The sequence below is a fragment of the Ruminococcus sp. 1001713B170207_170306_F1 genome (assembly GCF_015668065.1).
Lineage (GTDB): Bacteria > Bacillota > Clostridia > Lachnospirales > Lachnospiraceae > Blautia_A > Blautia_A faecis.
In genome coordinates this window covers 1-57,671 of the sequence record NZ_JADPEX010000017.1, presented here as the reverse complement: position 1 = coordinate 57,671, position 57,671 = coordinate 1, and the positions used below count along the sequence as shown (strand labels likewise).

Annotated in this window: 51 protein-coding genes, 7 tRNA genes and 1 pseudogene (1 of these 59 running past the window's edge); 13 read left to right on the top strand and 46 right to left on the bottom strand. The window is 43.5% G+C overall.

What is annotated here, in order from left to right; all coding sequences use genetic code 11:
• The 8 genes and pseudogenes from uvrA to gpr form a co-directional block, all read right to left on the bottom strand.
• On the bottom strand, window positions 1–2,623 hold the 5' portion of the coding sequence (gene uvrA, locus I4V84_RS11370; protein ID WP_195699129.1) for an excinuclease ABC subunit UvrA. 215 nt of this gene lie to the left of the window's left edge; only the first 2,623 of its 2,838 coding nucleotides appear in the window; the start codon lies at window positions 2,621–2,623; its stop codon lies beyond the left edge, outside the window.
• Window positions 2,607–2,753 carry a hypothetical protein gene (locus tag I4V84_RS19655; RefSeq protein ID WP_207748659.1) on the bottom strand — a complete coding sequence of 49 codons (147 nt, stop codon included), beginning with the start codon at window positions 2,751–2,753 and terminating at the stop codon, window positions 2,607–2,609. The genes uvrA and I4V84_RS19655 overlap by 17 nt, the downstream gene beginning before the upstream one ends.
• 29 nt (window positions 2,754–2,782) lie before the next feature.
• Window positions 2,783–3,919 (bottom strand): radical SAM family heme chaperone HemW, encoded by a 1,137-nt coding sequence (gene hemW / locus I4V84_RS11365; RefSeq protein ID WP_195992025.1) that lies wholly within the window; start codon window positions 3,917–3,919, stop codon window positions 2,783–2,785.
• Window positions 3,920–3,975: 56 nt separating this feature from the next.
• Complete coding sequence (locus I4V84_RS11360) at window positions 3,976–4,407, bottom strand: hypothetical protein (RefSeq protein WP_173718896.1); 432 nt, start codon at window positions 4,405–4,407, stop codon at window positions 3,976–3,978.
• Between the two features lie 101 nt (window positions 4,408–4,508).
• Window positions 4,509–6,317, bottom strand: coding sequence for a translation elongation factor 4 (gene lepA, locus I4V84_RS11355; protein WP_330382770.1), 1,809 nt, complete (start codon window positions 6,315–6,317; stop codon window positions 4,509–4,511).
• A 147-nt stretch (window positions 6,318–6,464) separates the two neighbouring features.
• A complete protein-coding gene (locus I4V84_RS11350; RefSeq protein ID WP_226840970.1) occupies window positions 6,465–7,712 on the bottom strand; it encodes a stage II sporulation protein P in 1,248 nt (415 codons plus the stop codon).
• Between the two features lie 116 nt (window positions 7,713–7,828).
• Window positions 7,829–7,989: pseudogene (locus tag I4V84_RS20600) on the bottom strand (DUF6783 domain-containing protein).
• Window positions 7,990–7,996: 7 nt separating this feature from the next.
• Window positions 7,997–8,908: a GPR endopeptidase gene (gene gpr / locus I4V84_RS11345; RefSeq protein WP_118579888.1), complete on the bottom strand. Its 912-nt coding sequence runs from the start codon at window positions 8,906–8,908 to the stop codon at window positions 7,997–7,999.
• Window positions 8,909–9,204: 296 nt separating this feature from the next.
• On the opposite strand from gpr, the gene rpsT reads away from it, so the two are divergent.
• Window positions 9,205–9,468, top strand: coding sequence for a 30S ribosomal protein S20 (rpsT, locus tag I4V84_RS11340; protein ID WP_330382769.1), 264 nt, complete (start codon window positions 9,205–9,207; stop codon window positions 9,466–9,468).
• A gap of 144 nt (window positions 9,469–9,612) precedes the next feature.
• On the opposite strand, the gene holA is transcribed toward rpsT, so the two are convergent.
• From holA to I4V84_RS20595, 8 genes are all read right to left on the bottom strand, one after another.
• Window positions 9,613–10,599, bottom strand: coding sequence for a DNA polymerase III subunit delta (gene holA / locus I4V84_RS11335; RefSeq protein WP_148461738.1), 987 nt, complete (start codon window positions 10,597–10,599; stop codon window positions 9,613–9,615).
• 169 nt (window positions 10,600–10,768) lie between these two features.
• Window positions 10,769–13,147: a ComEC/Rec2 family competence protein gene (locus tag I4V84_RS11330; RefSeq protein WP_195992023.1), complete on the bottom strand. Its 2,379-nt coding sequence runs from the start codon at window positions 13,145–13,147 to the stop codon at window positions 10,769–10,771.
• 61 nt (window positions 13,148–13,208) lie between these two features.
• On the bottom strand, window positions 13,209–14,147 hold the full coding sequence (locus tag I4V84_RS11325) for a GerMN domain-containing protein (RefSeq protein WP_195992021.1): 939 nt from the start codon (window positions 14,145–14,147) through the stop codon (window positions 13,209–13,211).
• Between the two features lie 10 nt (window positions 14,148–14,157).
• Entirely contained in the window at window positions 14,158–15,585 is a 1,428-nt protein-coding gene (locus tag I4V84_RS11320) for a HAMP domain-containing sensor histidine kinase (RefSeq protein WP_195992018.1), read from the bottom strand.
• 3 nt (window positions 15,586–15,588) lie between these two features.
• On the bottom strand, window positions 15,589–16,278 hold the full coding sequence (locus I4V84_RS11315; protein WP_173734913.1) for a response regulator transcription factor: 690 nt from the start codon (window positions 16,276–16,278) through the stop codon (window positions 15,589–15,591).
• Between the two features lie 13 nt (window positions 16,279–16,291).
• The gene (locus tag I4V84_RS11310) at window positions 16,292–17,128 is read right to left on the bottom strand and encodes a helix-hairpin-helix domain-containing protein (protein WP_226855023.1); all 837 of its coding nucleotides are present in this window, start codon (window positions 17,126–17,128) and stop codon (window positions 16,292–16,294) included.
• Between the two features lie 126 nt (window positions 17,129–17,254).
• Window positions 17,255–17,689: a DMT family transporter gene (locus I4V84_RS11305; RefSeq protein WP_195992016.1), complete on the bottom strand. Its 435-nt coding sequence runs from the start codon at window positions 17,687–17,689 to the stop codon at window positions 17,255–17,257.
• Window positions 17,671–17,844, bottom strand: coding sequence for a DUF6783 domain-containing protein (locus I4V84_RS20595; protein ID WP_308768404.1), 174 nt, complete (start codon window positions 17,842–17,844; stop codon window positions 17,671–17,673). Before I4V84_RS20595 ends, I4V84_RS11305 begins: the two co-directional genes overlap by 19 nt.
• Here I4V84_RS20595 and I4V84_RS20590 point away from each other — a divergent pair.
• Window positions 17,764–18,045: a DUF6783 domain-containing protein gene (locus I4V84_RS20590; RefSeq protein ID WP_334286064.1), complete on the top strand. Its 282-nt coding sequence runs from the start codon at window positions 17,764–17,766 to the stop codon at window positions 18,043–18,045. The genes I4V84_RS20595 and I4V84_RS20590 overlap by 81 nt on opposite strands.
• On the opposite strand, the gene I4V84_RS11300 is transcribed toward I4V84_RS20590, so the two are convergent.
• Both I4V84_RS11300 and I4V84_RS11295 read right to left on the bottom strand, forming a co-directional pair.
• A complete protein-coding gene (locus tag I4V84_RS11300; RefSeq protein WP_195992014.1) occupies window positions 18,014–18,817 on the bottom strand; it encodes a DUF3169 family protein in 804 nt (267 codons plus the stop codon). The genes I4V84_RS20590 and I4V84_RS11300 overlap by 32 nt on opposite strands.
• Window positions 18,810–19,025, bottom strand: coding sequence for a helix-turn-helix transcriptional regulator (locus I4V84_RS11295; RefSeq protein WP_118579737.1), 216 nt, complete (start codon window positions 19,023–19,025; stop codon window positions 18,810–18,812). The genes I4V84_RS11300 and I4V84_RS11295 overlap by 8 nt, the downstream gene beginning before the upstream one ends.
• A gap of 335 nt (window positions 19,026–19,360) precedes the next feature.
• On the opposite strand from I4V84_RS11295, the gene I4V84_RS11290 reads away from it, so the two are divergent.
• On the top strand, window positions 19,361–19,690 hold the full coding sequence (locus I4V84_RS11290; protein ID WP_118579740.1) for a DUF1292 domain-containing protein: 330 nt from the start codon (window positions 19,361–19,363) through the stop codon (window positions 19,688–19,690).
• A gap of 278 nt (window positions 19,691–19,968) precedes the next feature.
• Here the strand turns inward: I4V84_RS11290 and I4V84_RS11285 are convergent, their stop codons facing one another.
• The 4 genes from I4V84_RS11285 to argC all read right to left on the bottom strand — a co-directional run bounded on the left by I4V84_RS11285 (window position 19,969) and on the right by argC (window position 24,516).
• Window positions 19,969–21,159 (bottom strand): aspartate aminotransferase family protein, encoded by a 1,191-nt coding sequence (locus tag I4V84_RS11285; protein ID WP_118579743.1) that lies wholly within the window; start codon window positions 21,157–21,159, stop codon window positions 19,969–19,971.
• Window positions 21,146–22,042 carry an acetylglutamate kinase gene (gene argB / locus I4V84_RS11280; protein ID WP_118579746.1) on the bottom strand — a complete coding sequence of 299 codons (897 nt, stop codon included), beginning with the start codon at window positions 22,040–22,042 and terminating at the stop codon, window positions 21,146–21,148. The genes I4V84_RS11285 and argB overlap by 14 nt, the downstream gene beginning before the upstream one ends.
• A 109-nt stretch (window positions 22,043–22,151) precedes the next feature.
• The gene (gene argJ, locus I4V84_RS11275) at window positions 22,152–23,375 is read right to left on the bottom strand and encodes a bifunctional glutamate N-acetyltransferase/amino-acid acetyltransferase ArgJ (protein ID WP_195992012.1); all 1,224 of its coding nucleotides are present in this window, start codon (window positions 23,373–23,375) and stop codon (window positions 22,152–22,154) included.
• Between the two features lie 100 nt (window positions 23,376–23,475).
• Window positions 23,476–24,516, bottom strand: a complete 1,041-nt coding sequence (gene argC, locus I4V84_RS11270) for an N-acetyl-gamma-glutamyl-phosphate reductase (RefSeq protein ID WP_148461744.1) — start codon at window positions 24,514–24,516, stop codon at window positions 23,476–23,478.
• 446 nt (window positions 24,517–24,962) lie between these two features.
• Here argC and I4V84_RS11265 point away from each other — a divergent pair, with 446 nt between their 5' ends.
• A complete protein-coding gene (locus I4V84_RS11265; RefSeq protein ID WP_118579752.1) occupies window positions 24,963–26,198 on the top strand; it encodes an argininosuccinate synthase in 1,236 nt (411 codons plus the stop codon).
• Between the two features lie 142 nt (window positions 26,199–26,340).
• Here the strand turns inward: I4V84_RS11265 and I4V84_RS11260 are convergent, their stop codons facing one another.
• On the bottom strand, window positions 26,341–27,480 hold the full coding sequence (locus I4V84_RS11260) for an AI-2E family transporter (RefSeq protein WP_207742909.1): 1,140 nt from the start codon (window positions 27,478–27,480) through the stop codon (window positions 26,341–26,343).
• A gap of 399 nt (window positions 27,481–27,879) precedes the next feature.
• On the opposite strand from I4V84_RS11260, the gene ilvB reads away from it, so the two are divergent.
• The 3 genes from ilvB to I4V84_RS11245 all read left to right on the top strand — a co-directional run bounded on the left by ilvB (window position 27,880) and on the right by I4V84_RS11245 (window position 31,152).
• Window positions 27,880–29,598 (top strand): biosynthetic-type acetolactate synthase large subunit, encoded by a 1,719-nt coding sequence (gene ilvB / locus I4V84_RS11255; RefSeq protein ID WP_118579758.1) that lies wholly within the window; start codon window positions 27,880–27,882, stop codon window positions 29,596–29,598.
• A 34-nt stretch (window positions 29,599–29,632) separates the two neighbouring features.
• Window positions 29,633–30,130, top strand: a complete 498-nt coding sequence (gene ilvN / locus I4V84_RS11250) for an acetolactate synthase small subunit (protein ID WP_334285059.1) — start codon at window positions 29,633–29,635, stop codon at window positions 30,128–30,130.
• Window positions 30,131–30,198: 68 nt separating this feature from the next.
• Window positions 30,199–31,152 carry a DMT family transporter gene (locus I4V84_RS11245; protein ID WP_179988265.1) on the top strand — a complete coding sequence of 318 codons (954 nt, stop codon included), beginning with the start codon at window positions 30,199–30,201 and terminating at the stop codon, window positions 31,150–31,152.
• Between the two features lie 96 nt (window positions 31,153–31,248).
• Here the strand turns inward: I4V84_RS11245 and I4V84_RS11240 are convergent, their stop codons facing one another.
• The 6 genes from I4V84_RS11240 to hflK form a co-directional block, all read right to left on the bottom strand.
• The gene (locus I4V84_RS11240; RefSeq protein ID WP_195992010.1) at window positions 31,249–33,159 is read right to left on the bottom strand and encodes an ABC transporter ATP-binding protein; all 1,911 of its coding nucleotides are present in this window, start codon (window positions 33,157–33,159) and stop codon (window positions 31,249–31,251) included.
• On the bottom strand, window positions 33,156–34,913 hold the full coding sequence (locus I4V84_RS11235; RefSeq protein ID WP_118579767.1) for an ABC transporter ATP-binding protein: 1,758 nt from the start codon (window positions 34,911–34,913) through the stop codon (window positions 33,156–33,158). Before I4V84_RS11235 ends, I4V84_RS11240 begins: the two co-directional genes overlap by 4 nt.
• Before the next feature lie 23 nt (window positions 34,914–34,936).
• A complete protein-coding gene (locus I4V84_RS11230) occupies window positions 34,937–35,437 on the bottom strand; it encodes a MarR family winged helix-turn-helix transcriptional regulator (RefSeq protein WP_195477714.1) in 501 nt (166 codons plus the stop codon).
• 242 nt (window positions 35,438–35,679) lie between these two features.
• A complete protein-coding gene (locus I4V84_RS11225; protein ID WP_118579773.1) occupies window positions 35,680–35,952 on the bottom strand; it encodes an acylphosphatase in 273 nt (90 codons plus the stop codon).
• 62 nt (window positions 35,953–36,014) lie between these two features.
• Window positions 36,015–36,878, bottom strand: coding sequence for a protease modulator HflC (locus I4V84_RS11220; protein ID WP_118579775.1), 864 nt, complete (start codon window positions 36,876–36,878; stop codon window positions 36,015–36,017).
• Window positions 36,879–36,915: 37 nt separating this feature from the next.
• Window positions 36,916–37,866: an FtsH protease activity modulator HflK gene (gene hflK / locus I4V84_RS11215; protein ID WP_195992007.1), complete on the bottom strand. Its 951-nt coding sequence runs from the start codon at window positions 37,864–37,866 to the stop codon at window positions 36,916–36,918.
• 589 nt (window positions 37,867–38,455) lie between these two features.
• On the opposite strand from hflK, the gene I4V84_RS11210 reads away from it, so the two are divergent.
• The 4 genes from I4V84_RS11210 to I4V84_RS11195 all read left to right on the top strand — a co-directional run bounded on the left by I4V84_RS11210 (window position 38,456) and on the right by I4V84_RS11195 (window position 43,493).
• Window positions 38,456–39,133, top strand: coding sequence for a response regulator transcription factor (locus I4V84_RS11210; protein WP_195477712.1), 678 nt, complete (start codon window positions 38,456–38,458; stop codon window positions 39,131–39,133).
• Window positions 39,126–40,025, top strand: coding sequence for a HAMP domain-containing sensor histidine kinase (locus I4V84_RS11205; RefSeq protein ID WP_195992005.1), 900 nt, complete (start codon window positions 39,126–39,128; stop codon window positions 40,023–40,025). The genes I4V84_RS11210 and I4V84_RS11205 overlap by 8 nt, the downstream gene beginning before the upstream one ends.
• A gap of 135 nt (window positions 40,026–40,160) precedes the next feature.
• The gene (locus I4V84_RS11200; protein ID WP_195992003.1) at window positions 40,161–40,832 is read left to right on the top strand and encodes an ABC transporter ATP-binding protein; all 672 of its coding nucleotides are present in this window, start codon (window positions 40,161–40,163) and stop codon (window positions 40,830–40,832) included.
• A 15-nt stretch (window positions 40,833–40,847) separates the two neighbouring features.
• A complete protein-coding gene (locus tag I4V84_RS11195) occupies window positions 40,848–43,493 on the top strand; it encodes an ABC transporter permease (RefSeq protein WP_195992001.1) in 2,646 nt (881 codons plus the stop codon).
• A 152-nt stretch (window positions 43,494–43,645) separates the two neighbouring features.
• Here the strand turns inward: I4V84_RS11195 and ade are convergent, their stop codons facing one another.
• The 16 genes from ade to uxaC form a co-directional block, all read right to left on the bottom strand.
• Complete coding sequence (gene ade, locus I4V84_RS11190; RefSeq protein WP_195991999.1) at window positions 43,646–45,343, bottom strand: adenine deaminase; 1,698 nt, start codon at window positions 45,341–45,343, stop codon at window positions 43,646–43,648.
• Window positions 45,344–45,597: 254 nt separating this feature from the next.
• A complete protein-coding gene (locus I4V84_RS11185) occupies window positions 45,598–46,356 on the bottom strand; it encodes an RNA polymerase sigma factor region1.1 domain-containing protein (RefSeq protein WP_195379512.1) in 759 nt (252 codons plus the stop codon).
• A gap of 301 nt (window positions 46,357–46,657) precedes the next feature.
• A tRNA-Leu gene (locus tag I4V84_RS11180) sits at window positions 46,658–46,738 on the bottom strand.
• 62 nt (window positions 46,739–46,800) lie between these two features.
• A tRNA-Lys gene (locus tag I4V84_RS11175) sits at window positions 46,801–46,873 on the bottom strand.
• Window positions 46,874–46,881: 8 nt separating this feature from the next.
• A tRNA-Gln gene (locus I4V84_RS11170) sits at window positions 46,882–46,953 on the bottom strand.
• A gap of 9 nt (window positions 46,954–46,962) precedes the next feature.
• Window positions 46,963–47,036 (bottom strand) — tRNA-His (locus I4V84_RS11165).
• Window positions 47,037–47,041: 5 nt separating this feature from the next.
• A tRNA-Arg gene (locus I4V84_RS11160) sits at window positions 47,042–47,115 on the bottom strand.
• Between the two features lie 20 nt (window positions 47,116–47,135).
• Window positions 47,136–47,206 (bottom strand) — tRNA-Gly (locus I4V84_RS11155).
• 33 nt (window positions 47,207–47,239) lie between these two features.
• Window positions 47,240–47,314, bottom strand: a tRNA-Pro gene (locus I4V84_RS11150).
• Window positions 47,315–47,602: 288 nt separating this feature from the next.
• Complete coding sequence (locus I4V84_RS11145) at window positions 47,603–48,082, bottom strand: metallophosphoesterase (RefSeq protein WP_148461758.1); 480 nt, start codon at window positions 48,080–48,082, stop codon at window positions 47,603–47,605.
• Window positions 48,079–48,669 carry an XTP/dITP diphosphatase gene (locus tag I4V84_RS11140; protein ID WP_195991997.1) on the bottom strand — a complete coding sequence of 197 codons (591 nt, stop codon included), beginning with the start codon at window positions 48,667–48,669 and terminating at the stop codon, window positions 48,079–48,081. The genes I4V84_RS11145 and I4V84_RS11140 overlap by 4 nt, the downstream gene beginning before the upstream one ends.
• Window positions 48,666–49,847 (bottom strand): class I SAM-dependent RNA methyltransferase, encoded by a 1,182-nt coding sequence (locus I4V84_RS11135; protein ID WP_148461759.1) that lies wholly within the window; start codon window positions 49,845–49,847, stop codon window positions 48,666–48,668. Before I4V84_RS11135 ends, I4V84_RS11140 begins: the two co-directional genes overlap by 4 nt.
• A gap of 17 nt (window positions 49,848–49,864) precedes the next feature.
• A complete protein-coding gene (yfcE, locus tag I4V84_RS11130; protein WP_118579808.1) occupies window positions 49,865–50,407 on the bottom strand; it encodes a phosphodiesterase in 543 nt (180 codons plus the stop codon).
• A gap of 143 nt (window positions 50,408–50,550) precedes the next feature.
• Window positions 50,551–50,868, bottom strand: a complete 318-nt coding sequence (locus tag I4V84_RS11125) for a rhodanese-like domain-containing protein (RefSeq protein ID WP_195477704.1) — start codon at window positions 50,866–50,868, stop codon at window positions 50,551–50,553.
• Window positions 50,869–50,995: 127 nt separating this feature from the next.
• Window positions 50,996–52,003, bottom strand: a complete 1,008-nt coding sequence (locus tag I4V84_RS11120; RefSeq protein ID WP_118579814.1) for a LacI family DNA-binding transcriptional regulator — start codon at window positions 52,001–52,003, stop codon at window positions 50,996–50,998.
• A gap of 59 nt (window positions 52,004–52,062) precedes the next feature.
• Window positions 52,063–53,469, bottom strand: a complete 1,407-nt coding sequence (uxaC, locus tag I4V84_RS11115) for a glucuronate isomerase (protein WP_195991995.1) — start codon at window positions 53,467–53,469, stop codon at window positions 52,063–52,065.
• 256 nt (window positions 53,470–53,725) lie between these two features.
• On the opposite strand from uxaC, the gene I4V84_RS11110 reads away from it, so the two are divergent.
• Entirely contained in the window at window positions 53,726–55,207 is a 1,482-nt protein-coding gene (locus tag I4V84_RS11110; RefSeq protein WP_195991993.1) for an altronate dehydratase family protein, read from the top strand.
• A 109-nt stretch (window positions 55,208–55,316) separates the two neighbouring features.
• Window positions 55,317–56,801: a tagaturonate reductase gene (locus I4V84_RS11105; RefSeq protein WP_118579823.1), complete on the top strand. Its 1,485-nt coding sequence runs from the start codon at window positions 55,317–55,319 to the stop codon at window positions 56,799–56,801.
• 286 nt (window positions 56,802–57,087) lie between these two features.
• On the opposite strand, the gene I4V84_RS19650 is transcribed toward I4V84_RS11105, so the two are convergent.
• Window positions 57,088–57,270, bottom strand: coding sequence for a hypothetical protein (locus I4V84_RS19650; protein ID WP_207748657.1), 183 nt, complete (start codon window positions 57,268–57,270; stop codon window positions 57,088–57,090).
• Window positions 57,271–57,671: the final 401 nt, after the last annotated feature.

Below are 57,671 nucleotides of genomic sequence, written 5' to 3'. Positions count from 1 at the left end.
GTTTCTGAACATCTGCAAAATGCAATCCGGTGGTAGGCTCATCCAGAATATAAATAGTCTTACCTGTACTGCGCTTACTCAGCTCTGCAGCCAGCTTAATACGCTGTGCTTCTCCGCCGGAAAGAGTGGTGGAAGGCTGTCCGAGACGAATATAAGAAAGACCGACATCATATAAGGTCTCTATCTTCCTTCTGATGGATGGAACGTTCTCAAAGAACGTCATTGCCTCCTCAACTGTCATATTCAGTACATCGTAGATGCTCTTATCCTTATACTTCACTTCCAGAGTTTCCCGATTATAACGCTTACCCTTGCAAACTTCACAAGGGACATAAACATCTGGCAGGAAGTGCATTTCAATTTTAATAATACCATCACCACTGCAGGCTTCACAGCGTCCGCCTTTTACATTAAAGCTGAAGCGCCCTTTCTTATACCCCTTTGCCTTGGCATCTGCTGTAGCAGCAAAAAGATCTCTGATCTGGTCAAATACGCCTGTATAAGTAGCAGGATTAGATCTTGGTGTACGGCCAATTGGAGACTGGTCAATGGCAATTACCTTATCCAACTGGTCTATTCCAATAATATCATCATGCTTTCCCGGGATCACGCGGGCCCTGTTCAGATCCCTTGCAAGATGTTTGTAAAGGATTTCATTGATCAGAGAACTCTTTCCTGACCCGGAAACACCTGTAATGCAGGTCATAATTCCAAGAGGAATATCCACGTCTATATGTTTGAGATTATTCTCTGCCGCCCCCTTAACAGTCAGATAACCGGTAGATTCCTTTCGTACTTCCGGAACCGGGATTTTCAGTTTTCCGCTGAGATATGCTCCTGTAATGGACTTCGGATTCTGCATAAGTTCCTCAGCAGTGCCCATTCCAACAAGCTGTCCACCATGTTCTCCTGCGCCGGGTCCGATATCTACAATACAGTCCGCTGCGCGCATAGTATCCTCATCATGTTCAACCACTATAAGACTGTTTCCCAGGTCTCTTAGGTGCATCAAAGCTCCAAGAAGTTTATCATTATCCCTCTGATGCAGACCAATACTTGGCTCATCCAGAATATAGGCAACCCCGACAAGGCCGGAACCGATCTGGGTAGCAAGACGGATTCTCTGTGCCTCTCCGCCAGACAGAGTACCAGTGGCACGTGCCAGGGAAAGGTACTCCAGACCTACATCTGCCAGGAACCCAACTCTGGCTCTGATCTCCTTTAGTATCTGCTTTCCAATAAGCTGCTGCTGCGGAGACAGCTGCATTTCTGCCAGAAATCTCTTCAGCTTATCAATGGACATATTGGTAATTTCATAAATATTCTTATCCGCTACCGTAACCGCAAGTGACTCCTTCTTCAGTCGCTGTCCCCTACATGCTTTACACGGAGTGATCTGCATAAAGCTCTCGTATTCCTGTTTCATAGATTCAGAGCCAGTCTCTTTATAGCGCTGTTCCACATTCCTTATAAGGCCTGGAAAAGCCACATCATAAACCCCCTCTCCGCGCTGTCCCTTATAATAAACCTTCACAGAATGTCCGCCTGTGCCGTATAGAATAATATCCTGTATCTTCTTGGGATAATCTTTAAAAGGTGTATCCAAATCAAAACCGTATTCCCTGCAAAGGGCATTCAGAATAGCATTGGTAAAACTGCTCTTATCTGTGCAAGACTGCCAGCCCATCACTACAATAGCCCCTTCAGAAATGCTCAGAGACTTATCCGGGATCATAAGATCCGGGTCAAATTCCATCTTATAACCAAGGCCAAGACACTCCGGGCAGGCCCCAAATGGGTTATTAAACGAAAAACTTCTTGGCTCGATCTCATCAATACTGACTCCACAATCCGGACAGGAAAAGCTCTGGCTGAAATTCATATAATTTCCGTCCATGGTATCCACCACAGCCAATCCGTCAGCCAGATTCAATACTGTCTCAAGAGAATCTGTAAGTCTTTTCTCAATTCCAGGCTTCACGATCAGACGGTCTACAATAATGGCAATCGTATGTTTAATATTCTTATCCAGGGTAATCTCCTCTGAAAGTTCATACACATTTCCATCGATTTCCGCACGTACATAACCGCTGCGTCTGGCCTGATCCAGTAATTTCGCATGGGTACCCTTGCGTCCTCGTACTACCGGTGCAAGAAGCTGGATCCTGGTGCGCTCCGGCAATTCCATGATCTGATCCACCATTTGGTCTACTGTCTGCTTGGCGATCACCTTGCCGCATTTCGGACAATGTGGAATACCAACACGGGCGTATAAAAGACGGAAATAATCATAAATTTCTGTCACCGTTCCTACTGTGGATCTGGGATTGCGGTTAGTAGACTTCTGGTCAATAGAAATAGCCGGTGGAAGTCCCTCTATGCTCTCCACATCTGGCTTCTCCATCTGGCCAAGGAACTGTCTGGCATAGGAAGACAGAGATTCCATATATCTTCTCTGCCCTTCTGCATAGATCGTATCAAATGCCAGTGAAGACTTTCCTGATCCGCTTAAGCCGGTAAGAACTACAAACTTATCTCTGGGAATATCCACACTGAGATTCTTCAGGTTATTCTCATTGGCTCCTCTGATTCTGATAAACTGTTTCTTATTCTCTGCTGCCATCTGTTCCTCCATTTCTTAACCGGAAAGCACCGGCTGTAACTCCCTGTATCCTGATCTGATCCGGAATCCTCCGGCTCAGATATTTCTTAATGTGTTCTTCAAGAATATCACAAGAACATTTGTTCGTCAACCATTTCTAAATTCTTTTTCCACCAAAACTTACAGCAAAAAATCTGCCATCACTGCATTACTCACATGAATGCCTTCTCTTGATAAAAATATCCTGCCGCTTTCTTCCAACAGCAGTCCCTGTTTCTTATATTTTTTCAGAACTTCTCCATATATATTCTCTATTGCAGTGCCAAAATACTCCTGAAATTCCTTTTTGGACACGCCCTGTGTCATACGAAGTCCAAGAAACATAAACTCTGCCATCTCATCTTCTCTTGTAAGAAGTTCCCTGTTTTTTCGAATTTTTTCTGGTGCACTGCTGTTTTTCAGATATTCCTGCATATCGGAAGTATTGGAAAAACGTTCCTTTCCCAATAAGGAAGCCGCTCCAAGCCCAAGCCCCAGATAATCCTTTCTCTGCCAGTATCCTTCATTATGTCTGCATTCACACCCTGCTTTTGCATAGTTGGAAATCTCATACTGATGATAGCCATACTCTTTCAGAACTACAGCAACATCTTCATACATGCGGTACTCCGTATCTTCATCAGGCAAATCCAGCTTTTTTCTGGAAAAAGGGGTGCCCTCTTCAATAATAAGACTGTATGCCGAAATGTGCTCCGGGCCAAGTGCCGCCACCATCCGAAGGTTCTCTATCCAATCTTCATAACACTGTCCCGGAATGGCAAACATCAGATCCACATTTATATTGGAAAAGCCAGCCTCTCTTGCCATCTGAAAGCTTTCCAGAAACTGTGCATAATTATGAATTCTTCCAAGCATAGCCAGTTCCTTATTGTTTGGCGACTGTAAGCCAATGCTGATCCGGTTAATTCCGTATTTTCTGTAAATAGAAAGTTTCTCAGGCGTCAATGTTCCAGGATTTGCTTCAATCGTTACCTCCGCATCCGCCGAAAACAAAAAATAATCTCTCAGCCCCTGTAAAAGCTTTTCCATTACATCACATTCCGGCACAGAAGGTGTTCCCCCGCCAATGAAAACTGTATCTACCGGACGTTTTTTCAGATTCTTTGAAACCGTCTCCATTTCCCGTAAAAGTGCATAAATATAAGCTTCCTGCCCGGCCCTGGTAGAGGGACCTGACAGGAAGTCACAATAATCACATTTCTTTATGCAAAACGGGATGTGAAGGTACAATTCCAAACCATTCTTCTTTGTTCCCATTCTGATTTTCTCCACATTGTTTATTTTCTTCTGTTTACAATGCTGTTTCTGTAAAATTAATCTCCACTACCGGTCTCAGTTTCTTCATCTGTTGAATTTCCAGTAGCATCACTGCCGCTGTCAGACGAATCTGCAGCAGTCTGCTCTTCTGAAGAGCCGCTCTTACTGCTGCCTGCAGCCTTTCCCTCTTCTTTTTGAACCAGATACTCATTCACCATAGTCACGCTTCCGCTTTGCGCTACCGCATCTTTATTTACCTGGCGAGGTACCGGCGTAGGTGTTGCTGTAGGAATCGGCGTGATCTTCATTACGCCCTGCGACTCTGCGTCTGGTGCTTTCACCGTTTTCTTCCCACATGCACAGCTGCCTGCAAAAATTACGATCACCAGCAGGATCACTGTCAAAATCCCGCCCTTGATCCACTGTTCCCTGTCTTTTTTATAACTTCTCTTTATTCTTCTTGTCAGAATACGTATCTTAGCTTTCATCGGATACCTCCGCGTCTGATGCCAGCTGGCATATATCTTATGTCAACCAGTCACACTCAGACACCTTTATTTGTTGCTTTTCACCACAGGATTGACAACAATTAATTTTCATCCAGTTTCAGTACGCTCATAAATGCTTTCTGCGGAATCTCTACGTTTCCAACCTGGCGCATTCTCTTCTTACCTTCCTTCTGTTTTTCCAGAAGTTTCTTCTTACGAGAAATATCACCGCCGTAGCACTTGGCAAGAACATCTTTACGCATAGCCTTAACCGTCTCTCTGGCAATGATTTTGCTTCCGATTGCGGCCTGGATTGGAATTTCAAAGAGCTGACGCGGAATCTCATCTTTCAGCTTCTCGCACATCTTGCGGCCTCTTTCATAAGAAGTATCTGCATGCACAATAAAAGAAAGGGCATCCACTTCTTCTTTATTTACCAGAATATCCAGTTTCACAAGCTCACTTCTCTCATAACCACAAAGTTCGTAATCCAGAGACGCATATCCTCTGGAACGAGATTTCAGGGCATCAAAGAAATCGTAAATAATCTCATTCAATGGAAGCTTATATTTCAGAAGAGCTCGTGTCTCTTCCATATATTCCATGCCAAGATACTGACCACGGCGCTCCTGGCAAAGATCCATAATGGCACCGATAAATTCTGTAGTTACCATAATCTCAGCATTCACGATTGGCTCTTCCATATATTCGATCTCAGATGGATCTGGAAGATTGGTCGGATTTGTCAGATCAATCACTTCGCCGTTTGTCTTGTGTACTTTGTAAATAACGCTTGGAGCTGTAGTAACAAGATCCAGGTCATATTCACGCTCCAGACGTTCCTGAATGATTTCCAGATGAAGCAATCCAAGAAATCCGCAGCGGAAACCAAATCCAAGAGCAACAGATGTCTCCGGCTCATAGAATAAAGAGGCGTCATTTAACTGCAGTTTCTCCAAAGCATCACGAAGATCCCCGTATTTCGCTCCGTCAGCCGGATAAAGGCCGCAGTAAACCATTGGATTTACTTTCTTATATCCAGGCAAAGCCTCCTCACATGGACGGTTATTGTCCGTAATAGTATCACCAACACGAGTGTCTCTTACGTTCTTAATGCTGGCGGTAATATAACCTACCATTCCAGCTGTCAGTTCCTCACATGGAATAAACTGCCCAGCTCCAAAATACCCAACTTCCACAACTTCTGCCACAAATCCAGTGGCCATCATACGGATGGTTGTGCCTTTGCGGACTTTTCCATCTACCATTCGGCAGAAAACAATGGCACCCTTATAAGAATCATAAATGGAGTCAAAAATAAGCGCCTTCAGCGGTGCATCCGGATTTCCTGCAGGTGCCGGGATCTTAGCCACTACCTGCTCCAGAACCTGATCTACATTCAGACCTGTTTTTGCAGAAATCTGCGGTGCGTCCTGGGCTTCAAGTCCAATCACATCCTCAATTTCATTGATAACACGCTCTGGCTCTGCACTTGGAAGATCAACCTTATTGATTACTGGAATAACCTCAAGATCATGATCCAGTGCCATATAAACATTTGCCAGCGTCTGCGCTTCAATTCCCTGTGCAGCGTCAACTACAAGGATGGCACCGTCGCAGGCTGCAAGGCTTCGTGAAACTTCATAGTTAAAATCCACATGTCCAGGTGTATCGATCAGATTGAAAATATACTCTTCTCCATCTTTTCCATGATATACCGTGCGGACAGCCTGGGATTTGATGGTAATTCCACGTTCTCTCTCCAGTTCCATATTATCCAGAACCTGGGCCTGCATTTCCCTCTCAGTCAAAAGTCCTGTCATCTCTATAATTCTGTCGGCCAGTGTAGATTTACCGTGGTCAATATGTGCAATAATACAAAAATTTCGAATTTTACTCTGGTCTGTCATTCCAGACATTCCTCCTCTGGTTATGCTTTACTGTTTATTCTATCAAGAGATTATAGCACAGATTAAATCTGTTTGTCACTTCCTTTTATATGGTTCCTGTTCACTCCGTTCACAGTAACATTCTTGACGGGATAAATTATATTATTTTTATCCTGTTCCGCAGCCCTTTAACACTCTGTTCAAAATGTCTGCAAAGGGTTCCATGGCGTTTTTTACTTCCTGCACCGTATTTGTCTGGGCACCGGCTTCCAGAAGCAGGGCTCTTTTTCGTAAATGAAGATTGTAGCGCAAGCCCGCCAGGTAAATCCCTCTGTAAAAATCAGGATAATACAACGCCGCCTGATATTCCAGCTGAAAAGAAAAAGCAAGATTGTCCTGTATGTAAGGATTTGGCAAATAAGAAACCTTCCCCTGGTCATTCGTGTAGCTAAGGCCATTATAAAAAAGAATCTGCGCAGTATCTTTTCCGTTTATTTCAGTTACCAGCCGTCTGTCTTCATCGATGCCATCTCTGTGCAGATCAATAACCACCTCCACAGACGGATTTTCTTCCAAAACCTTTTCTACGTAATCACAAGCATAATTATAGGCCTTATTCCGATCCAGTTCTCCGCTCATCATATCAAAAGCTTCTTTTATATGGATCACCTGATAACCATATTTTTCTGACAGCAAACTGGTCAGATAATTTCCAACACCCACAATCGTATCTTCCTCTTCTCCTTCCCTGGAATCGGAAAACGTTTCCTGGGAGTGACTGTGATAAATAAGAATCTGCGGCTCCAACGGTCCATGACTCAAGGAAAAATCCTCTGCCAGAAATTCAGCAGCATTTATTTTTACGGCAGATGCATCTGTGTTCTCATCTACAATGTAAAAATTGTTCATTAGATAATCGTAATCCGACAGCTTGTCTCTGGACAGATCCAGAATTGGATGCGGGAGAACGATGTTAGACTGAGGAAGGGTATTTGCAGGCTGAGTTTCTGAATTTAAGTGATTTTCACTATTTTCTATGATTTCTGACATCTCAGAGTTATCTTTATTTTCTATTTTATCTGTATTATTTATTTTTTTACTTTCCTCAGAAACACTGCTGTTTTTTTCCAGATTGGCTTCCTTGGATTTCTTTGCATTTTCCTCTCGCAAATTACGCTCATTCTCTGCAACTTCTTCTAAATATGCTCCATTTCTCTTCTCAATCTCAGCCAGAGTTTCCCCATCCATTTCCATCCAGGTTTCCTGTGCTTTTTCCTCTGTAAAATAATAGAACGGAAACTGCCTGTACACATTATGCACAATTTCCCGCATGGAAAAAGGTCCTGGCAGCATAGCCAGAACCGCAAAAAAACACAGACAAAGAAACACGCAGAAAACCTTCTGGACTTTTGTCACGAAATCACCTCTTTAAGGTTATCCTATGACAGATTTTTCCTCCGTATGTTTCTTTTTTTAGGCTAACTTTCCATATTTTCAGTATTTTTCCACAGCTCACCACCTTTACATCAGCTTCATGCGCCAGAGCGTGTTTGAAAAATCATTCCCGCAATCTGCACGCCCACTTTGCTGGAGATTTCACCCGAATTCGATTGCCGTAGCCCGCTACGATGCCCTCATCTAGGCAAAATCTCCCACAAATTGTGACGCACATCTTGCAGAAAGCCTTTTTCAAACACGCTCTAATAGATCTCTGCAAAAGTCATATTTAATCCTTCTGAAATCGTAAAACTCAGATATTTTATGGTCTCGTCCACATCTTTCGGCGTCACAAACATTCCATGAAGATGTGGGGAAATCATTTCTTCCAAAAATTCTTTCTGTTCGGCCTCGTCCAGTGTCTCAAGCAAATGAGCCATAGAATCATGAACAATAGTCGCCGCATCCACCACCGTAGGCACTCCGATCCCAATCACTTTTACATTCAGATTTTCTTCTGTAAGACCATTTCTGTGGTTTCCCACCCCTGATCCCGGAGTAATTCCTGTATCCGTGATTTGAATGGTCCGATTAAGGCGCCTGGTATTTCTTGCGGCAAGAGCATCCACAGCGATCACTACATCTGGCCGTGTTATTTCCACCACGCCCTCCACGATTTCCGAAGTTTCCATTCCAGTCTGCCCCATTACTCCTGGAACAATTCCGCTGATTGCATGAAGAATCTGCTTTTCTGTACTTTTCAGTCCATACTCGCGGATCAGATGGCGTGTCATATGAAGATTCCCAATTACTTCCGGTCCCAATGAATCCGCCGTAATACCCGGATTTCCAAGCCCAACAATAAGCACGGACTTTTCCTTTTCCAGACCGATCAGCTGGCGTAAATGTCTGGAAAGTTCTTCAGACACTTCCCTGTGATAGTCCTCATCTGGCGCTGAAAGCCCTTCCGATTCAATTGTAATATATGTCCCCTGAGGTCTCCCCATCGCCCTGGCACCATTTTCCGTGGTTATTTTCACCACAGTGGTTCGAATGTCTTTTTCCTCATTATAATCTTCCTGAACCTCCACCCCGCGCACTTCTACATTGTCCTCTGTAAAGCGTTCTCTTGCCTCTACCGCCAAATCGGTTCTGATCTTATAAGTTCCCAGCATATCAGTTCCTCCATACTTTCCCAAATTCTCCCATATCACCGGCTCCGCCCTGCTGTTTTCTATGTGCAAAATGTATTTCTCATTGCAATTCATACCTTTCACAGCCACACCTTTCGATTTTTATATAATCTCCCCACTTTTTTGCAAAAATATGTATGTCAAGCATTTTTGTAAAAATATGTATTGACAATCCAAGGTAATTATTATAAACTATATAAGCATGTTCATAGGAACGCCCGTGTCTGTTCTTATGATGCAAAAAATTAATCATCATTCACGAATTGGAGGTGTACGAATTGGCTAACATCAAATCTGCAAAAAAGAGAATTTTAGTTAACAGAACAAAAGCTGCGAGAAACAAATCCATCCGTTCTGCTGTTAAGACTTCCATCAGAAAAGTTGACGCGGCAGTAGCAAACAACGATAAGGCAGCAGCAGAGGTTGCATTAAAAGAGGCTATCTCTACAATCAGCAAAGCAACTTCCAAAGGTGTTTATCACAAAAACAACTGCGCAAGAAAAGTTTCCCGTTTATCCAAAGCCGTTAACAGCATTGGCTAATAGATATCTGAATTTTTAGTTATAAGCTTATAAGTGAAAATTAAGGCAGTCGAACCGTCATCGACTGCCTTTTTTCTGTATTTTTTTGCATTCCTGTTCAGCCCACTGCCTATTTTTGCAAACATCATAGCCTGCACCAAAACGTCATCTTCTGGCTGAACTATACTTCACGATCAGTAATTCCACACTAAGCACATCCTGCAATCTGCCTGTCTTCACAGCTTCCTCTGCATCCACAAAATCCGTCACTGCCTGACGAAGTTCACTGATTCTATAGGATCTTGCACAGACTGCAATATTTTTCACCACAAAAGACGGCACTCCCAGTCTTGATGCCATCACCGGCTGAGGGATTCCTTCTTCTGCATATTCTTTTACCAGAAGCAGCTGGCGAAACTGTTTCGCCAAAAGAAAAAGGATTCTCATCGGGGGCTCCTTCAGCGTGAGAAGATCATAATACAGATCCAGTGCTCTCTTCTGATTTTTCTCCGTTACTGCCCGGACCATATCAAAAATCTTATTCTGGGTCTGAGTGGTACAAACCTGCTGAATATCCTCTCCCGTTACCACATCCCGGTCACCGGTATAGGAAATTATCTTTTCCAGTTCCATCCGCAGGTTTCCCATGTCCACGCCAGTCATGGTAAGAAGGAGTTCCATATCCCGCTGGGTGATCATCTTGCCTTCTTTTTTCAGAAGCCCGGCAGCCCAGCGCATTAGCGTTTTCTCATCCTGCTGCACAAATTCTCCGATTCTACCTGCTGCCTTTACGGCTTTATACATACGGTTTCTTTTATCCACCTCATTTTCTACAAAAATAAGGCAAAGATAGTCTGGCAGTTCTTTCATATAATCAGCCAGTTCATCACATTTATTCTTAAAAAAGCCGGTATCTTCCAACAAAACCACCCTACGGTCTGCAAAAAAAGGCATGGTCTCACAAAGGTCGATCAGTTCCTTCACATCAATGTTCCGACCCTCATAATGATTAAAATTCATGGTGTCATCTTCTGGATTCAGCGCCTGCACCAGTTTATGTTTATACTGCTGTTTCAGGTAAGCTTCCTCACCATACAGCAAATACGCCTGTTTAAAATTGCCCGTCTTTATATCTTCCTGGATATTCTTCAAAATATACGCTCCTGTCATCTTCTTGTCGGTCAGGACATTCCCCAAAGGTTACTATTCACGATCTGACCAGTAGCCTCCCAGACTCTTTCAGCCAGGGTAATAGAGCTGTACCCGACATTCTACTAAACCATACCACAAATTGTGTCTTTATAAAAGTGCCTTTTTCGCTCTACATACTATTTCCCTTTTCCAAAAATTTCTTAATCCTTATCCCCTCTTTCTCCCAGCAAACTTTCACAGCACCGCTCTCCATAGTAAAACTGGTCTGGCACCCGGTTTCTTCCAGGCGTTTCGTAATTTCCGGTGACGGGTGACCATAGGTATTGGTAGAAGAGCAGGAAATCACAGCATATTCCGGGCGCACTGTATCAAGAAACTGTTGACAGGTAGAGTAATGGGAGCCATGGTGTCCCACCTTCAAAAAGTCCACATCTTCCAACATTCCCAATTCCAGCAATTTCTTTTCCGTTTCTTCCCCGATATCACCTGTCAAAAGGCCAAGAAACTCCTCATATTTTACTTTAATCACCATACCATCTTCATTTACGTCTGCGCCAGAAGCGCTGACAGCAGGAGCAATTATCTGCAATTGCAATTTACCTGCATTCAGGCAGTCTCCTTCCTTCAGGGTTCTCACTGGAATTCCGGCCGCTTTTGCTGTCTGTTTCAGTTTTTCCCATGCAGCAGGAGGATTTTCCCACTCAGGCAGATACAAGCATCCCAATTTTACTGAATTCAGTTTTTTTACAGACATTTCCAATATTTCCTGTACCCCACTGATATGATCCTGATCTGTATGAGATATAAAAATTCCATCAATCTGAGAAATCCCTTGATTTTTCAGATAAGGTAAAATCTGATATTGTCCCACACCTGATTTGTTTGTGCTTCCGCCATCCACCAGAAAACAATTTCCTTCCGGCGTCCGCAGCACAAGCCCGTCGCCCTGTCCCACATCCAGACAGCTGACAGAAAATGGTTCCGGCTCACGCCATATAAGAATAGACATGGCCAGGCATACAACTACGAAAGCAATTATTTTTCTCTCCCTCTTCCCTTTCTGTGTAAGTATCCAGACTGCTCCTGCAAACAAAATATAATATACAGCCACCTGCCACAGCTTTGGTTGTCCTGTGATCCAGATGCCAAAAGGCAGATTCCCAGATAGTTTACATAACTCTTCATAAATTCCAGCAAGAACCTTTCCAGGCAAAATCACAACACGCCCAACGGAAAAGCTTACACACCCAGCAAGCAATCCAATAACTCCGCTTCCCAGAACAACTCCTACTGTAGGAAGCACCAGCAAATTTAAAAAAATTCCAACCAGTGAAACTTCTCCGAAAAAATATAAGGAAACAGGAAGCATGGTCAGCTGTATTCCTATAGATGCGCCTAAAGCCAGATTTGCTTTGCAAAAACCTCCGGCAAATTTTTCATATATTTGCCCTGTATGTTTTCCTAAAATCATACAGCAAATATTTTTAAACTTTTTTCCAGCATGTCTTTTCCATACACTCTTTTTTCTCCGCACATTTTCCCCTTTTTCAATACGGGATAAATCCATACTCTTTGTTAATGCAGGAACCACTACGCCAGCTCCTGCTACCGCGCTAAATGACAAAAGGAACCCACTGTTATATAAATATGCTCCTGAATCTCCAAGAATTAACATAGCCGAAACAGCCAGCGCCGTTGGCAGATCATAAATCCTTCCGGTTATTTTCGCCCCTACAGATATCAAAAACATACAGACTGCACGCATAGTAGACACACTTCCACCAGTCATCACGCCGTATTGAAGCAAAATCAACAGGGCAATTATCCCAGACGGCCAGATTCCCATTCCAGTCTTCATCAGAAGATTATAAATTCCCATCCCAATCACACTGATATGCAGCCCCGAAATTGCCAGAACATGCACAATACCAGCCATCTGGTAGCGAAGCTTTACTTCCTCATCCAGACTGCTTTTATCCCCGAGAACAATTGCCTGAAAAACCCCGGCTTCTTTTCCACCAATTCCATTCAGAACTTTACTGAGATATTTCCTTAGATCATTCATACCTTGTCGATAAGCAGAATAATTTTCCGATTTTTTTAACAATTCCGCCTTTTTCATAAAATAGAAAATATGCTGGCTGGCATAATACTGTCTGGCATCAAATTCTCCTGGATTTCGCATCTCACCTACTCTCTCCAGATTTCCAGACACCAAAACAACAGTTCCTGCCGGAACATCTTCTTTTTTCTTTAAAAATACTTTTACATTTTCAATAGATATTTTCTTCGGTTGATTTTCCTTTGATTGATTCTTCTTTGGTTGATAAATCAGATATGTATTGCTAAGATAAACAGATTGTGAAAATTCATTTTCTGTGGTCTGTGTCACTTCTCCGCAGATTGTGACCTTGGGATGTTCCCGGATCCAGGAGTCCACATTTTCCGGAACAGGATTTCCTCTGATCAGTGGAAATCCTGCCCGGTCGGCCACACACATAAGGAGCATCAAGACCAGACACACCATGCAAAGCGGTCTTTTCGTCATTTATAAACTCCTTTAGTATTTCATTTTATAAGCGTTATTGATTGATTTTTTCAAACACGCTCTAATTCTCTTTCAGGATCAGATCTGTATTTTTACTGAAAAGACTGTACAAAGATGTTCCATCACTTAACTTAGCCTCTGTATCACCTTCGATTGAAATCTGCACTTTATCAGCAGATGTCGTATCCAGAAGAGAATTTACCACGGAATAGATCATGGTGTTCACCGGGATATCAATTCCTGAATCTGAAAAAGCGGAACTAAAATCCACATAGCACACATTATCAGACACCTCTATTCCCAGAATATCCGTATTCTGCGGAATTGTTGGATAATGCCCTTTCACCATCGGTCCTTTGGCAAGCTGTTCCAGTATTACTCTCTCTCTTGGCAGAATTCTCTTATAATATACATTTCTCTGTTCTGCCACAAGATGCTCTCCTGTCTTGTCTGTAAAATACAGAGTAAAAGTATCATACCGATACGCATCTTTATCAGAGCCCCACATTTCTACAAAAGTGTTGCCGTCAAGCAAGCCTACAGCCTGTCCCTTGGAATCGGTAAGCTCCTGATTTCCTATAAAAATCTTTATGCCGGTGATTCCTGGAATCTGAAGAAAAGTTCTTGCCACACCTGCGCGCACCAGAATCTCCCTGGTTCGGGAAATATTACTGTAATCAGCATTAAACTCCAATTCCAGAAGGGATTCATTTAAGCGGTAAGTCACCAGCTGAACTCCTGCTGGAAGCAAAGGCTGGTTCTCTCCGCTGCTCTCCTGTCCATTCAGGATTCCCATTAAATCCTGGAGCATAAATTCTGCACTTTCCTGCTCCGGATAATATCTTGTCTTTGTTACTTTCGTTTCATCTTTGTTCAAGTAATATAGATAGTACTGATTGCTGACACTTTCAGTCTTCTCTCCCTGGCTTTCCACCGAGCATCCGGTAAGAAGGCCAATGATCAGAACCAGAGCCATCGCTGTACTCAACAATTTCTTCATCTGGCACCTCCTACGGAATATATGATAAAGGAATGCGGACAGTAAAGGTAGTTCCCTCGCCTTCCTTACTTGCCACCTGAATAGTTCCATGATGCATGGTCACAGCACTTCTGGTAATCGCAAGTCCAAGACCTGTGCCGCCAATTTCTTTGGAATGGGATTTGTCCACACGGTAAAAACGTTCAAAAATTCTTCCGATGGACTCCTCCGGAATGCCCATTCCGGAATCTGAAACCTTCACATAGAAATATTTATGGTCAGCGTCAAGGGTTACACGAACCCAGCCATCATCCACATTGTATTTAATACCATTCTCAACCAGATTGCTCACGGCAAGAGTAAACTTTACCTCATCCACATCTGCTTCAACAGGGCGGAAACTGTCCAGGATCAGATCAATGTGCCTCTTATCTGCAATTGGACGGAGTCTCTTCAGGATATCCTCCAGAAGCTGATTGATATTCAGGTGCTCCACATTCAGATCAGCTGCTTTCTTATCCATTTTTACAAGAGAAAGCAGGTCTGTGATGATCTTATTCTCCCGATCAATCTCTGCAGTGATATCGCCCATAAACTCCTGATACAGCTCCTCCGGCACCCCTTCCTGGCCCACCAGTGAATCGGCAAGTACCTTCATGGAGGTAAGCGGTGTCTTCAGCTCATGGGACACATTGGAAACAAACTCATTTCTGGACTCATCCAGAATCTTCATTCTGGAAAGCATTTTGTTGAACGCATCCGTAATAAGTGCTGTCTCTGTATAATCCGGGACAGAAATCTCCTCATTCTGGTATCCATCTGTCAAATCCTCAATGGACTTGGTAACTCTGGCAAACGGCTTTACAAGAACCGTAGAAAGCACATATCCAAGAAGGACCGCCAGCACAATAATGATTCCTGTGATCAGAAGACTCTTCTGTTCCAGCTCCAGAATATTCTCTGCAATTTCATTGGAGGAAAAGCTGATCAGCATAGCACCCTGAAGCTGCTTCACCTCCGGGCTTTTCACAGGGAGAGCCATCTCAATCTTCTGTGTCTTACTATTATAGCGGCTGGCTTCCTCACCTTTGAAGCATTTGATCACCATAGTGGAGATCAAAGTTTTTCCCTCATCTACGCCATAGGTATCCTTGATAATCCTGTAATCCCTGTCAACTAACAGAATTCTGCCGTCATACACATTAGACAACAACTCCAGCTTGCTGTTTACATTCTGCGAGCTGGAGTCATTCATATAATTCTCTTTAATTAACAGGTTACACAGAATGTCACACTGCTTCTCAACAGTCTGCTTACGGACAGCCACAGCCTTGCTCTCATAGGCTGCCACCATCACATGAGCAACAATGACACTTGGTACGATTCCCAGAATGACCAGAATGATCAGAATACGAAAACGCAGACTTTTTAAAAAGCTTGGTTTCTTTTTCTCTGGCATGGCTTATGCCTGGAAATAATATCCCACACCCCATTTGGTGTGTACATATTTGGGCTCACTGGGATTCGCCTCAATTTTTTCACGTAAACGACGGATATGTACATCCACTGTACGAACATCACCAGGATATTCATATCCCCATACAATATTCAGCAGGTTCTCACGGCTGTACACTTTATTGGGATTAAACACCAGAAGTTCCAGCACATCAAATTCTTTGGCAGTCAGATTGATTTCCTTACCAGAAATAAACACGCGACGGCTCTCACAATCCATCTTCAGGTCACCAGCCTCTATTGTCTTCGCCTTGTCTTTTTCTTCCTGATTGCTGCCTGCACGGCGCATAATGGCCTTGATTCTTGCCTTTACCTCAAGAATATTAAATGGTTTGGTGATATAGTCGTCCGCGCCATACTCAAGGCCGAGGATCTTATCCATATCCTCACCTTTCGCTGTAAGCATTACAATAGGAACATTTGAAAATTCCCTGATCTGCTGGCATACTTCAAAGCCATCCATCTTGGGAAGCATAAGATCCAGAAGAATAATGTCATATTTCTTCTCTTTGGCCATCTCCAGGGCTTCTTCGCCATCGTAGGCACAATCCACATCCATTCCATCCTGTTCCAGACTGAAACGGATACCCTTTACTATCAGTTTCTCATCATCTACTACCAAAACTTTCCTGCTCATTTAAGAATCTCCCTTATCCAGTTGATATCTTGTCTTTTATCTTTGAAAAGGTACCCTCTTTGATACCTTCTACATTCATAATCTCTTCGATAGAAGCAAAGTCTCCATGCTCCTCTCTGTATGCAACAATGGCTTCTGCCTTTGACTGCCCGATTCCGCTTAAAGTGGAAAGCTGTCCGGCATCTGCAGTATTCAGATTAATTCGTGTATCATCGCCTACGCCATCTCCGAAACTTCCTGTATCTCTTCCAACAGTTCCCGATGGATTTTCCACTGAGCTGCCTTGAATTTCTTCCAATCCTAAATTCCCAGAATTGTCACCATCGTTCAATGCCTCTGGCACTTTCGCCATAGCAAGTTCCAGGTTCTCAGCCACTTCTTTCTCAGTAGGCACATAAATCTGCTGCCCATCTCCAATACTTCTGGCTCTGTTCAGATAATTTATGGCTGCCTCTGGCAAATATCCTCCTGCTGCATCAACAGCCTGGAAAATACGTGCTCCTTCATCCAGCTCATAAACGCCTGGATTTACAACGGCTCCGCATACATCAACGAATATTTTCTGTGGAATTGGCGTTTCTAGTGGCAAATCCAAAGCTGAATTTTCTGTATTCCCCTCTGATCCAGCATCTGAAACAACAGACTGTTTTTCGGGATTTTCCCCTGCCGCCACGTTATTCTCATACGCAGTGCTCTCTTCTCCTGCTTTTCTATTCGAGTTCTCTTCATCTGAATCCATCTCTTCCAGAAAAACCTCTTCCCGACGTGCGCAACCTGTCATTGCAGACGCCGTCCAGAGAAAGAACAAAACTGTCCAGATTCCACATCTGTATTTTATTTTTCTTCCCATGCAGGTTCCCCTTTCGCTTTATGCGCAGGTTCCCCTCCACTCATGCTTTACCTAATCTATTTTAACGAAACTTTACATTTTTTACAATACCATTTCTAAATTTTATCAGTCTTTTATCTATTTGCCTTATTTCTCCCATTTAAATATGGCAATTCCTACAATCGCCACAGCCATGCCGATCAGTTTTCGCCACTGAAAATCCACTTTTTCTACACCAAACAGACCAAATAATTCAATTATATAGGCAACTGCCAGCTGGGAAATTACAATCAGCATAGCAGCCTTTGCAGGACCTAAACTTCCCATGCTTTGAATGACAGTTATTGTAATAAATGCTCCGATAATACCGCCAAGTAAAGTATATTTATTCTCCACCTGCCACAACGCGCCAACACTGTCCCTCCCGGTAAAAATCCACGCCAACACGCAGACCAGAAACGCCGAAAACTGTACCCAGCCGGTGGATACCCACAAGCTGGTCTGCTTAGTCATCTCTGTGTTAAAAACGCCTTGAATACTCATCAATGCACCAGATATCAACGCTACAAGAAATCCCCACATACAATACCTCCATAAACTATCCTATACTTCCAGATTCTTTCTCTAGAGCGTGTTTGAAAAAGGCTTTCTGCAAGATGTGCGTCACAATTTGTGGGAGATTTCGCCCGGATGAGGGCGCCGTAGCGGGCTACGGCAACCGAATTCGAGTGAAATATACCGCAAAGTGGGGCGTGCAGATTGCAGAAATGATTTTTCAAACACGCTCTAAGCCAATCAATGTTCTGACAGCCTCCAAAAGGATACTCCCTTTCCCGGGAAGAAAAGGAGGTGCACTTGCAGCAGGCACCTCCATAATAGTATTATATGTATTTTTCAAAGATTCATTCACTTCGCAAGTTTTTCGCTTTTTTTCGTAACGCAGCACCGGCAGTAATTAGACGCCGATAAGATCCAGAGAAAAGCAGGAATGATAATAGCAAGAACGCCCGTATTCCATACCATATGAAGCAGCATGGCTACCAATGTGCAAAAAGGAAGTACATTTCCAGTCAGCAGATAAGTCTTATAGCTTGCTTCGTAAATTTCTTCCTTCTCTGCTTCGTCACAGCTTGCAAGCCACTGCTCCTGAAAGTTTATAGAAGTAGGATCACCTTTCTTATCCGGATAAATTCTCTGAACCAGCTTTATATAGCGAATCTGCCACATACCAAAATATCCAACCATTCCCACAAACACAACCAGTCCTGCTAAGAACATCCATGTCTCACCGTCACTCTGGCTCTCAATATATTTCATAGAGTATCCTGGTGAAATAAGCAGCATCATAAGAACAGTTCCCACTGTACTCGCAATCATCCCCCAGCTGGAGGACACTTCAATATGATACTGCAATTCATGATATTCTTCATCCTCTGCATCCTGTATCTGGCTTCCCATTCTCTTCATCTTTCCAAAATGGATCTCACAGATCATAATACAGATCGCACCGCAGATACATTCCAGCAGCACTGTATGATCACGTACAGCCAAAAGAAATGCATTCATCCCATGCCCAATAGCTGCTATAGAATTCTCCCCAGTGTATGATGTAACAAAGCCAAAAATTCCTCCAACAACACCACCAGCCAGCATAATCAGTACCATTTTTAAATAGGAATTCATTTTCTTCTTAGATTTTCCCTTATTCATCTTCTCCATCCTCCGTATAAGTAAAAATATCTTCCACTGTCACCTGACAGATCTTCGCCAGCTTCAAAGCCAGCGTCACTGAAGGTGAATAGTCTCCCCTCTCAATCAGGCTGATCGTCTGTCTGGACACACCAGCCAGTTTCCCCATGTCCGCCTGATTGATTCCAAGCCTGGCACGATATTCCTTCAATCGATTCTCCAGCGCCATTTCAAAGGCTCCTTTCTCATTCGTAGTGTATTCATTTTTTTGAAATGACTTATTTCATTGTCATTATGACAAGTTTATTTGTCATTCCTTGTATTTGCATAATATCATTGACAACTTTACTTGTCAACAGGTTTTTTATATTTTCCCAAAACAACCTTGCAATCCTGTTATATCTCTACTGAAAACCGCTTTTCCAGTCTTTCTTCTGACATTATGCAAAAATATTTTCGAAATTTTCTATATTTTCCATCTATTCAACAGCTCTCACAATTGATATAATATTTTCAACAAATATGACAGCCGGGCTGGCATGTCAACTTGAAAGGAGAATCACAATGGCAGACGAAAAGAACATTGGTACCCCAGCAGAAGAGGAAATCGAGATCATCACCCTCACCGACGAAAACGGGGAAGACATGGATTTTGAGTTCCTGGACCTTGTTGAGTATGAAGGAAAGCGCTACGCAGTTCTTCTCCCACCTGTAGAGGACGTGGAAGGTGAGGACGAGAACGAAGATGAAGAAGTACTGATTCTTCAGGTTGAGGACGACGGAAATGAAGAAAACGAGAGCTATGTTTTCGTTGATGACGATGACATTCTCACCGCTGTTTTTGACATTTTCAAAGAGAAATTTAAAGACGAATTCGACTTCGCAGAAGAGTAAATTCACAAAAAGCTTTTAAGCAGCTGTACTCTATACAGTGTAAAAAGTTCCATCCCCCAACTTTTGACAAGATGTATGTCAGGATTTATGAGCGATTGCCGGAATAATTTTTTAAAACAGAATCTTGAGCAATAGAAAAAAGGTACCTGAAAACCATTTCAAAGTACCTTTTTTCTGTCATTTTATTCTCATTTATAGCTTAAAATCAACCTACAATGCTTTTTTAGTGAATCTTTTTTAATTTTCACCTATTTTTTCACCAAAACTCCAGCCCTGATTTACGCCAGACATTCATCCAAAATCTCCGCCATTTCATCGATATCCGCCTTGGTAATCACAAGCGGAGGCACAATACGAAGCACGTCGCTTCCTGCAGAAATAACCAGCAGTTTCTTCTCCAGAGCCTTCTTAACAATCTCTCCTACAGGTCGTCCTGCAATGACGATTCCCTGCATGAATCCCATACCTCTTCTTGCTGCAGCACACTCATGTTTTTCCACAAGTTCATCCAGTTTTTTTTCAAGATATGGGGTTAATTCCTGTACATGAGTAAGGATCATATCCTTCTCATAAATGTCAAAAACCTTGCTTACAGCCGCACATACAAACGGATTTCCGCCATAAGTTGTACCATGGTCTCCCGGCTTCAAAGAAGCCTGTGCAACCTTCTTACTCAACACAAATGCACCAACAGGAACACCGCATCCAAGCGCTTTTGCACAGGTCATAATATCCGGCTGTACACCGTATGCCTGCCATGCAAAATAATATCCGGAACGTCCCATTCCGCACTGGATTTCATCCAGAATAAGGAGAATATCTTTCTCATCACACAGTGCGCGAACGCCCTCCAGAAACTCTCTTTCCGCTGGATAAATACCGCCTTCTCCCTGTACGGTCTCCATAATAATTGCACATGTTTTATCTGTAACCTGGGCTTTTACACTCTCAAGATCATTGAAATCAGCAAATTTCACACCACCCATGAGCGGCTCAAAAGGCTCACGGTAATGTGCATTTCCAGTGACAGAAAGTGCTCCAATAGATCTGCCATGGAAAGAATGATTCATGGCAATGATCTCATGATCTGCATGTCCGTCACGTTCATAAGCATACTTTTTCGCAGCCTTTAATGCACCTTCAATAGCCTCTGTACCACTGTTTGTAAAGAAAGCCTTGTCCATGCGGCTTGCATTTACCAGCTTTGCGCCAGCTTCGATAATTGGCTCATTGTAATACAAATTAGAAATATGAGTCAGCTTATCAATCTGTTCTTTCAGTGCTTCATCATATCCAGGATAATGATATCCAAGCGAATTTACAGCAATTCCTGCTGCAAAATCCAGATATTTGGAGCCTTCAGAATCAAAAAGGTGCACACCCTCTCCACGTTCAAAAACAACAGGAAAACGATTATATGTATGAAGAATACTGGACTCCGCTTCTTCCATCTGATTATTCATGTTCATGGTAATATTTCTCTCCATCCTCTCTTAAAATAGCAGTTCCGATACCTTTGTTTGTAAAGATTTCCAACAGTAAACTATGAGGAATTCTTCCATCAAGAATATGAACCCGGTTAACACCATGCTCAATTGCTTCAATACAGTTATTCAGCTTCGGAATCATTCCGCCGCCAACATATCCATCCTCGATCAGTTTTCTGGCATCCTGAATATGAAGCTCAGAAATCAGAGATGACGGATCATCTTTATCCCTATAAACTCCCTCAATATCAGAAAGAAATGCAAGCTTCTCTGCATGTACAGCCTCTGCAATTGCGCAGGCTGCATCATCTGCATTAATGTTATAGCTGTCATAATTATCATCAAATCCAATTGGAAAAACAATCGGAAGAAAATCTTTTTCCAGCAGATCATAAAGAATTTTCGGGTTTACTTCTGTAATATCCCCTACAAATCCAATATCCTCTCCATTGGAATATTTCTTCTTACATTTCAGCAATCCACCGTCTTTTCCACTGATACCAACAGCCTGTACGCCAAGAGATTCCACATGGGAAACAAGTTCTTTGTTTACTTTGGCAAGGACCATTTCTGCTATTTCCATTGTCTGGGAATCTGTTACCCGAAGACCATTGATAAACTTAGCCTCCATGCCTACTTTTCCAACCCATTTGCTGATTTCCTTGCCGCCACCATGTACGATAATTGGCTTAAATCCAACCAGTTTCAGGAGAACTGCATCCTTAATTACATTCGCCTTCAATTTTTCATCCAGCATAGCACTTCCGCCATACTTTATTACAACAATTTTACGGTTAAAACGCTGTATGTAAGGAAGCGCCTCAATCAGTACCTCTGCCTTATCAAGATATTTCTGATTTACCATTTTTTCTCTTAACCTTTCTTTCCTATATCTTTATGTTACAAAAGTCCTACAACTGCATGCCTTTCAGTCTTCCTCTGGCATCTAATTTACACACTCTCAAGCTTTAATATCAAGAACGATAATCTGCATTAATTTTCACATAATCATAAGTAAGATCACAGCCCCATGCAGTTGCTTTTGCGTCACCCATCTTCACATCTGCAATAGCTGTTACCTCATCCTCAGACAGGATTCTGGTTGCCTCTGCTTCATCATATCCTGTTGAAACACCGTTCTCAATAATCTTTAATTTTCCTGCGCGGCTCTCAAAATACAGGTCAACTTTTTCCGGATCAAACTGCACTCCAGAGTATCCCATAGCGCACAAAATCCGTCCCCAGTTTGCATCGTGACCATAAATTGCAGCCTTTGTAAGAGAAGAAGTTACTACGGATTTGCTAAGCGTAACTGCATCTTCTTTTGTCTTAGCGCCCACAATTTTCACTTCAAAAAGTGCAGTCGCACCCTCTCCGTCACCTGCAATTTTCTTTGATAAACAGGTATTAATATAATTCAAAGCCTCCATAAATTTATCAAAATCAGCACCCTCTTCTGTGATCTCAGGGTTGCCTGCCATGCTGTTTGCAAGGAGCAAAACAGTGTCATTTGTGGAAGTATCGCCATCTACAGAAACCATATTAAAGGTATCTTTAATATTTGCACTTAGTGCTTTTTGAAGCATTTCCTTGGAAATTGCAGCATCTGTTGTGACAAATCCAAGCATGGTACACATATTAGGATGGATCATTCCGGATCCCTTGCACATACCGCCAACTGTTACTGTTTTTCCACCAATTTCGATATGTACAGCAACCTCTTTTTTTACGGTATCTGTAGTCATGATAGCCTTGGCTGCCTCTGTTCCGGCCTCTAAAGAACCGTCAAGCTTCGGAGCCATAGCCTTTACACCATTTACAATTCTGTCAATCGGAATCTGCATTCCAATCACGCCTGTAGATGCAACCAGCACGCTATCTGCAGGGATTCCAAGTATCTCAGAAGCTGCATCAGCAGTCGCCTTACAATAGCCATATCCTTCTGCTCCGGTACATGCATTTGCAATACCGCTGTTGCAGATCACAGCCTGTGCAGATGGGTGATTATAGACCACATTCTGATCCCATTTTACCGGAGCTGCCTTCACCACATTTGTTGTAAAAGTGCCAGCTGCAACACATGGAACTTCACTGTAAACCATGGCCATATCTGTACGGCCTTTGTATTTAATTTCTGCTGCCGCCGCAGCTGCTTTAAACCCCTTTGCTGCGGTAACACCACCTGTAATTATTTCCATATTGATACTCCTCCTTTGCCCGATCAGGCAAATTATATGTTTATTTTTCAATGTAACTCAGTCCTGAAATCAGGCCCGGAGCCTGTCTCCAATTTCACTTTTACGGATACATCGGAACCTGTAATAATCCTTCCGCTTCATCAAACCCAAACATCAGATTCATATTCTGAACTGCCTGTCCGGCAGCACCTTTTACCAGGTTGTCAATAGCTCCCATCATGATGATTCTGTGGGTTCTCGGATCGATCTTGAAATTCACATCCACGTAATTACTGCCCTCTACCCACTTTGTCTGCGGACACACATCCTTATCCAGAACCCTCACAAATGTCTCATTCTCATAGCATGCATCATAAGCAGCTTTTACTTCTTCGTAGGTCACATCCTTTGTCAGGGAAGCGTATGCTGTAACCAGAATGCCTCTGTTCATTGGAACAAGATGCGGGGTAAAATTAATGGTCACTTCCTGTCCGCAGGCATATCCTAACTGATCTTCGATCTCTGGTGTATGTCTGTGTGTGGCAACACCGTAAGCCTTGATATTTTCATTTACTTCACAATAAAGATTATCAACCTTAGCCCCTCTTCCAGCACCCGTCGTTCCGGATTTAGCATCAATAATAATCGTGTTCGGATCAATCATTCCAGCCTTTAACAATGGGTAAATAGAAAGTGTAGAACAAGTTGGATAGCATCCCGGATTCGCGATCAGACGAGCTTTTTTGATGTCCTCACGGTTAATCTCACATAATCCGTACACAGCTTCATCAATAAACTGAGGGGATTTGTGCTCAATTCCGTACCATTTTTCATATTTCTTCACATCTTTAATACGGAAGTCTGCACTTAAATCAATTACTTTCGCTCTGGAAAGGATTCCCTCATTTACAAGAGAAGCACACAGCCCCTGCGGTGTTGCAGTGAAAATCACATCAACCTCATCTGCCAGAGCTTCCATGTTATCGTCCATACATTTTGCATCTACCAGCTTAAAAAAGTTCTGATAAATTCCTGCATATTTTTTATCAATGTAGCTTCTGGATCCATACCATGCTACTTCCACATTTTTATGTCCCAGAAGGAGACGTACAATTTCATTTCCCGCATAACCGGTTGCTCCAATAATTCCAGCTTTTATCATTTTAGTGTCCTCCATTATTATGGTGTCAAAAGCATGCTTTTTCAAACAGGCTCTAGAACTCATACTTGTTACTCTGTTCACTGGCAACAATGTCCGTTTTGTGAACGGAGTGAACAGTAACATGTGCTTTATAAACAATGATGAATGAATTATACATCTTCTTTGCATATTATGCAATAGTCATTTTTTCCTTATTTTCCATTCAATCTATCTTTTTTTGTGCATTTCAACGCGTATTTACCTATTATATGATGCATTTTTATGCAAAGTTTTTATAAATTTTTTTCAAATTTACTATTGCATATTTATGAGTATTGTTGTATATTATTCTTTGTGAATAACGTACAGAACGTAAGAGCCGTTATCACGATGAATATTTATTCAAAATTTAATATGCTTTATAACCCTATCTGTTTCAGAGGGATAAAAGAAAAGAGGTAAATATTATGAAAGAAAAAGTTGTACTTGCATATTCAGGCGGACTTGATACCACAGCATTGATTCCGTGGCTGAAAGAAACATTTGATTATGATGTTGTCTGCTGCTGCGTTAACTGCGGACAGGGAAATGAGCTGGACGGACTTGAGGAAAGAGCAAAGCTTTCCGGAGCTTCCAAATTATATATTGAGGATATCGTAGATGACTTCTGCGACAACTATATTATGCCGTGTGTTGAGGCAGGTGCTGTATATGAGCACAAATATCTTCTTGGTACTTCCATGGCACGTCCTGCTATTGCCAAGAAACTGGTTGAGATTGCAAGAAAAGAGAACGCTGTTGCAATCTGTCACGGCGCAACTGGTAAAGGAAATGACCAGATCCGTTTTGAGCTTGGAATCAAAGCTCTTGCACCAGACATCAAGATCATTGCTCCATGGCGTATGACAGACGTTTGGACCATGCAGTCCCGTGAAGACGAGATCGCGTTCTGCCAGGCTCATGGTATCAACCTTCCATTCGATGCAAAACACAGCTACAGCCGTGACCGTAACCTGTGGCACATCAGCCATGAGGGACTTGAACTTGAGGATCCGGCGCAGGCTCCAAACTATGATGATATGTTAGTACTCAGCGTAACACCTGAGAAAGCTCCGGATAAAGAGACCGAAATCACCATGACATTTGAGGCAGGTGTTCCAAAGACCTTAAATGGAAAGGCAATGAAAGTTTCCGAGATCATCACAGAACTGAACAAACTTGGCGGCGAGAACGGAATCGGCATTATCGATATCGTTGAGAACCGTGTTGTAGGTATGAAATCCCGTGGTGTTTATGAGACTCCTGGTGGAACAATCCTTATGGAAGCACATGAACAGCTTGAGGAGCTGATCCTTGATCGTGAAACTCTGGAAACCAAGAAGAAACTTGGCAGCCAGCTGGCTCAGGTTGTTTACGAAGGAAAATGGTTCACACCACTTCGTGAGGCAATCCAGGCATTCGTAGAGTCCACACAGAAATATGTAACTGGTGAAGTAAAATTCAAACTTTATAAAGGCAACATCATCAAAGCAGGAACCACTTCTCCATACAGCCTTTACAATGAATCTCTTGCTTCCTTCACAACAGGTGATATGTACGATCACCATGATGCAGACGGATTCATCACTCTGTTCGGTCTGCCGCTGAAAGTTCGTGCAATGAAGCTTGCAGAAGTAGAAAGTCAGAAACAGACCAACGACTGATCTTCATAAAAATAAGCAAAAAATATCTCCGGAAGTTCTTAATCCTCCCGGAGATGTTTTTTTGCAGCTTTTTTGTTTTATGTAAACCAATTATTTTCCAGCGCTTATTTTATTTAGCAACCAGCGCTCATTAAAAATTTTCTCAACTGATTTTTACCTTCTTCTGCTCCAGCCTCTCAGACACCCATTCCTTAAACAATGTATAAATTACAGACACCAACGGAATAAAAATCAGCATTCCCACAATTCCCATAAGATTTCCGCCCAGAGTCACTGCAACCAGTACCCAGATTGCCGGCAGTCCCACAGAGTTTCCAACTACGTGAGGATAGATCAGATTTCCCTCAATCTGCTGCAGGATCAAGAACAATATAAGAAATGCCAAAGCTTTCAGAGGACTTACCATCAAAATCAGGAAAAATCCCACCCAGCATCCAATAATTCCGCCAAACACAGGAATCAGCGCCGTAAAACTGATCAGCACTCCGATCAGCATTGCATATGGAAATCTTCCGATCGTCATGGAAACAAAGAACATGCTTCCCAGGATCACCGCCTCTATGCACTGCCCGGTAATAAAGCTTGAAAACACCTTACTTGCCAGTGTACAAACATGTCCCAGATATTCCACTGTTTTCACAGGTAAAATCGCATAAGCCGCTTTCAGGACCTGCCTGCCCAGCTTCTCTTTCTGAAGGAGCACATAACAGGAAAACACAAAACCAATTGCAAAATTCATAGCCATGCTCACCAGTCCCATAGTCACGGTAATAGTGGAGGATACCAGATTGTCCGCCCCACTTCTCAAAACGCTCACAATAGAATCAATAATTTTCTGCGGATCAATTTCTATGGTAGATGCCCATTTCACAATTTCAGAATCACTCTGGAAGGTATCTGTCAGCCATTTCTGAACTAACGGAATATCTTCTTCCACCTTTTTCACAACATTTACCAGAGTTCTTCCAAGCTCCGGTGCCACAATCAGTACTACAACGAGAATCGCCAGCACCACCAGAACAATGGAAAAGAGCAGGCTCACCGGTCTTGCAAATTTTGCTGCTGCACGTCCCCTCCTGTCTTCTTTTTCCTTTGCTTTTCCAAAAACATGCCGCTCAATAAATGCCATAGGTACATTCAGCACAAACGCCATAGCTCCACCCAACACAAATGGCAGAAGAAGTCCCCACACAATTTTCACATACTTCAGCACCACATCCAGATTCTGCACTCCCAGATACAGAAGCACTGAAAAAGCGATCAGCCACCTTATCTTTTTCATATTTTCCTTATTTAGTTCCACTATTTTCAACCTCTTCCTTTCTTTCTCAGTACACTTTTGTTCTGCATATCTTATCACAAAATCCACGTTTTGACCAGTTATCCCTTTCTTTTTCCCATCTCTTTTAATTCAACGTGTTACTGTTCCCTCCGTGACCAGTAACACGCTTCGCGATGCAAAAGAATCATGCTTTGCATGATTTCGCGCCGCAATTCTCTGGTTTTCTGTGAACTTTATTGACACTTTTCCACGTTAACGCTATAATATTGATTAAATATCGTTTGCTCTAGAGCGTGTTTGAAAAAGGCTTTCTGCAAGATGTGCGTCACAACTTGTGGGAGATTTTTTATAATTATATTGTGGGGTTTTTCCCCGGCGAAAAGGAGGTATCTTCACTAAATGAAACAGATATCAGGCAATAAGCTGCTGGTAAAAGCACTGAAAGAAGAAGGTGTTGAGTACGTTTTCGGTTATCCCGGAGCATGTACCATCGATATCAGCGATGAATTATACAAACAGGATGATGTCACCGTAATCCTTCCACGTCACGAGCAGGCACTGGTTCACGCAGCCGATGCTTACGCACGTACCACTGGAAAAGTTGGCGTATGTCTTGTAACAAGCGGTCCTGGTGCTACCAACCTTGTCACAGGCCTTGCTACAGCCAATTACGACAGCGTTCCTCTGGTGTGCTTCACCGGTCAGGTAGCACGTCATCTGATTGGAAACGATGCATTCCAGGAAGTTGATATTGTAGGAATTACCCGCAGTATTACCAAGTATGGAGTCACTGTACGCAACCGTGAAGATCTTGGACGTATCATCAAGGAAGCCTTCTATATTGCACGTACCGGACGCCCTGGACCGGTTCTTATTGACCTGCCCAAGGATGTAATGGCTGAACTTGGCAGTGCAGAATATCCAAAGAGCGTAAATATCCGCGGCTACAAGCCAAACACCAGTGTCCACATCGGACAGCTGAAACGTGCGATCAAAACACTTTCCAATGCAAAGAAGCCTCTCTTCCTGGCAGGCGGCGGAATCAATATTTCCCATGCCAATAAGGTATTCCAGGAAGTAGTGGAAAAGACCGGTGTTCCGGTTGTAACTACTATTATGGGACGAGGTGCAATTCCTACCAACCATCCGCTTTTTATCGGAAACCTTGGCATGCACGGTGCCTATGCAGCCAATATGGCTGTAAGCAACTGTGACGTACTTTTTTCCATTGGAACACGTTTTAACGACCGAATCACAGGAAAGCTTCATGAATTTGCCCCTAATGCCCAGATTATCCATATTGACATTGACACGGCCTCTATTTCCAGAAACATCCAGGTAGATATTCCAATCGTTGCAGATGCAAAAGATGCCCTTGCAAAAATGTCCGAATACGTTTCCGACTATGCCAGCAAAAAATGGAACAGTGAAATAAACAGCTGGAAGCAGGAACATCCTCTTGTAATGCGTCCAAATGACAGATTAAGTCCGGTTGACATCATTAACCAGATCAACTGCCAGTTTGAAGAAGCCATCATTGTCACGGATGTCGGACAACACCAGATGCTGGTTTCCCAGTATGCTGAGATCACACCAGGCAAACAGCTTGTTATGTCCGGAGGACTTGGCACCATGGGATACGGTTTTCCCGGTGGTGTAGGCGCAAAGATCGGTAATCCGGACAAACCGGTTATTGTTATTTCCGGCGACGGTGGAATGCAGATGAATATTCAGGAATTTGCCACAGCTGTTCTGGAAGAGCTTCCACTGATCCTTTGTGTATTTAATAACGAATATCTTGGTATGGTTCGTCAGTGGCAGAAGCTTTTCTATGGCAAACGCTACAGCATGACCAATCTTCGCTCCGGTGCCCTTTCCCGCCGTACAAATGGCGAGGAATACCCGAAATATACACCGGATTTTGTAAAGCTGGCAGAAAGCTACGGTGCCAAAGGGATCCGGGTTTTCAATAAAAATGAGGTTGCCGCAGCCTTTGAAGAAGCAAAGAAAAATACCAAAGTTCCGACTCTGATCGAGTTCATCATTGATCCTGAAGAAATGGTTTATCCGATGGTAAAGCCTGGCGGAACACTGGAAGATTTAATTATGGATTGTTAATTAACAGGAGGTTTATCCAATGGCAGATAAAGGCATGAAAAAAAGATGGATTTCCCTCTACGTAGAAAACCAGGTAGGTGTTCTGTCCAAGATTTCCGGACTTTTCTCCGGCAAAAGCTATAACCTGGACAGCCTCACCGTTGGTACTACAGAGGATCCTACCGTTTCCCGAATGACCATCGGAACTGTAAGCGACGATGAAACGTTCGAACAGATCAAGAAACAGCTGAACCGAATGGTAGAAGTCATCAAAGTTATTGATTTCACCAATATGTTCGTCCGCATGAAAGAGATTCTTTACATCAAGGTTTTTAACTGCTCTTCTGAGGACAAAGTTGAATTATTCCAGATTGCTGAGACTTTCAAAGCCAGAGTCATTGATTACGGTAAAGACAGCCTGCTTCTGGAATTCGTACAAACAGCGACCAAAAATGATGCAGTTGTCAAACTGATCAAAGAAGAATTCGGCCGCATCGAAGTAGTCCGAGGTGGAAGTGTAGGAATTGAATCCATCAGCATGATGGAAAGATAATTTAAACGATGATGCCCCTCCTGTTAAAGGAGGGCATTTTTGTAAATTTTACGAGGGGATAATCCATTATGAAAAAACAACAAATACCATTAAAAAATTCACTGATTCTCCTTTTGACAGCAACGATCTGGGGAATCGCCTTTGTAGCACAAAGTGAGGGCGGTGAAGCTGTCGGCCCTCTCACTTTCAATGCCACAAGAAACATTATCGGTTCTCTGGTGCTGATCCCGGTTATTTTACTGCTCAATAAAATAAATCCACAGAGCAATTCAGCTGATTTCACAGAATCCGACAGACAGCCAATGGCATCCAGCGGTTCAAATCCATTTTCCCGCAACAAAACCTTAATTGCCGGCGGCATAATCTGCGGTATCTGCCTGTGTCTTGCTTCCAACTTCCAACAGTTTGGCATCCAGTACACCTCCGTTGGAAAAGCAGGTTTTCTCACTGCATGCTACATTATCATCGTCCCGATCCTTGGACTTTTTATGAAAAAGAAATGCAGTCCTTTTATCTGGGTTGCGGTTGTAATGGCACTGATTGGTCTCTATCTGCTTTGCATCACAGACGGCTTTTCCATTGGAAAGGGAGACTTTCTGGTCCTGATCTGTGCTTTCCTGTTTTCCCTGCACATTCTGGTCATTGATTACTTTTCACCAAAGACAGATGGAGTAAAAATGTCTTGCATCCAGTTTCTGGTCTGCGGAATCCTCACTGCTATCCCAGCCATAATTCTGGAGCATCCCAATCTTTCTTCATTCAGTGGTGCCTGGGGCGCTACTCTCTATGCCGGCGTTATGTCCTGCGGTGTCGCCTACACCCTCCAGATCGTGGGCCAGAAAAATATGAACCCAACCGTAGCCTCCCTGATTCTCAGTCTGGAATCCTGCATCTCTGTCCTCGCCGGCTGGATTATCTTAGGACAGAAATTAAGCACCCGGGAAATCATCGGTTGTGTGGTAATGTTCGGGGCTATCGTTCTTGCCCAGCTGCCGCAGAAAGAAACTGCCAGTGAAAAATAACGCGCTCTAGAGCGTGTTTGAAAAATCATTCAAAGCCCAAAGTAAGAGGTAACGCTTGAACCTTCCAAACGTTACCTCTTACTTATTTACCCCATATCACCCATTATACAGCTGATAATATTTACCTTTCTGCGCAATTAACTCATCATGAGAGCCTCTCTCAATAACACGTCCCTGCTCCAGAACCATAATACAGTCGCTGTTTCTGACTGTAGATAATCTATGTGCAATAGCAAATGTAGTTCTGCCTTCCATCAGCTTATCCATACCATCCTGTACAAGCTTCTCTGTACGGGTATCAATAGAGCTGGTAGCCTCATCCAGGATCAGAACCGGCGGATCTGCTACTGCCGCCCTGGCAATTGCAAGCAGCTGTCTCTGTCCCTGGCTTAAATTAGCACCATTATTGCGAAGCATAGTATGATAACCATCCGGCAGTCTTCGGATAAAGCCATCCGCATTCGCCAGCCTGGCAGCTGCAATAACTTCCTCATCTGTGGCATCCAGTTTTCCATAACGGATATTCTCCATAACGGTAGCAGTAAACAGATTAGTATCCTGAAGAACGATACCCATGGAACGTCTCAGATCACCCTTTTTGATCTTATTTATATTGATGCCATCATAACGGATCTTACCATCCTGAATATCATAGAAACGATTCAGAAGATTGGTAATTGTCGTCTTACCGGCACCCGTGGAGCCGACAAATGCAATTTTCTGTCCTGGCTTCGCATACATCTTCACATCGTGAAGCACGATCTTGTCATCACGATATCCGAAGTCAACGCCATCCAGAACAATATCACCTTTCAATTCGATATAATCTGTTTTGCCAGTGGCTTTGTGAAAATGCTTCCATGCCCAGCGTCCTGTACGTTTCTCGGACTCAACCAGCTTACCATTCTCTTCTTTCACATTTACCAGGGTCACATATCCGTCATCTACCTCCGGCTTCTCGTCCAGAAGGTCGAAGATACGCTTCGCTCCGGCAAGTGCCATAACAATACTGTTAAACTGCTGGCTTACCTGGTTGATCGGCTGGCTGAAGCTCTTGTTAAAAGTAAGAAAACTTGCCAGGCCGCCAAGAGTAAATCCACCCACACCGTTTACGGCCAGCACGCCTCCAACAATGGCGCACAGCACATAGCTGATATTTCCAATCTGCGCACAGGTAGGCATCAGCACGTTTGCAAATTTGTTGGCATTATTTGCGCTCTCAAACAGCTGGTCATTCAGCTCATTAAACTTCTCAAGGCTTTCTTCCTCATGGCAGAATACCTTTACAACCTTCTGGCCTTCCATCATTTCCTCGATGTAACCATTTACAATACCAAGATTCTTCTGCTGCTCCATGAAATACTTGCCGCTGAGTCCTGCAAGATTTTTACTTGCCACCAGCATCACTCCAACCATGACCAGAGTCACGATGGTAAGAGGCACATTCAAAATAATCATACTTACCAATACACTGACAATGGTGATCACACTGGAGATCAGCTGTGGAATACTCTGGCTGATCATCTGGCGCAGTGTATCAATATCATTGGTGTAGATAGACATGATATCGCCATGTGCATGTGTATCAAAATATTTAACAGGAAGTGTTTCCATGCGCTCAAACATCTCATTTCGAAGATTGCGTAGGGTGCCCTGACTGACATAGATCATCAGACGGTTGTACGTATATGTGCACGCCACCCCAATTGCATAAAAACAGGCTACACGAAGAATTGCCATTGCAAGAGGATGGAAATCCGGAGTCTCAGATTGAAGCATAGGCATGATATACTGGTCAATCAAAGTCTTCATAAACATGGTTCCCTGCACATTGGCAAGAACACTTACCACAATGCCGATCACAACTACAATAATATGGATCCTGTAGTTCTTAAAAATATACCCCATCATTCTTCCAAGCATCTTGCCCGGATTCTCTACCATAGGGCCTGAACGGAAGGCTGCCCCGCTGCGGCCTGGCTTCTTTATCGGTCTTTCATTGCTCATGCCTGCTCACCTCCTCTATTCTCATCAAAATCTCCACCACCCTTTATCTGTGAATTATAAACCTCCTGATAAATGGCATTGGTTTTCATCAGTTCCTCATGAGTTCCAAATCCGCTGATTTTTCCCTCATCCATGACAATGATCCTGTCCGCACTCTGAATACTGGAAATACGCTGTGCAATGATCAGCTTGGTAGTATCCGGAATTTCTTCTGCAAAAGCTCTTCTGATACGTGCATCTGTGGCAGTATCTACCGCACTTGTGGAATCATCCAGAATCAGTACTTTGGGTTTCTTAAGAAGAGCTCTGGCGATACACAGACGCTGTTTCTGACCGCCGGAAACATTGGTTCCGCCCTGCTCAATATAAGTATTGTATTTGTCCGGCATTTTCTCAATGAAGTCATCCGCACAGGAAAGCTGACACGCTCTGCGGCACTCTTTCTCCGAAGCCTCTTTATTTCCCCAGCGCAGATTCTCCAGAATGGTACCGGAAAACAGCACATTCTTCTGAAGTACAACTGCTACCTGGTTACGCAGACTATCCATATGGTAGTCACGCACATCCACGCCGCCAACTTTCACTGATCCGGAGCTCACATCATAAAGACGGCTGATCAGGTTTACCAGACTGGACTTGGCACTTCCGGTTCCACCGATAATACCAATAGTTTCTCCTGCGCGGATAGAAAGATTGATATCCTTCAGCACCGGCTCCTTACTGTCCTTCTTATAGCTGAAATCCACATGGTCAAATTCAATACTTCCGTCTGCAACTTCCATAACCGGATCCTGCGGATCATGAAGATCTGCTGTTTCATTGATAACCTCAGTTACACGCTCTGCACTTGCTGCGCTCATGGTGACCATAACAAATACCATGGAAAGCATCATAAGGCTCATAAGAATATTCATACAATATGTAAGAAGACTCATCAATTCACCTGTAGTCAGACTGCCGCCAACGATCATGTTCGCACCAAGCCAGCTGATTCCAAGAATACATGCATATACTGTAAACTGCATAACCGGCATATTCATAACTACCAGCTTCTCAGCTCTTACAAACATTTCGTAAACTTTATTGCAGGCTTTCTGAAACTTAGTGGTCTCATATTCCTCACGTACATAAGCCTTCACAACGCGGACTGCGCTGATATTCTCCTGCACGCTGGCATTTAAATCGTCATATTTCTCAAATACTTCCCGGAAATACTTCGTCGCCTTTTTCATAATAAATACGAGAAAACATCCAAGAAAAATAACGGCAATAAGGTAAATGCTGGCAACCCTTGCATTGATCATAAACGCCATCGCCATGGCACAGATCAGACTGGCCGGGGCACGGGTACACATACGCAGGATCATCTGGTATGCATTCTGCAGGTTGGTCACGTCTGTAGTCAGACGTGTGATCAGACTTGCAGTACTGAACTTGTCAATGTTTGAAAATGAAAATGTCTGAATGTTCGTATACATTGCTTTACGAAGATTACGGGCAAAACCGGAGGATGCGTATGCTCCGTATTTTCCCCCAAGAATACCGGTAACAAGTCCTGCAACAGCAAGAAGCGCCATAATGGCACCTTTTCTGTAAAGATAACTGATATTACCGGCTTCCACACCGTTGTCGATCATATCTGCCATTACAAGAGGAATCATTGTCTCCACCACAACCTCCAGTATCATAAATACCGGTGTGAGGAAGGAGGCCTTCTTAAACTCCTTTACCTGGGCAAGTAATGTCTTTATCATCAGGTTCTCCCCTTTCTTTTTTGTTAGTTTTCATCCCGCAGACAGCACTCTCTTTGGGCATTTTCCCGGATCATGTCCAGAACTTCCAGGAAGCATTCCAGTTTTTCCTGGGGAATATCAGACTTTAACACATCCTGGATCCTGTCAAAATTCTCCATAATTTCCATCTGAAATTCCATCCCCTTTTCCGTAAGCACCAGACGCTTCAACCTGGCATCTCTTGGAATAGATTCTCTGGTAATAAGCCCTTTCTTCTCCATTGCCTGAAGGATTCCTGACGCAGTAGAACGCGCCATCTGAAATTCTGCTTCCAGGTCTTTCTGAAAAACAGCTTCTTCTGAATGCCGGTACAGATAACCAATGATCCAACCCTGCATGCGGTTAATTCCGGCTTTCTCATCCACCTTGGACTGATACGAATTCACCAGACGCCCAATTACCTGATTGAGAGTACGAACCTCATACCCTATTTGCCGTTCCGCCCTGCAGCACTCATCAGGACCAGTTTTCTTCTTTTTCTCCATCTTTCCCTTCTTTCATATACTTCCATACAAAATAGTTCATGTGCGAACTGTTCGGGTTCGAACTGTTCGTGCACGAACTAATTATAAGGGGCATGTTTCTGAATGTCAATCCTGTTTTTTCAATATCCGCTTTGCTATTTGCTCGCGGAGCGTTTTTTGTGTAATAGGAAATTACTCCGTAATATTCCTATTACACAAAAAAATACCAGAAGCAAAATTCCCATTGCTCCTGGCATCCCTTTTTATTTCGAATAAAAGCTCCACTCCCTTTCATCCACAGGCAGGTCTTCCATCTGATAATTCTCAATCCGGATGAAACTTCCCATCTCGATTTCCTGAATCATACGCTCAATTCCGGAAAGCTCTCCCTGGACTTCCATTTCCACTCTGCCATCCCACAGATTGTCCACCCAGCCGGTAAGATCATTGGCTCTCGCCGCATTTTTGGCACGGTAACGAAATCCAACTCCCTGCACCTGCCCGGAAAAATATATGTGTTTTCTTACTATCGCCATCTTTTGTCACTCCTTATGTACCTTATGATATACGTCAATACCGGCAGATGCAAGAATTTTTATTATTTTCCCTCAAAAATCTGAGCAATCGGGGAATCCGATGACAAAATAACGGTCTTGTTTTCTCCTTGCATAGAAGCTTTCAGTGCTTCAAGACTTCTTACGAAGGAATAAAATTCACTTCTCTCATCTTCCCCATAAGCCTGGGAAAGAATTTTCATATATTCCTGTTCCCCTTCTGCCTTCAAAATCTCAGCCTGCTTCTTCGCATCTGAAATCTGAATGGTCACTTCCTTATCTGTCTTGTTCTGGATTACTTTTGCTTCTGAATCACCTTCTGCTTTATATGTAGCAGCAATATTATCACGCTCTGAGATCATTCTCTCATACACAGCAGCCTTATTATCGTCCGGCAGATCCAGCTGCTTTGTTTCAAATTTAATCAGCTCTATTCCATATTGTTCCATATTATCTCCAATGGCTTCCATCACCATATCCGATAATTCTCCGTCCCGGCTTGTGATCACTCTGTCCTGGGAAAGACTGCTGATCACATTTTTTGTGGCATTATATACGGCCGTATTAATTCGGCTTTCGCTGTTTTCCAAAGAAGAGTTCAGAGTCTGTGCAAATTTAAGTGGATCTGTAATTCTCCACAAAACATAGCTGTCACTGATCATGGTTTTCTTGTCCTTGGTAATCACATCAGATGCTTCCAAATCATATAACAACGTTTCCTTTGGTAAAGACTGTGTTCTTTCTATCAATGGAATTTTAAAGCTGATTCCCGGTTCGCAGATCACTCTGTCAACTTTACCAAACTGACGGATCAGCTTGTATTCATTTTGTTGGGTTATAGTTATGGAAGAACCGATTATTACTGCTCCGAGAATGCCTGCTATAAGTGCCGCTTTTTTCATTTTCATAATTTTTTATCCTTTCTATCAGATACTTATCTTAACTTCACTTAGTTTCTTCACTTGTATCTTCTTCTGTTTTCCAGTCTCCGGCAAAAGAATCCAGCGGCAATATCTTTTCCACGCCGCTTCCGTTGTCAATCACAATCTTCATACCAGGTAACACATCTTCCATGGTTTCATAGAACATTCGCATTTTTGTGGTCTCAGGATTCTTCATATATTCCTCATACATTGCATTAAATCTTGCCACCTCAGCTTCTGCCTCATTGATCCTCACCTGTTTTTGTGCCTCCGCATCCTGAATAATCTGATCTGCCTGGGCCTGCGCTTCGGGAAGCTTTTCGTTCCTGTATTTATTAGCATTGTTAAGCGCCGTTTCTTTTCCCTGTTTCGCAGTTTCCACCTCTTTAAATGCTTTCATCACTTCTTCAGTAGGCGGCTCGGAATCCTGTATTGTTATGTTGACCAATTGAATTCCCAGATCCTGTTCCTCCATCTGATTCAAAATCATTTCTTTGATCTTGCTCTGGATTTCTCCTTTTCCGGTGGTCAGAACCTCATCCACGTTATAGCTTGCTATTACAGTTCGGATACAGCTTTGCGCAATATTTTTTAAAATCTCTTCCGGCTGCTCAGAGGTGTAAAGGTATTTTACAGGTTCTGAAATTCGATATTCTACAAAGAAATCCACATCAATAAAATTGTAATCCGAAGTGATCATGATTCCTTCATTTTCCACCACCGCATTGTTCCCCATACTGTATCCGATTGGAAATCCCTGGATCGTGGTATTTACCTTCTGCACCTGCTGTACAAAAGGGACTTTGAAATGTAATCCCGTTTCATTCACTGCCTTTGGCACTCCAAAGGTTGTGAGTACTGCCTGTTCCTGCTCCTGAATCTGGTAAGTTGTATCCAGAGCCAATCCCCCTGCCACTATAACCCCGGCAGCACCGATTGCCAGATATTTCATTTTTCCATTTCGCTTATTCATTTTTCTCCTCCATCTCTCTTACTAACAATAGTTGTAAAGCGTTCAAAAAGGGAAAAAAAAGACTTTTATCCCAGGCACTGTTATAATGCCTGAAATAAAAGTCTCGCTGATTATCTCATAATGCGGGTAGTTTCATCTACCGTTCTGACGCATTTATGCACCATTCAGAAAAAATGGATTTCCTTTTATCTCTTCATGGCCGCTACTCCCTTTTCTTTGAGCGGTATCATATCATAAGTATTCATGAAAATCAAGATGTTTTTTATATTTTTTCACTTATCTTAGCTTCCACGCCCATAAATCCCCATTCCCGCCGTGATTGGCAGGTGTTTGACTCTTTCTACTATGGTTATGCCGATTTTTCAAAAAACAGGACAACTTTTCAGAGAATATGGATTTCTTTACATTAGCATGATACAATTAAGAAAGTAAAAAAACGAGACAGCAGAGATCATCCGGCTTGCTGATTGGGATACAGTGAAAACAAACAAATTTACAAACAGAGCAATAGCCTATCTTCTGAACTGTGAGAACGAAAAATTGCCCAAGGAAATAATGGTGGCATTTGAATAACGAGGGAGTGAGATATATGGAGCAATTACTGATTGTTGAAGATGATATCGGTTTGAATCAAGGCTTATGCAAAGCACTGAAAGCAGATGCTCGGCAGATCATTTCCTGCCAAGACCTAAAAATGGCGAAGGAACAGCTGCTTTGCGGCGGTGTATCCCTGATCCTGCTGGATATCAATCTGCCGGATGGCAGTGGGCTTGAGCTGCTTCGGGAGGTCAAGGAAAACCTGCCCGGAATTCCTGTTATTCTGCTGACTGCCAATGACACCGATCTGGACATCGTAGACGGACTGGAGAGAGGCGCTGATGATTATATTACCAAGCCCTTTTCTCTTTCGGTTTTGCGTGCAAGGGTGAATACCCAACTGCGAAAGCAAGCGTCAAACCATAAAAATGCGCCGTTCCATATGGATCTATTTCACTTTGACTTTGAGGCTATGACCTTTTATGTGGGAGATTCAAAAGTTGAATTGAGCAAAACAGAACAAAAATTACTGCGTCTGCTTGTTGAAAACCGAGGCCGAACCATGACCCGTGGAGACCTTGTCGACCGGATCTGGACAGATGGCGCAGAATATGTGGATGAAAATGCTTTGTCTGTTACGATCAAGCGTCTGAGGGATAAGCTTGGCGCACAGAAATACATTAAAACCATCTACGGAATCGGTTATAGCTGGGTGACAAAAGATGAATAAAACCGGCATTGTGATCATACTGCTATGTTTTCTGGCGGCGATAGCTGCTGTATTATGGGAGCGGAGGAAGATCAGAAAAACGATGGAAGAAATCGAAAGGATGCTGGACGCTGCCATGACCGGCTCCTTTTCTGAAACCAATTTTGATGAAAGCCAGCTATCTGCATTGGAAACAAAGTTTGCACACTATCTTTCTGCCGCAGAAGCATCTTCTCAAAATATAGCGCAGGAAAAAGACAAAATCAAATCCTTGATTGCGGACATTTCCCACCAGACGAAAACGCCGATTTCAAACCTGCTGTTATACAGCGAGCTTTTGATGGAGGAAACTCTGCCTGCATCGGCGAAGGCAAATGTGGAGGCACTGTATAAACAATCGGAGAAGCTGCGATTTCTGATCGATTCTCTCGTAAAGCTTTCCAGACTGGAAAACGGGATCATTTCACTCGCCCCCCAGCAAGTAGCGTTGCAGCCTCTGCTTGAAAGCGTAGTAGAACAATATGCCGCCAAGGCTTCTGAAAAAGGTTTGTCTTTGCAACTGCAGGATACCGATACTTTTGCTGTATTCGACTTCAAATGGACAGCGGAAGCGCTGGCTAATATCGTAGACAATGCCATCAAATATACAGAGCATGGCACCATTACTATTTCTGCTGTAAGCTATGAAATGTTTGCAAGGATCGATATATCGGATACCGGTTCAGGCATCCCGGAAACTGAGCAAGCAAAGATATTTGCCCGTTTTTACCGCTCAAATAGTGTGCAGAAACAAGAAGGGGTCGGCATTGGCTTATACCTTGCCCGACAGATCATATCCGGCGAGGGCGGTTATATCAAGGTTGCTTCCGTTCCGGGAAAAGGAAGTACGTTTTCCATATTTCTGCCGAAATAACAACAATTCTATCAAAACTGTTAGATTTCATTTTCCGCCGGAAAGAATGTGGAAAGATTCCTATGCGATAATCTGTATGTATCAAAGGATCATTTTCTTTCATACATACAGATTTTTTCATGGAGGTACTCATTTATGGAAGTTTTACAGGCAAAAAACCTGAAAAAGATTTATGGCTCCGGCAATAACGCAGTTCATGCGTTGGATGGAGTTGATTTAAGTGTAAAGAAGGGCGAATTTGTTGCAATTGTCGGCACATCCGGCTCCGGCAAATCCACGCTGCTGCACATGCTGGGCGGGCTGGATCGCCCTACAAGCGGCACGGTCATGGTGGACGGACAGGATATTTTCTCCCTGAAGGATGAAGCCCTGACCATCTTCCGCCGTAGAAAAATTGGCTTTGTGTTCCAAGCATATAATCTTGTTCCGGTGCTGAATGTGTATGAAAATATCGTTCTACCCATTGAGCTGGACGGTGGCAAGGTCAATAAGGATTTCGTACAGCAGATCGTGCAGACGCTTGGACTGAGCGACCGTCTGGATGCGCTGCCCAATCAGCTCTCAGGCGGTCAACAGCAGCGAGTAGCCATTGCCCGTGCGCTGGCGGCAGCACCCGCTATCATTCTGGCAGATGAACCCACCGGCAATCTGGATTCCAAAACCAGCCAGGATGTATTGAGCCTTTTGAAAGTCACCAGTCAAAAGTTCGCCCAGACAATCGTAATGATCACTCACAACGAAGAAATTGCGCAGATGGCAGACCGCATTATCCGTATCGAAGATGGTCGGATCGTCTCCCAGAACTAACGGGAGGTGGCTACGATGAATGTCAAAAATCGAAAATGTATTCGAAAACTCAGCTTAAAATCTCTTTATGCGAACCGTCGTCGCAATCTGATCGCCATTTTTGCCATTGCGCTGACAACGCTGCTATTTACTTCCATGTTCACCATTGTCTTGTCACTGAACGCCAGCTATGAAACCTACCAGTTTCGGCAGGTAGGCGGCTATGCACACGGCACCTTTAAGGATGTTTCTCCCGAGCAGGCGGAACGCATCGCTGCCCACCCAAAGGTGAAGGCTACGGGGGTACGGAAGGTAATCGGTATCGCTGCGGAGGGGGGCTTTGTCAAAATACCGGCAGAGATCAGCTACATGGATGCCAACTGCACTAAATGGAGCTATGCAACCCCTACTATCGGACGGATGCCCGAAAGCGGCAAAGAGGTAGCCATGGATACGGCAGCCTTGCAGCTGCTTGGCGTAACGCCGGAGCTGGGCGCCGAGGTCACGGTTTCCTATTCCATTACGGACAAGGATCAAACCGCCTTTACTGTAACAGATACCTTTACGCTGGTGGGCTATTGGGACTATGATGAACTAATGCCTGTTCATTACATCAACATCAGCCGTGATTACGCAGATGACATCGAAGCGCAGGCAGTGAAAACAGGTTTACAGCCTTTCCGCACCGATTTGAATGTCATGCTGGCCTCCGGCACAAACATTCAAGGGCAGATGGAGCAGGTGGATACCGATCTTGGTTACACATGGGACAGCTATACCGATCCCAACAGCGTCCGAATCGGCGTCAATTGGGGATATACCTCATCCCAGCTGGAGTCACAGCTCGATCCAGAGCTGATGGTCGCCATAGCAGCTTTTTTGCTGCTGGTGATTTTCACGGGGTATCTTATCATCTATAACATTTTTCAGATCTCTGTTGCAGGGGATATCCGGTTTTACGGACTTCTGAAAACCATTGGCACAACGCCCCGGCAGCTCAAACGCATCATTCGCCAGCAGGCACTTCTGCTTTGTCTGATCGGCATTCCGGCGGGGCTGCTGCTGGGCTATGGCATCGGCGCTGTTTTGGTTCCTGTTGTCTTGCGCTCCACCCAGTTGGATGCGGGCATCACAACTATCAGCACATCGCCTGTGATCTTCCTTGGTTCTATGCTGTTCGCCTTGTTGACGGTGCTCTTGTCCTGTTCCAAGCCCGGAAAAATGGCAGCTAAGGTCTCTCCGGTGGAGGCTACCAAATATACGGATGCAATGCAGACCAAGAAAAAACAGCGCAGCACCCGGGGAGCCAAGCTCCATCAGATGGCCTTTGCCAATTTGGGACGAAACAAGAAAAAGACGGTGCTGGTGGTGGTGTCTCTGGCACTGTCGGTGACGCTGTTCAATGCACTGTGTGCCTTTGTGGGCGGCTTCAGCATGGAGAAGTATGTATCCTTCATGACCTGCGCCGATTTTATCGTCAGCACGCCCGACTATTTCCGTTACAACCCGGCAGATGAATTCATCACGCCAGAACAAATCGAAGAGATCGCAGCAAACACAAAGGCCAATCTTTCCGGCACGGGATATGCTGTGCGAAAACCCGCATACCTGTGGATGACGGAGGATGCTCTGCGGCAGGACTATGCAAGGTACGAAAGTGCTGAGCAGTTGGACAGCCATATGAGCCGTCTGGAGCACCGGGGCAATATGGTGATGGGAGATACCAGAATCGAGGCTCTGGATAACAGTCTGTTTGACAAGCTGCAAGTGCTCGACGGAGATATTTCTCCTATGCTGGAGCCAAACAATAACGCTATTGCCATTGCGGTTTCTTTGGATGATTACGGCAATCTGCTCAATCCTGAATACTACCCCAAGGTGGGGGACACGATTACCGCTACCTATGCGGATGATGTGAAATATATCGACAGCCGCACCGGGGAACTCCGCACCGAAGATACACCGGAGGAGTACTTTCAGACAAAATTGTATGGAGCCAGAGATGTAGAGTACACGGTCTGCGCCTTGGTAGAACTTCCGAATTCCATGAGTTATCGTTATGGTGGTATTGGATATGACGCAGTTTTGTCTGTGGACACCGCACAGAGGGACAGCGGTGGTGCAGCCATTCCGATGCTCTACCTGTTCGACACAGCGGACGAAGTTGACGAGGCCGAAGCAGAGCAATATCTATCGAAGCTCACTGCCGGTGAGTTTTCGCCCTTGATGTATGAAAGCAAGGCCACGGCTCGCTCTGAATTTGCTCAGTTCCGGCAGATGTTCCTTCTGATAGGTGGTATCCTCTGTGCTATCATTGGGCTGGTGGGACTCTTAAATTTCTTCAACGCCATGATGACCGGTATTCTTTCCCGCCGCCGTGAATTTGCTGTGCTTCAGGCTGTAGGAATGACAAACCGGCAGCTCAAAACCATGCTGATCTACGAGGGGTTGTTTTACGCAATGTCTTCTGTAGCGGCGGCCTTTATTTTGTCGCTGGCGGTGGGACCTCTTGCGGGAAAAATGCTGGGCAGTATGTTCTGGTTCTTTGAGTATCGATTCACCATTCTGCCTGTCCTGCTGACAATTCCGGTATTTCTTCTGCTGGGGTGGCTGATTCCTTGCATGATGTATGACAACGCAGCGAAATGCAGTGTTGTAGAGCAATTAAGGGATGCTCAATAACTGTTAAGCAAAAAACGGCCCTCTGCCAATGAAAAGGCAGAGGGCTGAAAATCTACGGGTTTATATTCCGTCACAGTTTTTAAATAGGTTTCGGGGTTTCGTTCAAAACAAGACAACCGTCTCGTGTATTGCACTCCCGCAATCCTGGTATCTTATAAAAACTTCCACGCTTCCACATCAAAAACGCCTCTTGGTGTAATTCGGATCTGCGGAATAACCGGCAAAGCCATAAAGGACAGCGTAATAAACGGATCATGACCGTCTTTCACACCCATTTCATGAGCTTTATGGATCATTCGCCCAAGAGTCTCATTGTCTTTCTCAAAACCATTATCACTCATCAGTCCCATTACGGGAAGGGCAAGAGTGTCAAATACTTTATGACTCTCTACGATCGTATAGCCTCCCTGAGTACGCATCAGTTCCCGCACAGCAAGCTCCATGTCCTCATCATTATCTCCGATCACAATAATATTATGGGAATCATGGGATACACTGGACGCAATTGCTCCACCGCGGATACCAAAACCACCGATCACGCCGCAGCCGATTTTCCCTGTCATCTTATGACGCTCTACAACTGCAATCTTCTGATAATCGTCATCGGACTGGAATTTGCAGGGACCATTCCCTGCGTTCAGAGTTCCCTTTCTGGTAGTAATCTGTCCTTCTTCTGCCAGAATCACCGGAAAGATTCCATCTGCAGACTCCAGCTGAAATGCCTCTCTGGAAAATTCAGCCACATGCACTGTATTTTTCAATTCAGGGGCACACGGCTTTATAACAATCTTTGCATTTTCATCTACCAATTGCCCTTTAAAGTACACATCTTCTATGGTCACACTGACAAGATCCGAAAGAACCAAAAGATCTGCCTGTCTGCCGGGTGCCACTGCCCCCTTGTCTTTCAGTCCATAACAATTAGCTGCATTGATGGTTGCCATCTTAATAGCGGACACCGGATTCATGCCAAGGCGGATAGCTTTTCGCACGTTATGGTCAATATGCCCTTCCCGCTGGATATCCTCAATATGCTTGTCATCTGTGCAAAAGCAGAATCCGTCACCATTCATGTGTCTCTGTACCAGACCGCCCACAAGTGCCTCAAGATTTCGGGCAGCACTGCCTTCCCTTACGAGAATGGTAAGGCCGTTCCGCCGTTCTCGCATTGCATAATCAAAGAAGCTGCACTCATGGTCCGTAGCAATCCCTGCCATGGCATATGCCTGAAGATCCCCCTCTTCCAGAAACGGAGCGTGGCCATCACGGATTCTGCCTTCAAACAGCTCCAGCTTGTCATGCATGCTTTTCTCGCCCTGTACCACAGAAATGCTGTCCATTACTTCTCCAAGTCCAAGAATCCGGCTGTTATGAAGGTAAGGAGCCATATCTTCAGCAGTAAGAGTGCATCCATTATCATCAATGGCAGTAGCAGGAACACAGGATGGCATCATCACATATACATTTGCTTTCACATCTTCGGTTTGATCCAGAATATAATCAATTCCTGCCAAACCGGACACATTGGCTGATTCATGGGGATCCACGATAAAAGTAGTGGTTCCGTGCCTGGAGGCAACCGTTACCAGTTCAGCCGGTGTAACCAGTGTAGATTCCAGGTGAAGATGGCTGTCAATAAATCCCGGACATACATATCTGCCAGCCAGATCACGTTCTTCTTTCCCATGGAAGCTTCCAATTCCTGCTATAATCCCATCCTGTATGGCAATGTCTCCGCGGATGATCTCTTCCGTAAAAACATTCACAATCCTCGCATTCTTCAATACCAGGTCTGCCTTTTCCAAACCTCTTGCAATTCTGGAATACTGCTGATATTTTTCCAAATTCATATATATCCTCCTTTCATTTGTCAAATAATATTTATTACATGCAAAAAATATTTTGATTATTATTTATGATAGTAACACTTGTACAGTGAAATTTCAATGTAAATTTCAAAACATCCAGAAAAGACAAAAAAACACCAGAGATGATTTTTACTTTTAAATCACCTCCGGTGCTTCCATCAATTCTGCAGCATTGTTTTCATTTCCGACAGGATAGCCTTATCTCCATAATTTTCCCGGGATTTCACTTGCCATAATTATTTATCGTCTCCTGTAAGACGCAGAATATCCCTGATCTCATCCACATTCATATCGAGAATAACCGCCAGCTCATCAATGGTAAAACGGTTCTCCCCGTCATCGTCCGTCAGATCCTTCACTGCCGATTCCAGTTTCTCCACCTTTGTTACCAGACAATCATCCTGGAATTTCTGCTGTGTCTGCTCCTCAATGGCAGCGATGATTCCCTTGCGAAGCTGAAGACGTAGCCAAGCATCATCTTTACGTTCTGTCTCCGGGTCGGAAAGAGCCGTAAGCAGCACCACATTCGCCTCCTGAATCAAATCTGCAAGTTGAATCTCTGTACAGTTCATATCTGCGGCCATATTTGCCGCTACCGGCAGATAAATGCTGGTAAGAGCTGCCTCTGCAATGGCATCCCCATCTGCCAGATTCTCAAACAGTGTGTGAAGCATCTCCGGACTTACTTCCTTACCGTTGCTTACCTCTGCCAGGTAATCCTTCAGATATGCTTCTTCCTCTGAAGTAAGCGGGGTGCTGGTTCCTTTTGACTCCGGTTCCGTCTCACCCACTTCCTCTGTCTCCACCGGGGCAGTGTCTCCCTCTATCATAATTCCCTGCAGTTTCAGATACTGCAGTACCTTTAACATCTGACTGGTCTCAAGATCAGTACTTGCAAAATGCTCCCGAATCTGCTCATGCGTCAGCATATTTCCATTCTGCTTTCCAAGCTCACAAATATTCCTTAATTTCTCCTGAAACTGAATAACGTCCATATTATTCCTCCATGCTTCTTCGTTGTGTAAACTATAACAAATCCGTCCTGTAAAATCAAGGCATTACTGTTCACTCCGTTCACAGTAACGCGCTTCGCGATGCACAGAAAGACGAACCTTCTTGTGACAAGCACAAGAAGTAGCGTTTGCTGCGCAAACTTAACTCTCGGGTTTTCTGTGAACTTTGTTCACAAAAAACACCTCACGGAACGTTACCAGTGAACAGCAACAAACAAATTAAAAAAATGACCCAGATCTAATTTTCATCTCGAAAATCCGATCCAGATCATTCCTCATTTCCTGCGGATGACAGGACTTGAACCTGCACGTCGTAAACACCAGAACCTAAATCTGGCGCGTCTGCCAATTCCGCCACATCCGCATATATATTATTTAAAAAACCGGAATGCCCTAATCATAAGGCTTCCGGTTCTCATTCGCAAGTGAAGCATCGGGGATTCGAACCCCGGACAACTTGATTAAAAGTCAAGTGCTCTACCAACTGAGCTAATGCTCCATATAGGACTGGGCTAGCTGGATTCGAACCAGCGAATGCAGCAGTCAAAGTGCTGTGCCTTACCGCTTGGCGATAGCCCAAAGGCAAAGGGTGGATACAGGGATTCGAACCCTGGGCCTCCAGAGCCACAATCTGGCGCGCTAACCAACTGCGCTATACCCACCACAGCGTGTCAGAAGGGATTCGAACCCCCGACCCACGGCTTAGAAGGCCGTTGCTCTATCCAGCTGAGCTACTGACACATATCTCTCTTCATCAGAGAAGCGGGTGATGGGAATCGAACCCACGTATCTAGCTTGGAAGGCTAGTGTTCTACCATTGAACTACACCCGCATTTACGCTGAAACGGTAATGTTGTTACAGCAGTCGGGGTGACAAGATTCGAACTTGCGGCCTCCTGGTCCCAAACCAGGCGCTCTAGCCAAACTGAGCCACACCCCGATGTCTTACAACATCATTTCTATGAAGTTGTCGTTCCTTGTGCTCTCAAGAATTTCTTTTCTCTCGCTCAAGGCAAGAGTTATTATATTATATGGTCTCCCATTTGTCAACACCTTTTTTATAAATTTTTATATTTTTTTCGAAAAAAGATGTAATTCCCGAAAACCCGCTAAAAATGCGGGTTTTCAGGCCCTCCACCACCTGCATTTTTCTCTTTTTCGACTATTTTCAAAAAAATATTTCAAAAAACATTTCATTTCCACAGTCAAACATACAGGTATTTTTCAGTTACAAATACCGAATTTCAATTTCCGGCTCTTCCCCTTTATACAGCTCCATCACCGCATAACTTGGTCTGCGGCCTTCCTGTCTCGGAAAAGAAAGGCTTCCCGGATTGATCACCAGTACACCATTTTTCTTCTCCACCACTGGCTTATGGGTATGTCCAAAGCAAACAATCTCACAGCCTCTGGCTGCCGCCTCTTCCGAAACCCCATAAAGATCCATGGACACACCATAATTGTGCCCATGAGTCACCATGATCTTATGTCCTTCCAGCAAAATCTCATCCTCTCTTGGAAGATCACTGAAAAAATCATTATTTCCTGCCACAATGGTACAGGGACATTCTGCCAGCGCTTCAATAAAAAATTCCCTGCCCTCCACGTCGCCGCAATGAATCAGATAGTCAAAGGGTTGCTCCAAAGCTACTGCCATCTCCAGTGACTCATCTCTCCCATGAGTATCACTGACAACCAGCACCTTCATCGTAATTCTTCCTTTATTGCCTGCAAAGCTTTTCCTCTGTGGCTGATTTTATTTTTTTCTTCCATAGACAGCTCTGCAGATGTACAGCCATATTCCGGCAGGAAAAAGATAGGATCATAGCCAAATCCATTGGCACCCTTTTCCTCATATCCAATACGGCCTTCCATGGTTCCACGCACAGTTTCCACTCTTCCGTCTGGAAAGGCAGCTGCAATAGCGCAGACAAAACGGGCTGTACGCTGCTCATCCGGCACGCTATCCAGTCTCTGGATCAAATTTGCATTCTTAATATGATAGTCTGTATTCTCGCCCATATAACGAGCAGAATAAACTCCCGGCTCTTTATTCAGATAATCAATCTCAAGCCCCGAGTCATCTGCAAGTACAATTTCGCCATCACTGGTAAGCTTGCTGATGGCAGTCGCCTTGATCACTGCGTTTTCCTCAAAGGTTTTGCCATCTTCCACAATATCAGCCTGAATCCCGGCTTCTTTCATAGATACCACTTCTGCATCCAGATCTGCCAGGATTTTACGGATTTCTTTCATTTTATCTGCATTTCCTGTTGCAAAAATTATCTTCTTCATTTATCAGTGCCCTCTTTCTTTTCCTGTGCCGCACGTCTTGGAGGCTTTGGTCCCAGGAACTGGTAAAAATATGTTTTCAGCATTCCGTTATAGATTTTACGGTTCTTATCCGCCTTGCGTCCAATGTCATTCTCAGCTTTGTCATAAGAAGTGATCAGGTACATAGACCACTTATCCAGGCCGCGGTAGCTCTCACCGATCTCGCGGTAAAGCTGCGGCAAAGCTGCTTTTTCTTCCAGACGCTCACCATAAGGTGGATTCGTAATAATAAATCCGTAAGGCTTCGGGTGATGAAGCTCCTTCACAGGACGCTGCTGAAAATGGATCAGGCTTTCTACCCCTGCCATTTTTGCATTTGCCCTGGCTGCCTTCAGTGCCTCAGCATCTATGTCATAGCCCTGAATATCTGTCTCGATTTTCAGATTTACTCTGTCCTGAGCCTCTTCTACAGCCTCATACCAGCATCTTCTCGGCACAACCTGCTTCCAGTCCTCGGCAAGGAAAGAACGGTTCATACCCGGTGCAATATCTGCAGCCATCATAGCTGCCTCGATTGGAAAAGTACCGCTTCCGCAAAAGGGATCCACAAGACTTCTGTCCTTTTTCCACGGAGTTAACATAATCAATGCGCTGGCAAGAGTCTCTGTAATAGGTGCCTTCACGGTCATCTGACGATACCCTCTCTTATGAAGAGAAACACCGGAAGTATCGATTCCAATAGTTGCCACATCCTTCATAAACGCCACGCGGATAGGAAAACTTGCTCCATCCTCCGGGAACCAGGACACGTTATATACGCCCTTCAGACGCTCTACAATGGCTTTTTTCATAATAGACTGGATATCAGACGGGCTGAACAGCTTACTCTTCACTGAATTGGCTTTCGCAATCCAGAATTTGCCATCTGCTGGAATGTAACGTTCCCATGGCAAAGCTTTCGTTGCCTCAAAAAGCTCATCAAATGTCTCAGCTTTCACTTCCGCAATCTTCAGAAGAATACGCTCTGTAGTGCGCAGAAAAACATTGGCATCTGCAATTCCCTGGGCATCTGCCAGGAAAGTAACCTTGCCATCCTCCACCTTGCTGATCTCATATCCCAGATCCAGTATTTCTCTTTTCAAAACCGCTTCCAGGCCAAAATGGCAGGGAGCGATCAGTTCAAATCTTTCTGTACTCATTCACCGTTTTTCCCTTCTTAAAGCACTATGCTTTTTACAATATTTCCTTCAAAATCCATGATGGAAAAAACACCGTTCTCAAGCACCGCATAGGTAGGCGGATTTCCTTCTTTCGGAATGGATACGGAACCCGGATTCAAAAGAATGTATCCCTCCATCTGCTCTGCTTTCAGCACATGGGTATGACCATGGATCAGAATATCTCCCTCGCATAAAGGCGGAAGGTTATTCTGATTATAAACATGTCCATGCGTCGCATAAAGTGTCTTGCCGTCAATTGACAGAATACAGTAATCTGCCATCACCGGAAACTCCAGAACCATCTGATCCACTTCTGCCTCACAGTTACCGCGCACAGCATAAATTTTGTCTTTCATGGCATTCAGCATGGGAATTACCTGCTTAGGTGCATATTCTTTTGGCAGATCATTTCTTGGTCCGTGATAAAGCAGATCGCCCAGCAGAACCAGGCGCTCTGCCCCTTCTTTCTCAAAAGCATCCAGCATTTTCCTGCAATAGTAAGCAGAACCATGGATGTCAGAAGCAAACATATATTTCATAAACTTGGTTTCTCCTCTGTTTTTAGTGTTCGAATTGTCTCTCTCCTTTTCGGTTTACATAACCTCATGAAAAGGACATTTTTCTTCTTTACATTATCATGCCTTGATGGAAATTACAAGATAGTACTCTTTTGAATTTTTTCTCATATATCGCATATCAGATTTCTCCCTCTGTACTCCTTCATTCCCCCGATCACCGTTTTTGTCTTATATCCATTTCGCGCCAGAATCCTGGCCGCCTGAAGACTTGCCCCGCCCCGGTCGCAATACAGCACCAGTATTTTCCCTTTTGGAAAATCATATGTCTGCATTTCTTCAAACTTCTCATATGGCACATTTACCGCTCCCCTTATATGTCCGTTATGATACTCTTTTGCATCTCTTAAATCTATGATAAAGGAATCCTTCCGTCCAACATAATAATCCAGCATTTTTCCGGAAATCGGCTCTACAGGAAACATGGAAAATCCCCTTTTTTATCAGTATATCCGCAAATACAAAAAAGGTGCCAAAATGCACCTTTTTTAAGTATTGCTTTTCGCAACCTCCGCAGGGGACTTACTTGATTCGGTTAAATATGAAACAAGATCAGAAATCCGTTGTACATCTGCGGACTATTTCGCATGGAACACACACATTCTTTTCAATTTGTATTTCTCTCTCAAGAAGGTCTATCATCCGTTCCACTGTCTTTTTGCACATCACGCCCAGCTTACTGTCCACCGATGTAAGCTCAGGATCACTGCTGATTGCAAGAATTGAGTTATTATATCCGACGACCGCCAGTTCCTCAGGAATCGCCAGTCCCTTAATCTTTGCATACTTTACTGCTCCGATTGCAATTCCATCCTCCGTTGCAAGGACGCTGTCGAAATCGAGGGTCCGGTTGTATTCAAGCAGCATATCCCGCGTATATTCAATGTCATTTTTGGTCTTGAATTTCAGATTTCCACGAATGGGATATCCGGCATCCTGCAATGCAGCTTCGTATCCCGCCATTTTCTGCCTGGCACTGTAGGATTCTGAATCATACATAAAAAGAATTTTCTCTTTTCCTCTCCGAATAAAGGCTTTCGTCACTTCATAAGTAGCCTGAAAATCATCCGCATAGGTGCAGTAAATATTATCGCCTGAAACCTTTGCGTTAATCATAAATATGGAAACCTGTTCCGCTGCCTCCCGAATATAATCTGTGTCAGATTCATCTTTACCATTTCCTGCATATGTAGAACCAACCAGTATCAGCGTGTCTATTTTCTTAGACAAAAGGAGTCTGACATAATCCTCCTTTTCTTCCTGTTTAAATCCGCTGCAGCCAAGAATACAGTCATATCCATGAGCATGAAGATTTTGCTCCAGATAAGATACTGCTTTTGCCATATAGATATCGTCAATATTTGGACAGATGATTCCTACTGTTTTCATCGACCCAAGACCAAGGCCTCTGGCAAACGCATTCGGCGTGTATTCATTTTCTTTCATAACCGCAAGAACCTTTTCTTTTGTCTTCGGGCTGACTTTCGGACTGTTATTGACCACTCTGGATACTGTTGCGATGGAAACATTTGCCAGCTTTGCAATATCATATATATTCACTATCGTTCTCCTGTTCGTTCTGGTAATAATAGAAAATAAGCTTTCTGATATCAATCATTTTACAGGTCAAACCCAAAATAGTCTACTGCATTATTGTATGAAATTCCACACACGATTTCCTTTAAAGTCTTATAATCAGCCGGATATTCTCCATTTTCCACCCATCCGCCAATAAGCTCGCAAAGAATTCTGCGGAAATACTCATGTCTGGTATAGGACAAAAAGCTTCTTGAATCAGTAAGCATGCCAACAAAGTTTGCAAGCAGTCCCAGATTTGCAAGTGATGTCATCTGTGCGATCATACCGGTTTTGTGATCGTTGAACCACCATGCACTTCCCTGCTGAATTTTACCTGCTGCCTCTGTTCCCTGGAAGCAGCCAAGGATTGTTCCAATTGCTTCATTGTCATTGGGATTCAGGGAGTACAGGATTGTCTTTGGAAGTTCATTTGATGCGATCAGAGAATTCAGGAAATCTGCTGTCTGAGCACTTGGCGCATAGTTATTGATGCAGTCATATCCGGTATCCGGTCCGAGCTGCTCATACATAAATGCATTGTTGTCTCTCTTGCATCCATAATGGATCTGCATTACCCAGTTCTTTTTATGATATTCTTTTCCAACAAACTGCATAAAAGCTGTCTTGAAGATCATTTCTTCTTCTCTTGAAATGCTTTCGCCATTCAGTCTCTTTTTAAAGATCTCATTTACTTTTTCTTCTGCTGCAGGCGCATACATAACATATTCCAGTGCATGGTCAGATACGCTGCATCCCATCTGTGCAAAGAATTCCATTCTCTTAAGAAGGGCTTCTTTCAGATCTGCGAAATCAGCAATTTCAACGCCACTGACCTGTGAAAGCTTTTTCATGTATTCCGGATATTCCGGTTTTTCCAGATTCATTGCCTTGTCCGGACGCCATGCAGGAAGCACTTTCACCTCAAAGCTGTCATCCTCTGCAAGAACTTTATGCCATTTCAGATCATCTACCGGATCATCTGTTGTGCAGATTAATTTTACATTGGACTTGCGGATAATGTTTCTTACAGACATATCATCTTCCTGAAGCTTTTTGTTGCACAGGTTCCACACTTCTTCAGCTGTATCTCCGTTCAGATATCCTGTATATCCGAAATATCTCTGCAATTCCAGATGGCTCCAGTGATAGAGCGGATTTCCGATTGCTTTCCCAAGAGTTTCTGCCCATTTCTGGAATTTTTCACGGTCACTGGCACCACCAGTAATATAGTACTCATCTACTCCATTTGATCTCATCTGACGCCATTTATAATGATCGCCACCAAGCCACACCTGGGTAATATTCTCAAACTTACGGTCCTCTGCAATTTCCTGAGGATTGATATGGCAATGGTAATCTACAATTGGCATTGTCTCTGCATACTCATGATATAATTTTTTTGAAGTTTCTGTTGAAAGTAAAAAATCTTTGTCCATAAATGCTTTCATAAAGTAATTCTCCTCTTCCTTCTATCCATTCCGAGAAATGTAAGGTCTTACATTTTATTTACAGTATACGACAAATAAATGTCATTTTCAATTCATGAAGTATTTGCAGAACAGACAAATTTTTGCACTACATATTGTGTATTTTTACCATTTTCAGCTTTTTTTCCATTTCCTATTGACGTTCCCGTTTTGTTGATGTAATTTTAATGTAAGCTCTTACATATATTATTTTCACATAAAGGAGGTTGTTGATTTCTTGAAATCTTTTATTAAAATTAATCCTTCAGATAATGTAGCCGTTGCGCTTCAGCCTCTGGCGAAAGGCACTGTGATCGAACTTGATAATTCCACACTCACTCTTACAGAAGACATCATGCAGGGACACAAGTTTGCATTAAAAAGTCTCAAGCCTGGTGATTCCATTATTAAATATGGTAATCCCATTGGACATGCAACCGCAGAAATTTCTGCAGGTTCCTGGATTCATACTCACAATTTAAAAACAGGGCTGGGAGATCTTCTTACTTATACATATAACAAAACTATCACAGAGCTCCCACACCGGGATCCAAAGTTCTTCCAGGGCTATCGCAGAAAAAGCGGTGGTGTTGGTGTACGCAATGAAATCTGGATCATTCCTACAGTAGGCTGCGTTAACAATGTCGCATCTGCTATTGAGAGAGCCGCACAGAAGTACATGACAGATCAGATTGATGGTGTCTGTGCTTTTCCACATCCTTACGGATGTTCCCAGATGGGTGATGATCAGAATAACACACGTCAGATTCTTGCTGATTTAGTGAACCATCCCAATGCAGGCGGTGTTCTGGTTCTTGGACTTGGCTGCGAAAACAGCAACATCGATGAATTAAAGAAATTTATCGGGGACTATGATCCTGAGCGTGTACGTTTTCTCGTTGCCCAGGAATGTGAAAATGAGATCCGTGATGGTATTGAAACTGTCAAAGAACTGATTTCCTATGCCTCCTCATTTAAACGTGAACCAATCAGTGCATCTGAACTGGTGATCGGTATGAAATGCGGCGGCTCTGATGGTTTTTCCGGAATCACGGCAAACCCTACTGTTGGTGCATTTTCTGACAAACTGATTTCTATGGGCGGATCTACAATTCTTACAGAAGTTCCTGAAATGTTCGGCGCTGAGGAATTACTTATGAACCGCTGCGAGACAGAGGATCTGTTCAACCAGACAGTTGCCCTTGTCAACGATTTCAAAAACTATTTTAAAAGTCACAACCAGACCATTTATGAAAATCCTTCTCCTGGAAACAAAAAAGGCGGTATTTCCAGTCTGGAAGATAAATCTCTCGGATGTACGCAAAAATCCGGAAGTGCACCTGTCATGGGAGTTCTTTCTTATGGAGAACCTGTAAAGGAAAAAGGATTAAACCTGCTGAGTGCACCTGGCAATGATCTTGTCGCCTCTACTGCCCTTGCTGCATCCGGTGCACACATTGTACTTTTTACCACCGGACGCGGAACACCATTTGCAAGTCCTGTACCTACAGTAAAAATCTCCACAAATAACCAGCTTGCAAAAAAGAAGCAGAACTGGATTGATTTCAACTGTGGAGTCATGGTAAATGATACTCCTCTTGATGAGCTTTCAGAAAATCTTCTGGATTTTGTCCTTGAGATTGCATCCGGAAAGAAATCAAAATCCGAAGAAGCAGGTTTCCATGATATGGCAATCTTCAAACAGGGCGTTACTTTATAAAACATAAATCGAATTGCGGAAGCAGCGTATCTGCGTAGCAATCCGGATATCAAATGAGTGTCAAAAGACCTTTTAACACTCATATCATTATATATGAGGAAAAATGAAAATGAAAAAATTATCTTATGCTGTTTTAAAAGAACAGGGCTATGATGGATACCTTCTTGAATCAGCGCCGGAACGTGTACTTCAGTTTGGTGAAGGAAACTTCCTCCGTGCATTTGTAGATTATTTTATAGATGAGTTAAACGAAAAAGCCGGATTCAACTCCAAAGTTGTTCTGTGCCAGCCAATCGCTCCAGATCTCGATGACAGGTTCAACGAACAAGAGGGTCTTTATACCTTATTTCTCCGTGGATTCCAGGATGGCAAAAAAATAAATAAAAAGCGTGTTATCTCCTGTGTAAGCCGTTGTCTCAATCCATATAAGGATTTTGAAGCAGTTCTCGCATGTGCAGATAACCCGGACCTCCGTTTTATCGCATGTAATACAACAGAAGCCGGAATTACTTATGATTCTTCCTGTCAGTTTACTGATGTTCCGGCTGGCAGCTATCCTGGAAAACTTACTCAATTTATGTATCGCCGTTTCCAGAAATTCGGTCAGGAAGCCGGCAAAGGATTTATCATTCTTTCCTGTGAGCTGATCGATGATAATGGAAAAGAGCTTGAAAAATGTGTATTAAAATATGCTGAACAGTGGAATCTTGGTGAAGACTTTATCAACTGGATCAAAGCTGAAAACATCTTCTGCTCTACACTTGTAGACCGTATTGTAACAGGTTATCCAAGAAATGAAGCTGCTGCAATCTGTGAAGAACTTGGCTATAAAGATAACCTGATCGACACAGGTGAAATCTTCGGCTTCTGGGTAATCGAAGGACCTCAGTCAATCAAAGACGAATTCCCGGTTGACAAAGCGAACCTTCCAATCCTGATCACAGACAATCACAAACCATACAAGCAGAGAAAAGTACGTATCTTAAATGGTGCTCATACCTCCTTTGTACTGGGTGCTTACCTTGCAGGACAGGATATTGTCAGAGACTGCATGAACGACGATGTGATCTGTGGATTTATGAACAAAACTATTTATGATGAGATCATCCCTACTCTGGACCTTCCAAAAGCAGAGCTCAAAGATTTTGCCGCTGCTGTTACAGAACGTTTCAAAAACCCATTTATCGATCACGCTCTTCTTTCCATTTCTCTGAACTCTACATCCAAATGGAAAGCACGTGTTATGCCGTCACTCAAAAAATATGTTGAACGCAAAGGTACACTTCCTGCATGCATCACAGCTTCTTTCGCCTTCTACATTGCATTCTATAACGGATATGCTATGAGCGAAGACGGACTTACAGCCAAAAGAGCAGCTAATGAATACACTGTAAAAGATGACAAAGCAGTTCTCGAATTCTACCTTGCACATAAAGATGATTCCGCAGCGGATCTTGTTCATGCAGTCTGCACCAATACTTCCTTCTGGGGCGAAGATCTGACACAGATTTCCGGATTTGAAGCAGCTGTATGCAATTACTTAACTCAGATCCGTGAAAATGGTGCGTATGAAGTAATGAAAGCACTGGCTTAAATATATTACTGAATCATAAGTTCTTTCCATGATTGAAAGCGACGGTGCAGGACGCGTGCAACGTTAGAGCGTGTCTGAAAAAGGCTCTGGATTTCCTTCCGCATTGCTCATCAAAAACCTCCGGCATACATTAAACCTCCCAACATGGGCGCAGAGTCAACAGACCCTGCGCCCTTTCTTAAAATATTTTAATATCTGGAAGTAGTATCTTCCCCAGACTCGTAAGAATTACGACTCTTGTTTTTGCTGCTGTTTTTTGAGTAAGAATTCTTGCAATCCTGAGAATTCATCTCATTTTCATAAGATCTGTTTGTTGAATTTTTGCTGTTCTTGTTTTCAGACTCATAATTTTTTGCCATTTGAGTATTCCTCCTGTTGAATGCCGCTGTTCGCGTTCTGTTCCGCACCCAGCAGCTGTTTTCAGATTACTTTGTGTATTGTAACCAATTGCAGAAAGAATATTCATCAAAATGATATTGCTTTTTTTTCCAATTTATATTATAATTGGCTTTGTAAAAGAATTTACCCTTCAAAAATTTTTTTACATAACCCCTTATTTAATTATTTATACTCCCCTCGAAACACCCGGTAGCTCCCCTACCGGGTGTTTCTCTTTGGATTTATGCGGGTTTGCGGGGTTTTGGGGTACACCGTTCTTGTAATATTTCTGTAACATTTACCCTCCGTACCCAAAATATACCCAAGATTGCATTTCAAGTACCCAAATCAGTTTCCTCCGACGCAAAAATGAGGGCAGCTTTTAACCACCCTCACTCAAATTCTTCAAAAACAGTGGTACTATGTCAAGATTTAGTACAAGTTAAAATGAGGTTTTCCCCATCTTAACTTGCCATTGGCTCTTCGTTCTGT

What these genes read in the sequence shown, in the direction of transcription:
- hemW (WP_195992025.1), bottom strand. Translation starts at nt 3,919, where the DNA reads ATGGGAACAAAGAAGAATGGTTTGGAATTGTACCTTCACATCCCGTTT.
- I4V84_RS11360 (WP_173718896.1), bottom strand. Translation starts at nt 4,407, where the DNA reads ATGAAAGCTAAGATACGTATTCTGACAAGAAGAATAAAGAGAAGTTAT.
- lepA (WP_330382770.1), bottom strand. Translation starts at nt 6,317, where the DNA reads ATGACAGACCAGAGTAAAATTCGAAATTTTTGTATTATTGCACATATT.
- gpr (WP_118579888.1), bottom strand. Translation starts at nt 8,908, where the DNA reads ATGCTGGGAACTTATAAGATCAGAACCGATTTGGCGGTAGAGGCAAGA.
- I4V84_RS11330 (WP_195992023.1), bottom strand. Translation starts at nt 13,147, where the DNA reads ATGACGAAAAGACCGCTTTGCATGGTGTGTCTGGTCTTGATGCTCCTT.
- I4V84_RS11325 (WP_195992021.1), bottom strand. Translation starts at nt 14,147, where the DNA reads ATGAAGAAATTGTTGAGTACAGCGATGGCTCTGGTTCTGATCATTGGC.
- I4V84_RS11320 (WP_195992018.1), bottom strand. Translation starts at nt 15,585, where the DNA reads ATGCCAGAGAAAAAGAAACCAAGCTTTTTAAAAAGTCTGCGTTTTCGT.
- I4V84_RS11315 (WP_173734913.1), bottom strand. Translation starts at nt 16,278, where the DNA reads ATGAGCAGGAAAGTTTTGGTAGTAGATGATGAGAAACTGATAGTAAAG.
- I4V84_RS11310 (WP_226855023.1), bottom strand. Translation starts at nt 17,128, where the DNA reads ATGGGAAGAAAAATAAAATACAGATGTGGAATCTGGACAGTTTTGTTC.
- I4V84_RS11305 (WP_195992016.1), bottom strand. Translation starts at nt 17,689, where the DNA reads ATGTGGGGATTTCTTGTAGCGTTGATATCTGGTGCATTGATGAGTATT.
- I4V84_RS20590 (WP_334286064.1), top strand. Translation starts at nt 17,764, where the DNA reads ATGTGCGTCACAATTTGTGGGAGATTTCGCCCGGATGAGGGCGCCGTA.
- I4V84_RS11300 (WP_195992014.1), bottom strand. Translation starts at nt 18,817, where the DNA reads ATGAATAAGGGAAAATCTAAGAAGAAAATGAATTCCTATTTAAAAATG.
- I4V84_RS11295 (WP_118579737.1), bottom strand. Translation starts at nt 19,025, where the DNA reads ATGGCGCTGGAGAATCGATTGAAGGAATATCGTGCCAGGCTTGGAATC.
- I4V84_RS11290 (WP_118579740.1), top strand. Translation starts at nt 19,361, where the DNA reads ATGGCAGACGAAAAGAACATTGGTACCCCAGCAGAAGAGGAAATCGAG.
- I4V84_RS11285 (WP_118579743.1), bottom strand. Translation starts at nt 21,159, where the DNA reads ATGAACATGAATAATCAGATGGAAGAAGCGGAGTCCAGTATTCTTCAT.
- argB (WP_118579746.1), bottom strand. Translation starts at nt 22,042, where the DNA reads ATGGTAAATCAGAAATATCTTGATAAGGCAGAGGTACTGATTGAGGCG.
- argJ (WP_195992012.1), bottom strand. Translation starts at nt 23,375, where the DNA reads ATGGAAATAATTACAGGTGGTGTTACCGCAGCAAAGGGGTTTAAAGCA.
- argC (WP_148461744.1), bottom strand. Translation starts at nt 24,516, where the DNA reads ATGATAAAAGCTGGAATTATTGGAGCAACCGGTTATGCGGGAAATGAA.
- I4V84_RS11265 (WP_118579752.1), top strand. Translation starts at nt 24,963, where the DNA reads ATGAAAGAAAAAGTTGTACTTGCATATTCAGGCGGACTTGATACCACA.
- I4V84_RS11260 (WP_207742909.1), bottom strand. Translation starts at nt 27,480, where the DNA reads ATGAAAAAGATAAGGTGGCTGATCGCTTTTTCAGTGCTTCTGTATCTG.
- ilvB (WP_118579758.1), top strand. Translation starts at nt 27,880, where the DNA reads ATGAAACAGATATCAGGCAATAAGCTGCTGGTAAAAGCACTGAAAGAA.
- ilvN (WP_334285059.1), top strand. Translation starts at nt 29,633, where the DNA reads ATGAAAAAAAGATGGATTTCCCTCTACGTAGAAAACCAGGTAGGTGTT.
- I4V84_RS11245 (WP_179988265.1), top strand. Translation starts at nt 30,199, where the DNA reads ATGAAAAAACAACAAATACCATTAAAAAATTCACTGATTCTCCTTTTG.
- I4V84_RS11240 (WP_195992010.1), bottom strand. Translation starts at nt 33,159, where the DNA reads ATGAGCAATGAAAGACCGATAAAGAAGCCAGGCCGCAGCGGGGCAGCC.
- I4V84_RS11235 (WP_118579767.1), bottom strand. Translation starts at nt 34,913, where the DNA reads ATGATAAAGACATTACTTGCCCAGGTAAAGGAGTTTAAGAAGGCCTCC.
- I4V84_RS11230 (WP_195477714.1), bottom strand. Translation starts at nt 35,437, where the DNA reads ATGGAGAAAAAGAAGAAAACTGGTCCTGATGAGTGCTGCAGGGCGGAA.
- I4V84_RS11225 (WP_118579773.1), bottom strand. Translation starts at nt 35,952, where the DNA reads ATGGCGATAGTAAGAAAACACATATATTTTTCCGGGCAGGTGCAGGGA.
- I4V84_RS11220 (WP_118579775.1), bottom strand. Translation starts at nt 36,878, where the DNA reads ATGAAAATGAAAAAAGCGGCACTTATAGCAGGCATTCTCGGAGCAGTA.
- hflK (WP_195992007.1), bottom strand. Translation starts at nt 37,866, where the DNA reads ATGAATAAGCGAAATGGAAAAATGAAATATCTGGCAATCGGTGCTGCC.
- I4V84_RS11210 (WP_195477712.1), top strand. Translation starts at nt 38,456, where the DNA reads ATGGAGCAATTACTGATTGTTGAAGATGATATCGGTTTGAATCAAGGC.
- I4V84_RS11205 (WP_195992005.1), top strand. Translation starts at nt 39,126, where the DNA reads ATGAATAAAACCGGCATTGTGATCATACTGCTATGTTTTCTGGCGGCG.
- I4V84_RS11200 (WP_195992003.1), top strand. Translation starts at nt 40,161, where the DNA reads ATGGAAGTTTTACAGGCAAAAAACCTGAAAAAGATTTATGGCTCCGGC.
- I4V84_RS11195 (WP_195992001.1), top strand. Translation starts at nt 40,848, where the DNA reads ATGAATGTCAAAAATCGAAAATGTATTCGAAAACTCAGCTTAAAATCT.
- ade (WP_195991999.1), bottom strand. Translation starts at nt 45,343, where the DNA reads ATGAATTTGGAAAAATATCAGCAGTATTCCAGAATTGCAAGAGGTTTG.
- I4V84_RS11185 (WP_195379512.1), bottom strand. Translation starts at nt 46,356, where the DNA reads ATGGACGTTATTCAGTTTCAGGAGAAATTAAGGAATATTTGTGAGCTT.
- I4V84_RS11145 (WP_148461758.1), bottom strand. Translation starts at nt 48,082, where the DNA reads ATGAAGGTGCTGGTTGTCAGTGATACTCATGGGAGAGATGAGTCACTG.
- I4V84_RS11140 (WP_195991997.1), bottom strand. Translation starts at nt 48,669, where the DNA reads ATGAAGAAGATAATTTTTGCAACAGGAAATGCAGATAAAATGAAAGAA.
- I4V84_RS11135 (WP_148461759.1), bottom strand. Translation starts at nt 49,847, where the DNA reads ATGAGTACAGAAAGATTTGAACTGATCGCTCCCTGCCATTTTGGCCTG.
- yfcE (WP_118579808.1), bottom strand. Translation starts at nt 50,407, where the DNA reads ATGAAATATATGTTTGCTTCTGACATCCATGGTTCTGCTTACTATTGC.
- I4V84_RS11125 (WP_195477704.1), bottom strand. Translation starts at nt 50,868, where the DNA reads ATGTTTCCTGTAGAGCCGATTTCCGGAAAAATGCTGGATTATTATGTT.
- uxaC (WP_195991995.1), bottom strand. Translation starts at nt 53,469, where the DNA reads ATGAAAGCATTTATGGACAAAGATTTTTTACTTTCAACAGAAACTTCA.
- I4V84_RS11105 (WP_118579823.1), top strand. Translation starts at nt 55,317, where the DNA reads ATGAAAAAATTATCTTATGCTGTTTTAAAAGAACAGGGCTATGATGGA.